Below are 56,248 nucleotides of genomic sequence, written 5' to 3'. Positions count from 1 at the left end.
GTTTGTGTAGATTGGCGTTTTCGTACAGAGGATGCAAGAGTTAAGCTTTCAAAGATTTATCCAACCCATCAAAATTAATGGGACAGACCACTAGGCATTTCTCTAGCGACAACAGTTCGTGTTGGACAGTTAGCCGGACACAATGACTTAGTTGGCACTCGTCTAGCTGGATATGTAGGCATTGCCATTGCAGCTTTATCTATGGGTGTAGTAGTCCTTGGATTTTGGCTAGTACCAAAGTCGATTATTTCTCTTTATATTGACATCAACAATCAGAACAATGCAGATGTGGTTGCCCTGGCGGTGAAATTGCTAGCAGTCGCGGCAATTTTTCAAATAGTTGACGGTGTGCAAGTTACTGCCGCAGGAGCATTACGTGGACTAAAAGACACTCGAATCCCGATGTTGATTGGAATTTTTGCTTATTGGTGTGTTGGTTTATTTACTGGTTATATTTTTGGGATCTTGTTGGGGTTTGGAGCTATTGGTTTTTGGTGGAGATTGGCTATTGGTTTAGCGATCGCTGCAATAATCCTAACTTGGCGGTTTAGTACCAGGAAAACTAAATAACTGATAAACACGAGATGAAGCTCAAGGGAAAAGTCCTCAAGCAACTAAATTATAGTGACTTAGATTGAATGAAAAAACAAATCTCAAGTAACGGATTAACTAAAATTCAGGTACTGATTATGGCGATCGCATCTGGTATGTGTGTTGCTAACATTTATTATAATCAGCCAATTCTCAAAGATATTGCATCTTCTTTTCAAGTTAGTGAAGGTGAAGTGGGTAGCATATCTGTGCTTTCGCAAGTTGGTTACGGTTTTGGGCTTTTCTTTTTAATTCCCTTGGGTGATAAAATCAACAAAAAAACATTAATTCTTTCCTTACTTATATGTTTGTTCTGTTTGTTGATATTCATGACGTTTTCACAAAATATTGTCGAGGTTTGGATATTGAGCATAGCAATTGGAATTACAACAGTCTCCGCTCAGATTATTCTTCCCTTAGCAGCAAGTATAGATAGAGTAACTACAGGTCAAACTGTAGGCAGTATTTTTACTGGTATATTGATTGGAATTTTAGGAGCAAGGGTTTTTAGTGGATATATTGCTGAATGCTTGAGTTGGCGTTATGTATATGGATTTTCAGGAATAATGATTTTAATTGTTACTGTCTTGCTCAAGATTTACTTGCCTAATGTAAATAATGAATACACTGGTAATTATTTTGATTTATTAAAATCCACGCTTCAACAATTAAAACGTTTTTCCTTATTGAGAGAAACATCTTTAATTGGAGGATTAATGTTTGGTGTCTTTTGCTCATTTTGGACAACGTTGACTTTCCATTTAAGCGGAGCACCTTTTAACTTTCAATCTGACACAATTGGGATGTATGGCTTTGTGGCGATCGCAGGTGCATTAATGGCACCAATTTTTGGGAAATTAGCCGATAGAGGTAATTCCCAACGTTCCTTAACTATTTCTATATCCCTGATGATTGCAAGTTTAGTAATTGCTAAAATTGCTTCTACTTCAGCGCTGGCGATCGCTGTTGCTGTATTGTTACTAGATGTAAGTGCACAGGCAATTCAAGTCACCAATATTGCCAGAATATACACTCTTGATGCTCAATCGAATAGTCGCATCAACACAGTTTACATGACTATCTATTTTATTGGTGGTGCTGTAGGTACCAGTATTAGTCTATTATGCTGGCATTTTGGTGGCTGGAATTTGGTGACTTGGCAGATGTTAGTTTTTACTTTGCTTGCATTTATTGTTATAATCAGACCCAAAATCACAACAGCAAGCATAAATAAATAATAAATAGACCTCTTGCTTAAATCAAAAATAAAGAACCCCACCCCGGATTTGAGTAAAGCAAACGCTCCCCTTGGTAAGGGACTATGGTGTACACACAAGTCAAATTATCCCCCTTATAAAGCTATGCATTATAAAGGGGATAAATAATGAATCAATTCAAAATTCAAAATTCAAAATTCAAAATTAAATACAGCCACCCACAAGGGTTGGGGTTTGTACCTACCGAGTGATACAAGGATTTTTTCGCCCACGAGGGGCGAGGTTTTAAACCTAACTTTTTTCATAGATTTTGTTCCCTCCCCTTGGAAAGGGGAGCCACTGCGTTGGGGAGGCAGGTGCTAACAGCGGGTTTCCCGACTTGAAGCAACTGCCGTCGGCTCTGCCGACAGCCAAGCAAGTGGCGTGAGGGTTAGGGTAGAGTAAATGACAACATAGATTAGTGAGTCCCCTTGTTTTATCTTCCTCACTTTATAGTGTTAAGAAATGTTGTGATTTTAGTTTACATAATCTGTTAATATTTGCGAATCAACAGTGTTATTTTAAGTTATTGGGCGGCTACCATCTATCTCTAGAGTATCCTTAACTTGAAATTTACTCTTGGCGATCGGACGTTGACCATCTATATCAAGAATTTCCTCAACTTCTAAATCACTAGGGTCAATTGGACGCTCGCCGTCTACAGTTAGCATCTCATTTTCTTGAAAATTACTCTTGCCGATTGGACGTTGACCATCTATATCAATTGTTTTTTCGCTATAATTTTCATTTTTTGCAATTGGGCGCTGACCATCTATATCAATTGTTTCCTCAATCTGAATGTTACTTGGATCAACTGGACGCTGACCGTCTATATTAATTGTTTTAGTTAACTGTTTAGGTTCGTTGGATAATGAATGTATGTTATTTTCAGCCACATTTGTATCCCGATTTAAATTGTTTTTAGTACTATCAACTTTGTTTTTGGTATCCATATTTATTATTGTTATTATAGACTATTTATCTGCTGCCAATATCATTTTAAGGTTTTTATCTCTCAGTTATAGAAACTAAGTTTTGGTAAATAGCAGGAAAATTTGCTTATTTTTTAAGGTACTGAAATAGAATCAAAAAATCCTCTACCACAGCACAGAATATATCTCTAACTTTAGAGGTATTTTTCATTTTTTCTTTGCTACTTAGCAAAATTAGCTTGGCACACTACTAGGACAAGCAGATAGGGAGCGATCACACCAAGCTTACTGCCAAAAGCGATCGCAACTTCTTCGGGTCTTTTTATTGTGGAATGCGCTCAACTCCGAACTTGCGCTGATGCCAATAAGGATAGATTGGCACGCTGGCGCTAACCTCATTGAGCCGATTTACTTCCTCTAGTGTTAGCTCCCACTGAGCAGCACCAAGGTTGTCTCGAAGTTGTTGTTCATTCCGCGCTCCGATAATAACGGATGTAATACCAGACTGACGTAACAGCCAGTTGAGTGCGACTTGAGCAGCACTGACACCACGGTTATTAGCCACTTCAAGCAAAACTTCCACAATGTCGTATCCCTTTTCCAGGTCACTGACAGTGCCAATATCATCGATTTTTGCTCGTCGCGTCCCCTCCGGTTGCGACTGACCACGACGATACTTACCTGAGAGGAAACCAAAAGCGAGCGGACTCCACACCAAGATACCCACACCTTGATCTAAACTTAAAGGAATTAGTTCAAATTCCAACTCTCGCGCCACAAGCGAGTAATAAACCTGTTGTGATATATAGCGCTCCAAGTTCAAACGCTCTGATACAGACAGCGCCTTCATTAAATGCCAAGCTGAATAATTAGAGCAGCCAATATAGCGAACTTTGCCACTACGTACAAGATCATCTAAGGCGCGAAGCGTTTCTTCTAATGGAGTCAGAGCATCGAAACCATGAACTTGATAGAGGTCGATGTAATCTGTGTCTAATCGTCGTAGGCTGTCCTCACAGGCTCGAATCAGATGATAACGTGACAGGCCAGTATCATTTGCTCCTTTTCCCATACGACCATAAGCCTTAGTTGCAATAATTACATCAGAACGATGCTTTCCGAGAGCTTTACCAAGAATCTCCTCAGAAAGTCCATTCGAGTAAACATCTGCTGTGTCAAAGATATTGACACCTGCATCAAGGCAAATATCAATCAGATGCTGCGCCTCGTCTAGCTGAGTCGCCCCAATTCCTTGGAAGAAGTCGCTACCACCGAATGTCATTGTACCGAAACTAAGAACCGAAATTTTGAGACCGGACTTTCCTAAAAATCGCGTTTCCATCGCTGTTACTCCTTGAAGCCGTGTCTATTTGCAGATCAAGTGAACATTTTCTCACAATGGATAGTTTCTGTGGAACACCTTATGACATCTTCTCAAGAACCTGATCACTCATCTGAATTTGGTTTTTTCCTATATCACGTTTTAGCAAAAAAATACCTTGAGTAAGGAAATCTGGGGATAGAGGAAGGGACGCAAAACCGATAGTGCAGCGTTAGCAGCAGGCTGCACAAACGAGCGTCACAGCTTTTTAAAGTAACCATCCCTCTCTTAAACGGGCATAGTTGATTCCAGGAATAATCGATTTTTCCTTTTATTACCGAAAGCTCTGCTAATGTTAGGGTTATTGGAGTAATGGATGGCATGTTGTTAATTCAAGTTACAGCTATTTTCAGGTAAATAGACCACGCGGTAGGGGCGCAAGGCCTTGTGCCCCTAGAACAGATGTGGTTCAAATACATGAAAACTGCTGTAATCAGGATAATATAGCCCGATTAACAACAGGAAACTTCAAATGAAAATTTTTGTTCCAGGCCGTCTTTGTTTGTTCGGAGAACACAGCGATTGGGCAGGAGAATATCGCAGTGTTAATCCTCTAATCGAAAAGGGCTACACCTTAATTGTTGGTACTAATCAAGGAATTTATGCTGATGTCAAACCTAATTCTACTGAATTAATTATTCGTGCTTCTCTTAATGATGGCAGGAGTTATGAACCGCTGAGATTACCTATGGAATCTAACACCCTGAAGTGCGTAGCGGCAAAAGGTGGTTTCTTTAGTTATGCTGCTGGTACAGCTTATCAAATTCTGACTCACTATGGTGTCGGCGGACTTGAGGTTGATAATTATCTAACCGACTTACCCATTCAAAAAGGATTATCTTCGAGTGCTGCCTTTTGCGTTCTCATTGCGAGGGCTTTTAATCGTCTGTATGACTTGAAGATGACAATTCGTGAAGAAATGGAGTTTGCCTATCTAGGAGAAAGAACTACTCCTAGCCTTTGTGGCCGTATGGATCAGGCTTGTGCTTATGGAAATCGCCCAATATTGATGATATTTGATGGTGAAAAAATCGACCTGCTTGAGCTGAAAGTTAGTGAGGATTTATTTTTTGTGATTGTCGATCTTGGCGGCAGCAAAAACACACAAGAAATATTACAAAGATTGAATCAGTGTTATCCTTTTGCTACTAATTCTCTTCAGCAAAATGTTCAAAAATATTTTGGTTCTATTAGCTCTGAAATTACCCAGGCAGCAGTTGAAGCAATACAAAGAGCAGATGCCGAATTTCTTGGAGCTTTAATGACAAAAGCCCAATCTGAATTTGATCGGCATGTAGTTCCGGCTTGTCCCGCTCAATTAACTGCAAAAAAGCTGCATCTGCTTCTTCATCACGAGCCACTTAAGCCTTATATCTTCGGAGGAAAAGGTGTTGGTTCTCAGGGCGATGGCACTGCACAACTGATGGTTAAAAATCAAGAGAGTCAAAGAAAAACTATCGAACTTATTAAGCGCGATTTTCCTCAAATGCAAGCGTTAAAGTTAACTCTTTATAGCCCTTGCCGCCATCATCGCTATAATTTAACAACAATGCCTAACTCTTAGCTACTTCAGCTCCTAATTTTATTGTATGCGAAATTAACGAGGCGTTCTAGCTGTGCTCTAAGTTGTTTTTCAGACAAAACCTTTACGAATACCAAAGTCAGGCTCATGGTAAAACTAACTTCTGGGGTTAAACATGACAGATGAACGCGACAATATAATTAAAATATTCTTAGATAGAAAAATTATTTGGGAGCAGCATAATCACGGTCCTCACGCCGCTTATGATATGGCTGATAAGCATTCAGGATACTATTTCAATAGTGATCTTGCTATAATGTATCCTGATCTTAGACGCATAGCTGCCAGCTACCTTGCATCTTTTGTAGAAGATACGCAAGACGACTATTGGGTTTTCTCATATTTTGCATCTGTCTCAGCAAGCTTAGCGCTTGCAACAGAAATATCTACAATACTAAGTAAACGTCTTGGATATTTTAATATTGCGACAGGAAAAACTAACTTCCCCATCAAGGAGCACGATACAATACTAATTGTAGTTGACGATATACACTCAGGAGGCAGTATTAGAAAGATGCTAACCGCTTTCAAATATGCCAACTGCAACGTAATTCCAACCCTACTAACTCTAGGTAATTTCTCCAACAAAGATGATATTGACGGATTACATATTAGGTCAATTGTTCGCCGACCAATTGAATCTTGGCCTGCGGCTAATTGCCCTCTTTGTACTTCTGGTTCTCGTGCATTGTCTGCCCGATCGCAATGGAAGGAGTTGACTTGTGCTGATATCTAGTACTTCACCAAACAAACTTTGCAAGGTCAAACAGGGGGATACAACCGTTCGAGTTTCTTCCGTGCGTCCGAAGGTTTGAAAGCGCCAACTTACACTTGTTCGTTCTTGATTACGAGCTTTCTTCCAAGCGATAATTTCAGATTTCAATATTTCTACTTCTGGAATTCGTTGCTCTAAACATTGACGGGATAAAACGGATAATTCAATTTCTACTTGATTTAACCTTTGCCAAAACCTACCAGGTAGCCAATTATCTGATCTACTAGACAAAACGCACACTAATTACAATTGGTGTGCGTCTGCGGTTAGATTTTAGAAATTCTCGAATTTAGCGATCGCATCCTTCATTTTATCTACCACTTCATCTACAGGGATAACTCCCAATTCCCCAGAGGCGCGAGTACGGATGCTCAAGGTGTTGGTTTCCACTTCCTTAGCTCCCACCACTGCCATCACGGGTATTTTTTCTTTCTCTGCATTCCGAATCTGTTTACCTAAGCGATCGCCACTGGTATCAACTTCTGCACGGATGCCCAACGCTTTCATTTTCGCCATCACATCTTTAGCAAAGTCTAGCTGTGTATCACCCACTGGCAGTAATCTAGCTTGTACTGGCGCTAACCACAAAGGGAAATCGCCCGCATATTCTTCAATTAAGATTCCAATTAGCCGTTCTAGCGAACCAAAAGGCGCACGATGAATCATCACCGGGCGTTTGCGAGAACCATCCTCAGCAACATATTCTAATTCAAAGCGTTCTGGCAAGTTGTAATCTACTTGGACAGTTCCCAGTTGCCATTCGCGTTCTAAGGCATCGCTGAAAATAAAGTCGAGTTTGGGGCCGTAAAACGCCGCTTCCCCAATTCCTTCAAAGTGTTCCATCCCCAACTGTTCCACAGCACGACGAATCGCACCTTCAGCTTTTTCCCAAGCTTCATCAGAACCAATATACTTATCACTAGCCGGATCGCGAAAACTCAGTCTCGCTTTAAAGTTCTTTAATTGCAGTTTATTAAACACCGACAAAATCAAATCCACAACATTGATGAATTCGCTGTCTAGCTGTTCTGGGCTGACAAAGAGGTGAGAATCATCTACGGTGAAACCACGCACTCGCGTTAAACCGCCCAATTCCCCCGACTGTTCGTAGCGATAAACAGTGCCAAATTCTGCCAAGCGCATCGGTAGTTCTCGGTAGGAACGCAACTCACTTTTATATATTTGGATGTGGAAGGGGCAATTCATCGGCTTGAGGACAAAGCCTTGTTCGTGGGCAGATGCTTCCTCATCCTCCGCCATTAAGGGGAACATATCTTCTTTATATTTTTGCCAGTGTCCAGAGGTTTTAAATAAATCTACTCTGGCGATGTGCGGCGTTGCCACCGGCAAATAACCCCGCTTCAATTGTTCTTGCTTGAGGAAGTCTTCTAAAGTACTTCTTAACAAAGTGCCTTTAGGTGTCCATAAAGGTAAACCCGGCCCCACTTGGTCAGAAAATATAAATAATCCTAGTTCTTTACCCAGTTTCCGGTGATCTCGCCGTAGAGCTTCTTCTTTACGTCGCTTATATTCAGCGAGTTGTTCTGGGCTTTCCCAAGCGGTGGCATAGATGCGTTGTAGTTGGGCTTTAGTTTCATCCCCACGCCAATAAGCGCCAGCAACGCTTTCTAGTTCAATTGCTTTCGGGTTTAATTCACTGGTATTTTCCAGATGAGGCCCCGCGCACAAATCCCACCATTCATTCCCCAGGTGGTAAATTGTAATTGGTTCGTTTTTGATATCTGCCAGAATTTCTAGCTTATAAGGTTCCTTAATTTCCTGAATCCGGCGTTCGGCTTCTTCGCGGCTGACTTCTTCCCGAATTACTGCCAGTTTGCGATTGATAATCTTCGCCATCTCTTTCTTAATGGCTTTGAGATCGTTTTCGCTAAATGGTTCTGGATTATCGAAATCGTAGTAAAAACCGTTTTCAATCCAAGGGCCGATTGTAACTTGTGCCTTGGGAAACAGCTTTTGTACTGCCATTGCCATTACATGGGAAGCAGTGTGGCGAATCTTTTTTAAGTTCTCTGATTCGCTGGTACGCGGTAAATAAATTTTTTCAACTTGTTCTGACTGTTCGGACTGATTCGATGATTTTAGCGACATTGGCTACTGAACCGTTGGCGAAGTGATTACAAAAGGTGATTTATCTAAATCTGTAGGCTTATTCAACTATAACGACTTTGATTAAGTAGTCATTTGTCCTCTCTTACAAAGTTGAGGCAGTCCGTTGGCGGGGTTCCCCCTCTTAAAGGAACTGCCGTCTGATGCCTGCGGCGGGCTGCGCGAGAGCGTGGAAACCTCCGCTCAACGCCAGTGACGCTCCTGCGTCGCTACCGCTTCGCTAACACCCAAGTCGGGAAACCCTGACTGTGCGACTGGCTCGACTTTGCGCTTTGTCATTGGTCATTGGTGCATACCCCATCCCTTGCAATGTCATGAGCAGTTCAACAAAGCTCACCGTAAACTTGCTTTGACGTGGTGGGCAGAAAAAATTTTTCTTTCATCGGAGTAATTCAAACTATGTTAAAGAGTGGGCGTGCTTTATCTTGGACTAATCACTAATAACTAATGACTTTGCGTAGCGTTTGATTCTGAGTCCTGAATTCTTCTTCAATCCAAAGATAAAGATAAATTTTTGCTTTTTTACCTGAGTGTCAAATTCAGGATTGCTTGCGATCGCTAAATTATCTGATGAATTGCAACTCGGTGTTATATATACCTATAGTCGTCTCTCCAAAGGCACTGTACAAACCAGATATCAAGACTATATAATAAATTTGTAGTCTTTGTAACAAATTTTTACATCTGAAATTTCTGAGAGAAACCAAAAAAGTGTTAAGAAACGTAAATAACGTTAATATTAGTAAGCAAGTTTGAAATATGCTTCTTATTTATGCCAGACTCAAATTTACCAGGGACAGAGTTGCTGAAAACGGTTTTAGATCCGCTGCTGGAAGATTTTCAGCATTGGTTTACGCGATCGCGCCATTTACTCGAAACTGAGGAACTATCATTTATGAGTCACCAAGAGCAATCTGACTTGCTCTTACGGGTTAAGCAAGCACAGGATGAACTAAATACGGCGAAGATGCTATTTAATGCGACTGATAAACAAGTTGGCATTGAGATGGCAACGTTAATGCCTTGGCATGAATTAGTAACAGAATGCTGGAATGTCGCAATGCGCTTTCGTCAAGAACGTGATGTGTAAGCGCTCAATTTCGACAGACTACTTAACGATATCTTTTGACTAGCCAAGGAAGCGTCTATATAAGATGGTAAATCAGTCGTTAAAAAGATAGAAGAAAATTCTTAACAATTTCTTAACATTATCGGGATTAACAAGAGAATGTATCCTATGCTACCGTTAAGTAGAATAACGGTTGACAAATAGCTCCATATAAATGTAAGCACATGAAAAGTGCCTAGAATGCTCGTCTTAGCTGTGACTCACAGTATCGGCGAAACAAAGTGTTACAAAATAAAGTTTTAAAAATTGCTGTTCTGGAGGAAAATCCAATGTTACATTTGCTTTACATTCTTGCCTTTACAATTCTTGCATTTATAGCTGTTGGCAACTTAATTCGTAACCTGATTATGTTCAGTTTTGATCGGGAGCGAACTTACCCGACAAATTCCTCGCCAATGAATAACCAAGCCAACTATGGTTATTATTCAAAGAAACAATTTGTACCCCATCCAGAGTTATTAGATAACGCGGGCAACTTAATTAAAGATCCACTTTTGGTAATGCGTTCAATTAACGTTGAAGATGCACGTCAACATCTTGATGCACTTTATGAAGCATCCCCAGGACATAAGAGAGAAAATTCCGAAGAAGCATAACAAAAAAAGTCAGGAGTAGAGACGCGATTAATCGCGTCTGTTAATAGTTTGGGTGTAAATTATTGTTGTTTTTACATCCTTAACCCTTTTATTAGCAGAAATTGATTTCCATATCAATCCAGTAAATGTAGATTTTTTACATATTTATAAAAAATACTCAATTGGTGGACGATTGAACTCATCATTGCAAAAACTGCGATCGCAGGCGGATACAATTTTCATTTTTGAAGATGTGATTGAGGATTTGAAACGAGTAGCACTGTTGTTAAGATTTTCTGGTTATTAGCCATTAGTCAGTGCTTAGATCGAAATCAAAGACTCAGAGATGATCCGATCAACTTATTAACGAATTTCCAATTCTTTTTTGGCATTTTTTAACTGTCTCCAGTTTACCACTAATTTGGAGGCTGCAAATGTATGCAAATGTAGTTTACCCTTTGAGAAAAATCTTGAAGATTAGCGTTAAATACTAGATACTCTGGTTTAAATTGCCCATAATATGGACTACGAGGATATAGAAAATCACATAGTTCGGATAGCAAATCAGATTGTCGGTTCATAAGTATTTAGAGTATTACGGTTTAGTAAATTATCTAATTGAAAAATTTTAACAAAGCTTTCGCCGACCCTTTTGACAAGCATTACAGAAAGAAGTTTGAGGTTCAAAGTCAAGACAGCCGAACGCTTCCTCAGAACAAGCTTTAATTGGATGTACAGTACACTTAAGGCGATAGTCGTTAGTGAAATATTCACAAGCATGACAAGGAATTTGATGTAGCTTTTTTAAATGATTTATCCCATGTTTTAAGGTAAACCAGATACTCAAAATAAAGAAAATCAAAGTCGCCCAAGCAAATGAAGCGCAAAAAATTGTAGCCAGCATAAGTCATCCTCCTAAAGATTAGAAAAAAGTGCCTGTAGTCAACTGCTTTCAACCGCAGGCATGAAATATTATTTAGCTGGTGTTGAGTGAAACTAAATTAATTGAGTCAGTAGGTAGACATAAATCAATATGTCATTGTCTAAGCAATCTAATTATTAACTTGAGGCAATGAGCGCTAAGAATGCCTGGAGATAGCTTAAACTTTTAGACTTGAATAAACTGAATCTGAGTGATGTGGAGATTGCCAGAAATCGAGAATCTATTTTGCTAGAAGAGTTGGTTGAAAGAAGTGAAAAAATGCTGTCCTTGTTGACATTCCCAATAGCGATCGCCTTCCATTAAATAAGGTCGCTATCCTTGCATAACCTCGCGTTCTACGATGATAAGGTAAAGGTACAGGATAGCTCGGCACGTATAGCCGTTTAAACAAGGAGTGAGGCGAGTGCGAGCAATCTAAGTCTTGCTCTAAGATACTTACTAAATACTTTATTGTAAAGACGTAGAATGCTACGTCTTTACATCATGGGTACTAAATCACTAGATGATTAAATCGAGTTGATTGCAAGTGAACCGAATAAAGCAATACTAGTCAATAGCAGATAAGCGAAGATTGCTCCACCAATTCCACCAATCAAAAAGCCCTCAGTAAATTGACTCCATTCGGCGACAGTATTGATGCTCTGTGGCACTTTGGCAATTGTTGCAACCGAAACCGGTCGTGAGTAGATTTCTTGCTGTCTTTCGTAGCTAGTAGTGCCATAAAACGAAAAACTAATTGTCAGGATGATAATCAAACTACCTGTAACTAGTAAACCAACCAAGCTGCCCACATTAGAATTGCGTAATAAACCCAGTGAACCTAATGTTGCAAAGGGGCCAACTAGCCAGTAACCATGAGCCATGCCAATTTCTAATCCCCGCCACAAAGCAGATATACCAGGGCGGTAAATTGGCAAGTATTTGAGAAACTTCAGCGTCAGATCAGAAGAATTGACTACGGTTACTTGATTACGATTACTCGTTTGGCGCTCAACACGTGGAGGCTGAACCATATCACCATTTTTAAAATCAAATCCACCTGCGATCGCACGAGCGCGGAGAGCGTGCCAAATGTGACCTAACAGAAACATGAGCGCTAGGACAAAATGGAAAGTTACCAACCAACCACGAGCAGAAACTATACCAGCAGAAGTTTCTATAGCTTTAACTGGGCCATAAAAAACTTCGGGATAGACGGTGTTATTGACTGAAGCAAAGTATGCTGCTAAAAAGCCCATGTATGCTACAGCACCAATGCTGTAAGATAAATACGCTTCCCCTGAGTAAATCAAAACTCGGCGTGCCCAAGCAAATGGCTTAGTCAAGATGTGGAAAATACCACCGCCAATTAAAATCAAACCAACCCAGATGTGACCGCCAACCACATCTTCCAAGTTATCAACAGCAGCCAATCCCTCTGGTCCCCAAGCCCCGAATAGGTAGCCAAAGATGCGAAATGGGTTAAGTGTCGGATGATTGATTATCCTAACATCTCCACCGCCAGCTACCCAAGGGTCAAACAGTCCACCCCAAAATATCGCCTTAGCAACTAAAGCCAAAGCACCCAAACCTAAAAGCGTTAGGTGAATGCCCAAGATGGTTGTCATCTTGTCCTTATCTTCCCAGTCATAGCCAAAAAATCCAGCCCAAGTGGGATTATCTTGTAACACTTCTGGGCCTAGCAGAGAGTGATAAATACCACCAGCAGCCAGAATTACTGAAGGTATCAGATGCAAGACGCTGATTACGAAGTAGGGATATGTGCTAATAACTTGCCCACCAGCACCGACACCCAAACCTAGAGTCGCTAGATGAGGCAGTATGATTAACCCTTGCTCATACATTGGCTCATTAGAGTTGAAGCGCGACAATTCAAACAGCGTCATCCCTCCAGCCCATAACAAAATCAATGCAGAATGAGCAATATGAGCGCCTAGTAATTTTCCTGATAAATTAGTGAGACGAAAGTTGCCAGCCCACCAACCAACCTCAGGTATCTGTTGCTTATATGGGCTATCTTCAATTACTGCTGTCATTTCTAGTAATCCTTGAGAATTTTTAGCAATTTTGTTGAGCTTCTACTTCAAGATAATTGCAAATGCATTGCATTAAATTGAATTTAGCTAATTGGTTGCGGAATTACCGCCTCCTGACTCACCCTACCTTTGCGAAAATCAAACCCGCGTGCCCGCAAGGCGTGCCAGACATGACCTTGGAGAAAGAAAAAAGCTAACCAAAAATGGGCATTAGCTAACCAAGTCCGAGCAGTTACAAGGTCAGGGTCAGGTGATGAAAAGTACGGCACGATATTCTGCCTAACTACAAGCGCCGGCCCATAAAAAACTTCAGGATAAACAGTGGTGTTTACCGATACAAACAGAGTTGCAATAAAACCCATCAGTGCCAAAGCGCCCAGACTGTATGAGAGATAAGCTTCTCCAGACCAAACAAATAGTGGATGCGTCCAACTAAAGGGCTTAGTAGCTATGTGGAAAAGTCCACCAATAATCAATATTGCACCAACCCAAATATGTCCACCAACCACATCTTCAAGGTTGTCAACGCCAGCAATCCAGAATTTCCTAATTGCACCAAACAAATAACCAAAAATGACGGCTGGGTTTAATGTCGGATTTGTAATTACCCGCACATTTTCAACATTTGGGTCGTACAAACCCCCAAAGTACATTGCTTTGGCGACTAACAAGAATGCACCACAACCCAGTAAAACCAGATGTATACCAAGGATTGTGGTCATTTTACCCGTGTCTGACCAGTCGTAGCCAAAGAAAGGAACTTTACCTTCCAATTTTTCCGGGCCACGCAGGGAATGAAAGATTCCTCCAAAACCCAAAAAGGCTGAGGAAATTAGATGTAAAGCTCCAATTACAAAATAGGGATAAGTACTCACAACCGCACCATTTGCACCAACACCCCAACCTTCAGTAGCTAGATGAGGTAGCAAAATTAAGCCTTGCGAGTACATCGGTTCTGCTGGATTAAAGTGGGCTAGCTCAAACAAAGTCATAGCTCCTGCCCAGAAAACTATTAGACCAGAATGAGCGACGTGAGCGCCTAGTAATTTCCCTGATAAGCTGGTGAGTCTGGCGTTACCTGCCCACCAAGGTGAGTCAGTAAGGTCTTGTTCCACTGACAGCGGACTTGTAGAAATTGTCATTTTCCATTTATCCTTCTATTGAGAATATTATTCAATAGGCTTAAAAAGAGTCTACACTAAAATTGAAATTAATGAAAGAAAGTCTCATTAATTATTTTGAATGCAAATGAAAAATTACTTATATCTCAAAAAGTTTAGTGTTAATGATATTTGACTCTGGAAGATTCCCCAAACCTATCAGTAGGTATTACATTATAGATATTTTGTCAATAAGTAATAGTGCTTAAACTGTTTGGCGAGCGACTTGAAGGGGATACTGTTTCTACATTGATTGCCAGCCTGAAACGACATGGTGTGAGTGATAAGATAATTGGTGAAGCACTCAACAAAGCTGTTGGGCAATATAGCAACAGTTAGTAATGGCAATAAAAGAAAAGCTAAATCCAGCTGAGTAGTGAGAATTATCTGCTTGTGTTCTAGGTTACTAGTATAAAATAACCTTTGATTTATTATTTAAAAGTGCATTAACCAGATTTGAGTTCATAGTAGATGGGCCACCAGTATCACAACAGGCTCGTAAGCGCGGTAAGGGCAATCGGCTTCAAGATTGGAAAAAGACAGTGCGACAAGAGGCTGAAAAATACTGGTCTTCGGAACACAAAACAGCTACTGGGTTGGTTATGCTCCAGATAACCTATTTCTATGATTCTGTTCAAATAGATGTGGACAATATAGTGAAACCTATTCAAGATGCAATTAAAGGATTAGCCTACGTCGATGATGAGCAAGTAAGCGATCTCGTAGTTAGAAAGAGAAATTTGTCAGGTAACTTTAGAATAGAAAACATGACCTCGACATTGGCAGAAGGTTTTGCTCGTGGTAATGAGTTCTTACATATTGTCGTAATTAATGCTTCTAACCAGGAGGTACTTACCTGATGGCAATTTCAACCGCAAATTTAGAAAGAGAGCGATTGCTGAAATTAGCAGAGGAGTACCGCCAGAAGGGTTACGAAGTTTTTTTTCATCCAAATCCAGAAGATTTGCCTGACTTCCTTAATAACTATAGCCCTGACATGATAGTACGTCGGGGAGAAGAAAATGTAGTTATTCAAGTCAAGTCACGCTCCTCACTTAACTCTTCTTCCAATCAATACTTAGGTAATTTAGCTCAAGCGGTAGAAAGACATCCTGGTTGGAGATTTGAATTAGTAATGACCAACCCAGAGGATACAACGTATTCTCCCAAAGCAGAGGCTTCTCTTCAAAAACATGAAATAAAATCACAGTTACAAGTAGCAAGGCAACTTATAACGCAAAATCCAGAATTAGCTCTCCTATCTTCCTGGTCTTTAGTAGAAGCAACTTTGAGACTTATTGCCCAAGAAGAAGAGCTAAGTTTACAAAGATTTGATCCACGCTACTTAATAAAGCAATTAGCAACTGAAGGTGTAATTTCAAAATCTGAGTATCAGTTACTAATGAATGCACTTCCATTACGTAATTCTATTGCTCATGGCTTTAAAACTACACAAATTACGCCAAATTCTGTATACGAATTGATCGAGCTTACAGAGCAGCTCTTGAGAACTCTACACACTGGCGATAAAGCAGGCTAACACTGCGTTGGTTGGAGTAGGATGGCGCTGGGCGATGTCTACGACGGGCTATGCTTACGCACCAAGCATATCAGCTTAAAATAGGGAGCAGTAAATTCCCTACTCCCTACTCCCTTCCTAAGCTTCAATAACTACCCGCAGATTGCCCCGTTTTTTCGCAACGCGACAAGCAGTCGTAGTTCCAGAACGCTCGAATTCCAAATCGAGGATGGTGGGACCAACTCGTAAATTATAAAATGACAGGCGATTAATCGATTCTGGCAAAGCAGGGTCGATTATTCGCAAGCAGTTATTTTGAGCGTCAGGTACTAAGTTAACCATCATTTGCAGTAGTTGAAAAATACTACCTGTAGCCCAAGCTTGGGGAGTGCAGGCAACTGGATACTGCACAGGGGCATTATCACCGTTCCGTTCGTAGCCGCAGAAAAGTTCTGGAGGACGTTGATAGGGTTGCTGCTGAGTCATATCGAATAAACCTTGGAATATTTCTAGGGCTTGATCGATAAGACCGAGCGATCGCAATCCCATTGCAATCAAAGCGTTATCATGGGGCCAAACTGAACCAATGTGATAACCCATCGGATTATAAGCGGGTGACAAACTACTTAAAGTCCGAATACCCCAACCATTAAACATATCTGGTGCCCGCAACCGTTCTGCTACACTATGAGCTTTTTCCTCTGTGAAGAGTCCCAAATGCAGACAATGACCAGGATTTGAGGTAATACTGTCTACTGGCTTGCCATCTCCATCCAAAGCTAGGGCGCAGAAATCTTGATCTTCTACCCAAAAATCTCGATTAAAACGAACTTTAAGATTTCTGGCCTCTTCTTGCCAACGATCTGCCAAATCAAGCCGCTTCTTCATCCTAGCTATTTCTGCTAGACGCATTTTTGCAGCATAGACGTAAGCTTGCACCTCACACAGGGCAATTGGGCCGTTGGCTAATTCTCCCTTGCGGTCTACAATACAGTCGCCGGAATCTTTCCAACCCTGGTTAACAAGACCGCGTTTGGATCTACGGAAGTAGCTGAGGTAGCTGGTTTCTTTGGTATTGCGATCAATCCACTCCATTGCAGCTAGAGCATTGGGCCAAAGTTGCTCTAGGAGTTCTCCATCGTAAGTCCAAGCATAGTGTTCGGCATAGAGCATCAGCCATAAGGGAGTGGCATCAACTGTACCGTAGTAAGGTGTATGGGGAATTTCTTCACAACGAGCCATTTCTCCCAAACGTAACTCGTGCAAAATCTTACCCGGTTGTTCTTCGCGCCATTCGTCGTCAATTTTACCTTGGTATGTCGCAAGTAATATCAGAGTTTCCTTAGCGATTTGCGAGTTTAACATCAGGCTTTGAGAAGCTGTAATCAGCGAATCTCGCCCAAATAATGTTGAAAACCAAGGTACTCCGGCAGAAACAGTCTTATGCTTACCAAAAGACTGGCGCAACAAATACATATCTTGTTCAGCCCGCTCAATCACTCGATTGAAGGTACTCTTATCTGAGCTAATGCGGGTAATTTGTTGTACCCAGTGTTGCTCCTCCATCCACTCAGCAGCTTTTGCTTGTCCTAATGTGGTAGCGGCGCTCACGGTTGAACTGGACTGGTTGTTTCTCAACATATTCACTCGGTAGCCCAGCTTTTGAGTTTCGTGAGAAGCCAACTCTAGCTGCCAAACCGCAGTGTAGCCTTTGAAATAGTCTGGTTGCCGATGCTGGAATAGAATCCGGGATTCCATCACTGAGCCGTCCAAACCTTGATAGGCGAGTGTTAAGGATTCTTCTCTATAGACAGATGGCTCTTTAGGTACTGGTGCAACACCCTCAATGTGAGAAGATGTTCCTTCCTCAGTCGTCGGTTCTACTAGGCGTAAAAGCCGACCTCGCTTTTCTCTGTCATAGCCCCGGACTTCAAATAAATCAATAAAATCCGCATCAAAGCTGATGGTTAGTTCAAAATTGACGGTTGTTGTGCTGTAGTTAGATACTTCTATTTCTTCAAATAATGCTCCATTTAGCACAATTTCTCGGCGAATTCCTACGGTTTCGGCTTTTAGGCGTTCGTCAATTCTGGGGTTGGTACACAAAACTGAGAGTGAAAACCCTTTTTCAGCAGTACTACTGAGGAGTACAGGCGATCGCCCTTCAATTTGCACTTCCAAGCGATTCAGAAATCTCGTATCACAACAAAACAGTCCCATACTGGGATTGCCATCGTTGAGGGAACAGCCAGAAATATTCCCGATAGTATCTGTCACAAAAAATAAATCATCATCTTTAACCGTTAGTGTCGGTTGCGCTCTTTCAGCCACAACACAGGGCCACTCCGGGATCGGTAATTGTTCGGCAGGAATAAAAGTTTTTCCATCCAAAAAAATTTTTTCTGGGGTGATTAGCGTATCCGGTGTCATTAGACAAAGTTCCGTGTACAGGTCTAAATTTTTGTGGTCTTTTGAGTAGAAGTCTCTTACCCAAGAGGCAGAGGGAAAGAATAAATACCCCTTTTGCTTTGAGACAGAGCAACTAAATTTATTTAAGTCGCAAAAAGAAAGATTTGTGTCAAGACACGTAGTTTAAACAAAGGACAGCGTATCGTAGAGAGACAAAAAGTGCAGAGTCAGATCAGCAATCTTGCCCTGCTTTTACAGCGTTTTTCAAGTAATTGAACTACACTACTCCCTACTCCTTGTCTTAGTCTTGGTCTAAATACCTGAAAACCTCTGTAAATATGCGGTTTTCTCTTTGCCCTATCCTTTCTGCTTCTTGTTCATCCTCACAACTTCCGAAAAAAGACGCTCTTTAAAACTCGTTTGAGCTATTCGAGTCAAAATAATCCTGACATATTGCTGACAAAATAGCAGCGCTTATATCCATACAACTATAAGTAAATCTTATTGAAGGAGGCAGAAGGCAGACTGCCCTCAGTAAGAACTGCCTTTGTCGATAAATTTATATTTTATTAAGTGTGAGGTCAAAACTGAAAATTGAGGGTTTTGAGCTAATTTATTAGCCGTTGAACTTTCAAAAACACAAGGTATATAGTATACTCAGTGAAAATGTGAAACTTATGGTTTTTTGTTGGACATAAAGAAAATTTATTCTTTACTAGAATACGATTTTGTCTTAAATATCTTTGGTATTTGATTAGACTAATTTATAATAATTAATTAATTAATTGATTAAGTTTAATTACTAATTATTGATTAAGTTATGTGAATGTCACAGTCATGATTTTTGGGTAAGAAAATTTATTTAGTTAGCAGAAATCAACGTCGGCAAAGTAGGCGATGTCTACGACAGGCTATTTTGCCGACGCATGGACTGTAAATCGATCGTCTGTGGTTATTAGCAAACACAGTAGTTAAAACCATACAATAATTAATGTTTTAGTACTTATTCCTGAAAGATTTTACCTGTGCAAGCAAAAGCATCAGGTGTCGAGAATGTATATTGGGCGTAATAGGTTGTCAATCAACAAATCAAATTGTACGCACGCCCCTTAATTGGTAACAAAGTGTTACGACTGCTTTGGCAAAAAGCGCTTTTTAGCGTTCTTTACATATTGCAACTGTCTATTTAACTTGAGAGTCCCTTGGAATTTGTACAATGCAGCTGTGTCGTGGATCTGATCGAGGTTGAGCGTTTAACAATAATTCATGAGCATTTCGACTTCTGTGCTGAGTGATCTGCTAAAGTCCCTACCCTACTTGCGGCCCCAGCTATATTTTAAGGCTTCACTAACGGCGCTCTCCCACGCGATGGAAGATCAAGTTTTAGCTGCGACTTTAGCACAACCCCTTGTAATTGCTAGTTTCCAGCGAGAGCGATTCTACCGCCAAGAAGCTCATCGCTACCTGCGACTAGCCTTGCGGAGTAACCAAATATACGTATTATCTGCTCCAGAAACAGATTTCACCAACAGTTCGGAAAACTACGAAAAAGTGGCTTTTGAGCCAACGGATGGCTTGAGTCAGGAGTGGCATTTGGTAGTGATCGCTGACAATTATGCTACTTGTCTGGTTTGCCGAGAAAACCTTGGTTCTCTTGCCAAAAACAAGCAACTACCGGAACTAAACCCTAATCTGGATATAGACACAGCCCGAAGATTTGAGGGAATTTGGACATCGGAAAGGGGAGTTAGCCTCAAAGCAGCCGAATTGCTGTTAGATAGAGTTTTGGTTTACAGACCAGAACTAGCAAGCAAAATTCAACAGGCACGTCAGAGGTTTGGCATCGGGGAGCCGCGAAACCACTTTGGAGCCGAACAGGTAAACGAATATGCCTGTGACATTGATACAGATCCCTTTGTGCAGCGCTTAGTAACTTATTTGCAAGCTAGTCAATACAAATTGCACAAAGCTTACCGTTCTATTGCTGCCCAAGCACGAAAAGAACGATTAGTCAACTCAATTAGTACTGCCATTCGGCGATCGCTCGATCCTCACGAAGTTCTCAAGGTGGCAGCACAAGAATTAGGGCAACACCTAAAAGCTTGTCGGTGTTTAATTTACCGCGCTCAAGCCACAGATAGCCAAGCGATAATTGAACACGAGTTTTTGACTCCCGGTGTTTTATCTGTTTGTGGGCAAACTTGGGAGTTAGAGAAAAATTCCCTGTTTCGGGACATCGTGGAACAAGGTGAAGGTGTTTGTGTCAGCGATACGCTGAGTGACCCCCGTGTTACTAAATCGTCAGGACTTTCCACGATCGCCAAAAAGTTTGCCATTCGTTCTTGGCTGATGGAACCAGTATTCTATCAGGGACGATTATTGGGGATTGTGGAGTTACATTACTGCCGGATGCCACCGCACGAGTGCCAACCTGGGGAATTAGATTTGATAGAAGCGATCGCTACCCAAGTAGGAGCAGCTCTCATCCAAGCGGAAGCTTACGCTAATCTAGAAGAACTTAACCAGCAACTAGAAGCCCTAGACCGCACCCGCAGCAACCTCATAGCCATCACCGGACACGAACTACGTACCCCCCTATCCACAATTCAAGTGTGTCTGGAAAGTCTCGCTAACGAACCGGATATGCCCTTGGAGTTGCAGCAGGTGATGCTTAACACCGCTCTTTCCGACTCGGAACGGATGCGAAAACTGGTACAAGATTTCCTTACACTTTCTAACTTGGAAAGCGGTCGGGTGGAATGGCATCCAGAATCTCTCACCTTACAAGAATGTGTGGATTTAGCACTTACCCGAAATCGTACGCGTTCTTCAACGGAAAAACCGCCCCAAATCAAGACTCAAATTGCCGAAAACCTACCTTTGGTAAGAGCTGACGGTGATTGGCTAGTCGAGGTACTGGCAAAACTCATAGACAATGCTTTGAAATTTACGCCACCCCAAGGAGAAATCACGATTAAAGCGATTTCCAACAGCCGTCAAATGGTCGAGGTGACTGTCGCTGACACTGGACGCGGCATTGAACCAAATCGTTTAGAAATAGTTTTTGACCGCTTCTATCAAGAAGAAGGAGCGTTGCGCCGCACCACTAGCGGAACTGGACTTGGTTTAGCAATTTGCCGTCAAATTGTTAATGGCTGGGGTGGGCAAATTTGGGCAGAGTCAACTGGTAAAGACCAGGGCAGTCAGTTTCACTTCACCATCCCGATTGTTCAGAGTAGACAAGAGGAAAAGCGGACAAAAGTCAAGAGTAAATAGGTATTAGTCCTTTGTCATTGGGCATTGAGCGTGGGGCATGGGGCAAAACAGTTCCGAGTTTCGAGTTCCTCGGCAAGCGAGTAAAGAAGTGAGATTCCCCACTTAGCACTCAGCACGGGCTAAACGCCCCGCTGACGCTAACAGCACTCAGCACTCCTGAAGGGCATGGAGCATTGGTTTTTAACAAATGACAAAGAACAAAAGACAAAGGACAAAAGACAAAGGACAAATGACAAATGACTAAAAACTGTTACAGTCTATGACGCGATCGCAATATGATCCTGGTTGCGGTGTTAGGATTCCCTAAAAACGTTGAGAAAATCATCTTTATGGCAGAAACACTCTCTGGACAAACCCCGCTATTTGCTGGCAGCACTGGTGGTTTGCTAAATAAAGCAAATGTTGAAGAAAAGTACGCTATCACTTGGACTAGCCCGAAAGAGCAAGTATTTGAATTGCCTACAGGTGGTGCTGCTACTATGCGGAAAGGTGAAAACCTGTTGTATATAGCTCGTAAAGAATATGGCATCGCTTTAGGCGGTCAGCAACTCCGGAAACTCAAAATCACAGATTACAAAATTTACCGGATTTTACCCAACGGAGAAACTACCTTACTTCACCCAGCCGATGGCGTCTTCCCTGAAAAAGTGACCGAAGGTCGTGATAAAGTGCGTTATGTAGACCGTAGTATCGGACAAAACCCTAGTCCCTCTAAAGTAAAGTTTAGTGGTGTCAATACCTACGACGCTCCATAACTAGCTGTTACTAGCTAGTGGGTGATTAATAATGGGTAATTGGTAAGTAAAAACCCATTACCCATTACCAATTACCAATTACCTCTGAAAAATAATGATATTTCCGGATTTCTCCCAGTTTTCTACCCTAGCGCAACAAGGCAACTTCGTCCCAGTATATCAAGAATGGGTGGCAGATCTAGATACGCCCGTATCTGCTTGGTATAAAGTTTGTGCAGGTCAGCCCTATAGCTTTTTGCTGGAATCCATTGAAGGTGGGGAAAAACTGGGACGCTATAGTTTAGTTGGTTGCGATCCACTTTGGGTTTTGGAAGCAAGGGGCGATCGCACGACTCAGAAAAACCGCGATGGTTCGCAGGTGGTTTTTGCAGGCGACCCTTTTACAGCTTTAGCCGAATGTTTATCACCTTATCACCCAGTGAAGTTACCACAGCTACCGCCAGGAATTGGCGGTTTATTTGGGTTTTGGGGCTATGAATTGATTCAATGGATTGAGCCGCGTGTGCCAATTTATCCACCAGATGAGCGAAATATCCCTGATGGATTATGGATGCAAGTAGACCACTTGTTGATTTTTGACCAAGTGAAGCGGAAAATTTGGGCGATCGCTTATGCTGATTTACGCGACCCGAAAGTAGATTTCAAAGCAGTATATCAACAAGCTAGCGATCGCGTCACTCAAATGCTCGAAAAGCTATCTCTACCTCTATCGCCACAAAAAACTCGATTGGAATGGAAACCGCCAGGGAGCAGAGGAGCAGAGGAGCAGGCGAGCCAGCGCCGTGCGGGGGTTCCCCCCGTTGAGGCGACTGGCGTGAGCAGAGGAGCAGAAGAGTATCAGAGTAATTTTACCCGCCCTGATTTTTGTGCCAGCGTTGAGAAGGCGAAAGATTACATTAAAGCAGGTGATATTTTTCAAGTAGTAATTTCCCAGCGACTATCAACAGGATACACAGGCGACCCTTTTGCCCTTTATCGGTCGCTACGTCAGATAAATCCTTCGCCTTACATGGCTTACTTTAACTTCCAAGATTGGCAAATCATCGGTTCTAGTCCTGAAGTGATGGTGAAAGCCGAAACTGATTCAGATGGTGGAGTAATCGCAACGGTACGCCCAATTGCTGGGACGCGTCCACGGGGTAAAACCACTAAGGAAGATGCGGCCTTTGCTGAAGATTTACTCCAAGACCCCAAAGAAATTGCCGAACACGTGATGCTTGTAGATTTAGGGCGGAATGATTTGGGGCGTGTTTGTCAAAGTGGTAGCGTTAAAGTCGATGAATTAATGGTGGTTGAACGCTACTCTCATGTGATGCACATTGTTAGCAATGTTGTGGGTAAATTAGCAGTTGGTAAAACAGCATGGGATTTACTGAAAGCTTCCTTCCCAGCAGGTACGGTAAGCGGCGCACCCAAGATTAGGGCGATGGAAATTATCCACGAGTTAGAGTCTAGTCGTCGGGGTGTTTATTCCGGTGTGTATGGATATTACGATTTTGAAGGACAATTAAATACTGCGATCGCAATTCGCACAATGGTAGTGCATGATAGTACGGTCAGCGTACAAGCCGGTGCAGGTTTGGTAGCTGATTCTGAGCCAGAAAAAGAATATGAAGAGACACTGAATAAAGCCAGAGGTCTATTAGAGGCAATTCGTTGTTTGCGTTGAAGATGGGGAGACAGAAAAATGACGAGTTTTGTATGTGACCAAATCATAGATTTTGAAGCCAGCAATGCTTACGAATCGCTTTGCTAAAACGGATCTACTTGTAGTTATTAAGGTCAGCAAGCTTTTTAGAAAATCAAGGACTAAAGTCCTTAATACGAACTTGCTTACCCATCAATTTAAACTTGACAGACTAGTAAGCCTAGCCCGTCGTAGACACCGCTACCTCACCACGCTTAAGCAAAAGAAACTGATAACGACTTTTTTGGTCTCTTCATGCTGCGATCGCTCCTGCAAAAAGTCATGTTTTGATTGGATGCAGAATGTCTGTAGGATTGATGTTAATTCTACAGCCAAAACTGGCGATCGCCATTCAGCGAATTTGGGACAATACCTTGTAAGCGCCTATAGGCTATACGGTCAGATCCATACAGTGGAACGGGTAAGCGTGGTTCTTTCAGCGCTCCATGATGCAGCAAGGTGAGTTTCAGCGTTGCTTCTATTACATCCTCAATGGGTGCTTGGTGTCCTTTTTCATGTACTCTCAAACGTAGAGGATAAGGTAAGCCCATATTTTCAGAGGGTAATTTAGTAGTTACCAAAATCACTTCACGAGAGGACAAACGAAGTGCTAGCCCTTGTGTGGGTGCTTTCACAACTAACTGATAATAGTTATATAATCTGGGAATACCAGACTTAATACACTCTACGAGAATAAACTTAGAATTAATTGCTTTGGCTCTTTCCTGTAAATATTCAACTTCATTACCACAAAAGCGTCCGTCACGGTAAATTAGTACAGTTTTTTCGCTGATATCAGCAGATGGGAGAAACCTTTCTAATGTTTGTTTATCAATTTCTTCACCTTCTGTTGAAACATCTTCTAACCTATAACGAATAAAATCTCCTTGTTTCCCGTACAGACGAACACTTGCACAGACATTTCTGCTACCAACGGTTTTCTTTTTGGGTTTTCTAGAAATATCTAAGCCGATAAAATAATCAGCAACCCCTAAAGGTTCTGCTAGAATAAAAGGCAAATTTCCTAATTTTGCCAAAATTCCTAGTATTACTTGATTGAGGATATTTTTGTAATTGCTAGGATTTTTCAAAGTATCCTCATAGATTACTTGGCTTACTATCTCAGGGTTACTACGTCGGAGTAGTCTTGAGGAAACAAAAGTATATAAGCTACCATCATCACTGTTATCAGTATGGCGATCGCTCTGTGGTAGAAAGGTCAAAACAATATCAGTAGGAATAGCTATTAAATCATCAAGGGCTTTCTCTACTTTAGCTCTGGCTTCAGCACTGCTTAAACCATTGATTGAAACGGCTTTTCTTCTATCCTCGTCAATTTCAAGGCTTTCAAAGCCATAATCTTTTAAGCGTTGCCGGAGTTGCTGAAGAAAAGATACATTAACTTGAAAATCGCCTATTTTGAGCGCTGCAATACGAATTTTTATAGAGGAGTCTTCATAATTTTTGTGACGGCGATAAACCTTACCTGTAGATAGCCCCTTTAAGACTTCATTTCGCTTGCAGATCACATTCTTACCAAATTGAAGTAATGTGTCTTCAAGTTTGAAGGTAGGCAGTAAGAATAGTTTTGGATGCTTACCGTTGTTAATGCATTTAGCTGCTAACTGAAAACCATAGACAGCTAAAGTATTTGTAGCTTCTTGTTTGTATGAAGCTAAACGATTCTGCCGTTCTTGATAAGGAATTTTCGTTTGCTTTAGTAGATCACCATACTTTACTTCAAATAAGTCAGCTGTTTCTTCTGTAACACAGGGAATTAAAGCAGCCATTGGATAAGAATATTGTTGTTTCTTTTTACCAAATTGAATAGTTACTACAGGTTGCTCATCTGGTGCTGCTTCAGGTTCAAGTTTTTGTTTACTAATAGCTCCAGTAGCCTCCTTAAAAAGTTCTTCTCTACGCTCCCCAAAAGTTCCTGCAAGAGCCACAATTGTAGCAGAGCTATTTTTTTCAATATCTCGGACTTTTAAGCCAATCAAAAGCTTATTTGGGTCTTGTCGGTAAGGATGATTTTCGTAAAATTCAGCTAAATCACCTTTGAAAATAAAATAACTGTGAATTGTAAAAGCAATAGCAGGATGTAAAGTATCTTTTATTTCTATCGTTTCTGCCCAAAAATCTACTTCACGTTTGATTTCCACCTTATTTTCAGACCAAATAGTATCAGATGAAAAAGGTCGTCTAACTTTCAAGACCCTCACAGCTAATTGAGCCAATATAGAAGCTGTTATTTGTGGTTGGCTTACCCACTGAATTGAGTAAGTGCGATCACCAATATCTTTTTTCAAGTCCTTTTGAATTTCTGTTAAAGCTTTTCGCCATTGATCTAAATTTGGCATTGATTGATTAGGTTTAGCTAAAACCCAAAAATTACTATCTGCAAAAACGACTATAATATCAGGAAATTTCTGACTAAACCGCCAACTTAAGCGATTTCCTATTTCAGTATTGACTTTGGGAGTCAGTCGAAAGCAGATTAAGTTAGGTTGAGGAATATTTAGTAAAAATATTTCTGACAAAAATATTGGGTATACATTAGTTTTTAAAGGGGATTGAAGTACAGTAGCAGTCATGTAGACACCTCTAATATAGTAAATTCACAAATTGAGTTAAATGAACAGTAGCGACAATTTATACCCGGATTTGGGGGAAATACTTGACTGAAATCAGCAGAATTTTTACGGTAGCGTCTCAAATCTTCTTGATGTCGTTGAGCTATTAGAGCGAGTTCTATCTGAAAAGCCTTAAGAGTGTTAGGTGTTGCGCTGATAGGTTCTGACCAGTTACCATTTTCTAAGTTATAAAAAGACGCTACTGCTTTTTGCTGGGGGTATCGGTAACTAGCAGCTAGTAAATAAATATACCCTTGTCGCAGATCAAAATCAGAGTGGCCAGTTTTGAAATCTAAAATGTGCAAAGTATCATCTTCTTCGGCAAAAATGCAGTCAATCGCAGCAAAGAAGTTAAAAGATTGATTACCCTGCTTAATCAAAATTGGTTCTGGAAAACCCTCATCACCTCGGCTAAGTTGAATAATTTTTTTCTCAACAAGAATTGGATTTTGCTGGTAGTTTGTCAGTATCTGAAGTACTCGCTGCTGAACCAAATCTGACTCTTTCCGCAATTCCAGAATCTCTATCATTTTTTCTACAGCGTCTTCTTGATGTAACAAAGGAGAGTTTTGATGAAACTCATAAACTCCCCTTTGTGCTAGTAGTCCAATTCGCTGAGGAGTGCTATCACTTGCCAAGATTGCTGCAACCGCAGGTTCTTGCGATCGCACTTTTGTAAAACCTCGTTTCATATCACAGTGCAAGTGTTCCTTGCCTATGGGTGGAGAATACTGCAACCATAGGTTATAGCTGGCAAATGGTAGCCAATTTTGGCTCATTGATGTCAAATCCCAGAATTTAGCAGAGAAAAAAGTTTTATTTGGTTAGGATTTCGTAGATTGCCGTATATACACCAATCTCGGTTGCCATTTCCAAGGTACGCAAACCTTCTAGCATCTGTTCCGCAGCCTTTATGAGTTGTGGATTGCGGCTTGATTTTTGAATTTCTTCAAGCAGAACTGGTAGAGGTCTACCGACGGAAAAACACAATTGTTCAGGGTTCAACGATTGTTTATTCATACTTTTGCTCAGGTGTAACGAAATATAACTCAACGAACATCAGTGCAGCCGCCTGAATTGCCATATAATTTCAACAAGGCAAGATATCAGTTGTTCAGTGTTAAACCATATTATTCAACCTGCATGTTTATGTCAACTATTTAATCTATAAAAAATAAATGTTGAAGTTTATTTTCAACACTGGTATTATCTATCTATGAGTGATTCAAAGGCTAAAAATTTTAGGTAACTTATAGCCCACCGACTCCTGAAAAGCTATGTAAAATAAGGATTTTAGCCTACTATGACTCAATCCGATACAAGGTTTATTATTATGTATGCTTCAGGAAATGCGTTAGGCAGTTGAATGTGATTATGGATAAACAAGAGAGTCAGAGTTTTGGCAGATGTATTTGGCAAGCTCGTAGAAAAAAGGGATTGAGTCAGCGTGAGCTAGCGGTAAAGGTAGGGGTAGACTACACGTATTTGTCCAAACTAGAAAACGACCATGTTGAGCCAAGCGAGAAGGTTATCCGTTCGTTAGCAGAACATCTGAGTTTGAATGCAGAGGAGCTGATCTATCTAGCTGGACGTATGACTCAACGTGATTCGGATGCTTTTGAGGAATTGGTTAAGGCGAACTATAAGGAAATGCCAGCTTTATTCCGTCGAGTGCGCGAAAGTCCAGGTATTGATTCATTGGTAAAAGCACGAGATGAGCAAATTGCAAGACTACAAAAAGAAAATGCTGAACTCAGAGATAAGGTAGCAAAGCTTCAAAATCGCTTCTATTCTAAAGATGAGATTGAAAACATAGCGAATGATCTTCTAAGTCGTATGCAAATTTCATCTCAATATGCCCTTAAATTATCTATAGATACTACTAGGGTATGTGACTTTTTGAATCTTAGTGTTTGTTATGCACAAATATCTCCTGATGATCGGGGATTAATCATAGCTATGATTTTACCTTTAGAACGTACAATTTTGATAAATGATGATATTCCAGAAGTTCTAGGAGCCTTTACAGAATCGACAATTGCTCACGAAATAGGACATTGGTTACTTCATGTTAACCAAAATGAAAGTGAAATTTTATCTGAACAAATAGAGATAAATGCTGGGATTCAAGAAACTAATCATTCATTCTTATGTCGTAGTGCTAGTGAGCCACTTGATAAGTATACTGCGAGTAGTCAGCTTGATAAAATTGAATGGCAAGCCCAATATTTTGCTAGCTGTCTGCTAATGCCTCGTTATGTACTGCAAGAAATAAGCAAAGGGCGTGATTTAACTAATTGGAAACATCTTTATGTAATCAAAGATGAGCTTGGTGTAACAATATCTAATCTCATTAATCGATTGCAAGATATTGGGTGGATTTATATTCCTAAAGGTTCTAAGCAAATCTATCTAGGCAACTTAGAACTAGAATCTCAGGAAAGAAGGTGGTGGTTATGAGTAAAGAAAGTGAGGAGTTACAATGAACTTTTTCAGGTATAAATTCTATTCTAAACAAGAAATAGAGCAGAAAGCTTATGAAGTTTTCGAAATTATGGAGTTAGAAAATTTCCCCCCAAAGTGGCCTTTTGAGGCTAGTTGTGCTGCTGACGCTTTGGGAATTATGGTGAGTTGGGAAAGAATTCCTCCTGATGAGCAGGGGTCGATAGTAGCTAAGATTCTGCCATTGCAAAGAAAGATTGTACTCAATGAATGTATTTCAGAGCTAACTGGAGGATTTGAGCAATCTACAATTGCTCATGAAATTGGACACTGGATACTTCATGTCAATCAAAATGAAGTTGATGGACTCACAGAGCAACTAGAATTAAATCTAGGAATGAAAGATGCTACAAAGCTTTATTTGTGTCGCACTACAGGGGCTAAAACTAATCCAAATATAATTCAAAGCCATTTGGATAAAATTGAATGGCAAGCTCAGTATTTTGCTAGCTGCCTGTTAATGCCCAGAGAAATTTTGGAAGCTAAACAAAGAGGACGTAATTTAACTAATTGGAAACATCTTTATGCAATGAGACAAGAGCTTGGTGTCACGATTTCTAATTTAACAAATCGCCTACAAGACCTTGGCTGGATTTCTATTCCTAAGGGTTCCAAGCAAATCTATCCTGGTAAAGCTGCACCCAATGGGCAGATAAATTTATTTAATAGGTAAAATGCGATCATTCTTCATCATCTCCTGGCAGCGATCGCACCCGCACCCCACACAGCACTACACTAGAAAATGAGATGCTCACAATAGCCTATGAACGCCACGACAACCACTTTCCCTTCTACACTCAAATTGAAAATTGACTTGACTGATGAGCAATTTTTCCAGATGTGTCAGAAAAACCGCGATTATCGATTTGAGCGCATAGCATCAGGGGAAATATTAATTATGCCACCTACAGGTAGTGATACTGGCAACCGTAACTTTGATATGGTTGTTGAATTAGGTATCTGGAATAAACAGACTAAATTAGGCAAAGGTTTTGACTCTTCAACTGGCTTCACCCTACCCAATGGTGCAGAACGTTCTCCTGATGCTTCTTGGGTAAAAATTGAGCGTTGGAATGCTTTAACCCCAGAACAACAAGAAAAATTTGCCCCGATTTGTCCTGATTTTGTAGTAGAGTTGCGTTCTCGTACTGATTCCTTGAAAGAATTGCAAGAAAAAATGCAGGAGTATATCGAAAATGGCACTCAATTAGGCTGGTTAATTGACCGGAAAAACAAGCGAGTAGAAATTTATCGTCCAGGTAAAGATGTAGAGATATTAGACAATCCTGCTAGTTTATCAGGAGAAAATGTACTACCTGGATTTGTGTTGGATTTACAGCAGATTATGTAGCTTTATCGCTTCTACAAAAATCAGTGATGTATCTGTATTATGTTTCTTAATATCATCTGTTGCAAAATAAATCTGAGCAATTTCTGGATTTTTGGCGTCGGTTTCTGATTGATATGTTTTCAAAGAGTATTCACGATGACATATCTCTGGATAGCAGAGATAGTGAAACATTGGCAAAATTAACTTTTCTTTTACATCATCTTCATTTCGTAAAACACGATGGTCAAAACCTTGTATCCATGTAATGAATTTTTTAACTGACTCTGCAATAGTCATCAGATAATCTACCTGCTTGTATAAATTTGCTACGCCTTATTTTATTCGTGTAATTAGCAATTTATCAAGTCAGTTTGGATTATGTCGTGATTGTAGATACTAGAATAGAAGCATTCGGCTTAAACTTAATCTTGCCAAAACCTACACTAAGAAAAGTTACTTATGTTATTATTAAACATTTGGTTAAAATCACGTAAGCAAAATTCATGAATTGTGTATAACCAGGATTTTGGGCAATACATAATTAATTTTTAGAGATGTGTATTAGGCAAGAAGGAGTTAGGAGTCAGAATATAGAATTTTTCTGACTCTCTGAACTTATTATGCACAATATATCTACTTGTTATTTTTGGGTAGCGATCGCTAACCTTGCTCCTTTCACCTGACGTACTTGATCCATTATCCCCACTATCTCACCGTGCAAGACTTTTTGGTCGGCATTAATAATCACTAATGTATCTTGGTTAGAACCAACTAAAGTCCGCACTCGCGCTGCTAAATCATTTACTGCTATTGGATCGCGGTTTAGACTTACCTGACCTTTTTCATCTACCGAGATGGTAACTTTAGTGGGAATTTGCTGTTCCTTCGCCGTAGCTGCCTTCGGTAGATTTACTGGCAACCCTTGCGACCTTGTTAAAAACAGTGTTGACATAATAAAAAATGTCAAAAGGGCAAACATTACATCTATCAGAGGTACTACATTTATAAATGGTGCTAAATCTGGTTCATTATCACCTAGATCCATAAGACTTCTCCTGTTGTTCGTAACGGTTATGTTGTTCGTAGCGATCAAGGAACAGTATTTCTAGCTGTCCGCCGTACTCTTGAATCATTGTTATCTGTTTTTGGTATAGTCCGCGGAAGATGCTGGCTCCTAAAAGCACGAAGATAGCCACAATCAATCCTGTGGCGGTAGCAACTAAAGCTTCACTAATACCAGCAGTGACTGCACCAGTTTTAGTAGCTCCGACATCACCAACATTCAGTCCAGCAAATGAGCGAATTAATCCTAAAATTGTGCCGAGAAGTCCCAACAGAGGCGCTAAACCAATAATGGTGTCAAATACAGCTTGAAACCGCTTAAGCGTAGGGATTTCTGCTTGTGCCTCGCTTTTCAAAGCCAAACGAAATTTTTCTGGAGTCGGTCTTTCTAGCTGTAGTCCAGCCAGAAAAATGCGTGCTATGGGTAAATCTACATTTTTTTGCAGCTTATCCACAGCGCTAACGAGATTATCAAGTCGATAAAGATTTAAAACCTCTCGCACCACCCGGTTTTGACGCTTACCAATCTGTATCCAAAACTTCGCCCGCTCAATCATTAATGCCCCTGCAAACACCGAAAACGCCAGCAGGGGGAACATGACCACACCGCCTGCTTCAAATAAATGCTGAATTCCCATGTAGTGCCTCTAAACGTCATCAACAATACAAAATCAGACTACCAGAATCAAGCGCAAAAATGAAACTTTTTCTCAAGAAAGTTTAAAATACAATGGTAATTTTTTCAAACCTAATTTTCATTATTTTTATTTAATCATTTTTGGAGTTTATATAAATTAATTTAATTAACTAACACAAAAATTCATTTTATCTAGAAATCGGGATAATCAACAGGTTTTTTCAAAGAGATTTTTATCATTAAGTATGCTGTAGTATGCTGTTTTGTAACACTGCACAAAAAAATTTTAATTTTTTACTTGATATTTGCAACCATGCATTCTAAGATGACTAAATTAGTGAGAATAGGTAGCAATAGCTATGAGCTTTTCCGGCACTATTGTCGAGCAACGTTTCAAAGAAGTTGAGGCTCTCAAGTATTTTCTGGCTTACAGTCTGATAGGCTCACTGGCGCTGCATATCGGCGTACTGTCTTCAGGCATAGGTAATTATTTAACAAGAATGCCTGACGAGAATGATGAACCAATAGAGGTGGCGATCATTGAAGCTCCGACTCCAGAACCAGAAAAACCACTTGAAAAAATTCCAGAAGAACCCAAAAAAGAACCAAAAATTGTTCAAAAACAGTCTATAGAAACTCCACCAGTACAAAAACCAGTACAAGAATTGATTGAAAGACCAAAAATTCAGCCAGTTCAACAAGAACCAAAACAAACTACTCAAACAAATAGGCAAATTGCTCCTAAGCCAGAAGCCCCTGTGAAAACTGTTGCTCCTCAAGGCGGCGGCGGTGGTGGTGGCGGTGAAAGTCCAGTCCTGACAGATAACTCTGGTGGTTCTGGCCCTGGCGTTGCTTTAAGTACAGGTTCAGGTACAGGTACAGGTTCAGGAACTGGCTCTGGCTCTGGCAGTGGTACAGGTTCAGGAATTGGTTCAGGAATTGGCAGTGGTATAGGTTCAGGAATTGGCAGTGGTAGAGGTTCAGGAATTGGCAGTGGTATAGGCAATGGAGTAGGAAACCGTCCGACAGTAGCAACAGCACCGATTGCACCAACACCTCCACAAATCAACAGTTCAGGTAATGGTAACGCTATTGGTCGTGCAGCCTGCCGTGAATGCAACGTCAAGTATCCAGAGGGAGCAAGACGGCAAGGCGTTGAAGGCAGACCGGAAGTAAAAGTTGATACTGATAAAGACGGTAATGTTACCAACGTGCGGCTTACTAGCTCCAGTGGAAACCGCGAATTAGATGAAGATTACGCCAGACAAGCACGTAATTGGAAATTAAAACCCTCAGAAAGTGGTAGACAAGGAGTAACTATCGCCACTGAATTTGCTATAAAAGGTTCACGGCGATCGCGCCAAGTTCAAGAACGGCAAGCACAAAGAGAAGCAGAAGAGAGAACCCGACAAGCAGCAGCTGCTGCCAACTCTACACCAGACAATTCAAGACGTAGGCGCAGAGAGTTAACACCCCCATCTAATCAAGCTACAGCCACAAGACCAACAGAATCTCAATCGAGTAGGCAGCTGCTACCTCAAAGAAGAGGAATTATTACCTCCGGCTCATCATCTGAAGCAAGGATAAATCGCACTCAAGGAAGTGCCAGACAGTCCCTACGCAGTCGTCTCCGGAGTGAGCGAGCAACTACCAATTCATCACAGCAGCCACAAGCAACTACAAATCGGCGGCGAGGAGAAAACACTAGCCAGAACAAGTTGCGAGACTCTTTGCGCGGTTTACGCCAACAACGTCAATCGCAACCTGCTGCACCGTCTACTGCTCCTAGTCAGCAGTAAAGGGACAAAACAAAACTTACTGGAATCATACTTTGATTGGCGATCGCACACCGCCTCCTGTTTTTAGGAGGCGGTTGTTTTTTATCAATGAAGGCAGGAATTAGGAGGCAGTTCTTGCTAGAGGAAAACTGACTCCTAACTCCTGCTCGTACCGTCAGAACAAGGTGAAACACGCACCAAATTTTCAATTTGTTGGCTCCTGAAAAGGAGCCAGTGCGGTCTTGGGGTTTCACGCCACTCCCCTCAAGTCGGGAGACCCGCCCACGGGGGTGGCTCCCCAAGTGGAGCATCTGGCGTGAGGGGTTTGAGTCCCCTTCTGAAAAAAAACCTTCTGCCTCCAGCAAGAACAGCATAGCTGCCTTCTTCAAATAGGAATAATTTTCTGATGGACAATTAGACACACTGGCGATCGCTTGACTTGCCAATCAATAGTAGTAGAAGTGAATAATCCTGCACTTTCCCCTACCCATTTTTATAATCGGGGCAATATAAATCGCTGCGCCTAAAGAATTATAGTAGTGTTTGCTCATCACCAATTATATGCTGAAAGAGTAGTCAATAGCTAACTATCAAGTTGCTCATCTGCACTTGACGCTAGGCTTCAGATTCACTGATTTCAATAAAACTTCTACATAAACACACACTGATGCAGTTTGATTTGCTTGAATAGCTATATTGATATGACATCGATCCGACGGCAATTCACAATTCCTAATTATGGCAAGTAAATTCATTGATGTTAGGGAATATACTGTCAGGGCGCACAAAAGACAGATTCATACTCGTGTTTTCCAGTTTGTCTGTAAAGAGTGTAACGATCTGACAAAGCGCGAGACTTACGGCCCTCGACCTTTATATTGTGAGAGATGTCGCCCTCCCCAACCGCCTAAGAAATCCCAGCCAGGATCTCACAAAGCAAAACCCAGAGCAATGTCTTATAAAAGTGACATCAATTTAAATTGATTAAAGCCCTATGACTCAAAATGGACAATTAGAACCGCCTCCGGGCAACTTTCTCTCACCATTGTTGGAATTACGAGACTATTATGCTCGCCTGACAGAAGAGTATGAACGCCTCTTTGTGCAGGCGCGATCGCAGCTCGATCATGTAGAAGCGTTGTTGTCTAACTGGTCTTTTTCTGATGCCAACAAGCAGATATCAAGATTAACGACAGCTAATGAAACCTCAAATGTTTCTCCAGAAGGTTCTCTGCGGCTTTTATCACCTCTTAATGACATCGAGGAAATCAACTTGGTGGAGTCTTTAGACTCAGTACAAAAAGACTCAGATCAAGTTGAAATTGATGATTCCTTTTCTGCTGGTGTTGATACAAAAGAAAGTCAATCTCTAACGACATCAACAGATCCAAAGATTGCTCCAGAGAACAACGATAGTTCAATGAAGGTAGTGGAAATCCCGATGCTACCTCAGTATCAGCACGCTATCTCACGAATGGAAGCCATAAAAGAGCTATTGCAGGAGCACATAGGCATTGTTTGTCATATCGATTTTATCGTGCGATCGCTTTATGGAGAGTTAGATTCCCATCTATTCAAAGTAGTTAAAGGTAGAGTGCAATCTTCGCTTACCCAAGGCAGAGAAAGGAATTACTGGGTAACTATTCCCGATGAGCCAGGTTGTTATACTCTGGATTTAAGTTTGGTAGCCCAAAGTAATCGCAATGCTGCTTCTAGGAGTATCAAGAACAAAAATAAGAAGCCTTTGGTTCCCCCGACAAAAACAGTACCAATGCTCAAAGCCTTTGAGGGTCAATTTTTAATTGATGCCCTTACCTCTCTGTTAAAACAAAATCCAGGTAAAGTTTTTAGCGTTGCTGAAGTCATTGCCGGAATTTATGGAGAACTAAATCCTCAGCAAATTAGAGAGATCAAAAATAAGGTACTGAATGAACTATCTAGAGGCTATCGGATAGGCAGATTTGCTAGGGTTCCTAATCAAATCGGCTTCTATACTTGGGATTCAAATCTGATCTTGAAGGGGAATTCTCGTTAAATTGGGGATTGGGCATGGAGAAGAGACAAGGGAGACAAGGAAGAGGCGGGAGACAAGGAGAGAAGTCTGAGCGCCGGCTTCCGGCGTTGGCGCAGCCCGCCGTAGGCATCAGAACTTCAAAGAGAGATTTATTTAATAATTCTCCCTTGTCCCCCTTATCCTCCCAATCCCCACTCCCCACTCCCCGCCTATCCCAAAAACAGCTTGTATGCCGGATTTTTGTTTTCATCCCAATAACGATAGCCCAGGCGATCAAGAAAAGCTTGCCAATCTTTCATCTCGTGGGGGGGAACCTGGATACCGACAACGATTCGTCCGTAGTCTGCACCGTTGTTGCGGTAGTGAAAAAGACTAATATTCCAGTCGGGACTCATGGAAGTAACAAACTTCATCAATGCGCCGGGACGTTCGGGAAACTCAAAACGGTAGAGCAATTCATTTTGAGCCAGGGGAGAGTGTCCACCCACCATGTGCCGCAGATGTAGTTTAGTTAGCTCATCGTCCGTTAGATCAAGGGTTTCAAATTCATGAGCTTCAAAGGTTTCTACCATCTTGACAGCATCAGCACGGTTTTGAATTTGCACGCCGACAAAAATATGGGCTGTTTTTTCGTCGGCAATGCGATAATTAAACTCTGTCAGATTACGGTTGCCAATACATTCACAAAACTGGCGAATACTTCCCCGTTGCTCTGGAATTGTGACTGCAAAGATTGCTTCGCGGCGTTCGCCCAACTCTGCTCGTTCTGCTACAAAGCGGAGGCGATCAAAATTCATGTTTGCACCACAGGCGACAGCAATTAAAGTTTGTCCCTCGATTTGTTCTCGTTCGGCGTAGGCTTTGGCAGCTGCGATCGCTAATGCACCAGCTGGTTCTAAAATTGATCGCGTATCCTCAAATACGTCTTTAATCGCAGCACAAGTATCGTCTGTACTCACCAAAATAATTTCATCTACATACTGCTGACATAAACGGAAGGTTTCTTCACCTACTTCCCGCACCGCCACGCCATCAGCAAATAACCCTACTTGGGACAAGCGCACCCGATGTCCGGCTTTGAGTGATTGAGACATGGCATCAGCATCTACTGGTTCAACACCAATAATCTTGATTTCGGGACGCAACCGTTTTACATAAGCCCCAATCCCAGAAATTAATCCACCGCCGCCAATTGCCACAAAAATTGCATGGATGGGTTGTTGATATTGCCGTAAAATTTCCATCCCGATTGTTCCCTGTCCAGCAATCACATGGGGATCGTCAAAGGGATGAATAAAAGTCAATCCTTTTTCTACTTCTAATTCACGCGCATAGCTATAAGCATCGTCATAAGTGTTTCCATATAACACCACTGCTCCACCCCTCATTCTCACTGCATCTACCTTCACTTGAGGTGTAGTTATTGGCATGACAATAATCGCTCTGGTTCCTAACCGTTGGGCAGCAAGGGCGACTCCTTGAGCATGGTTTCCCGCAGATGCAGCAATTACACCCTGTGCCAATACATCTGCTGGCAGTTGCACCATCTTGTTATAAGCACCCCGCAGTTTAAAAGAAAATACTGACTGCATATCCTCACGTTTCAACAAAAGTTGATTATTCAGCCGCGCAGATAAATTTGGAGCAGACTCCAGTGGTGTTTCCTGGGCAACATCATACACACGGGCAGTCAGGATTTGGATGAGGTAGTCGCAAAACATGGGCGTCAAGCTGTTAGCAAATGCTGGATGGAAATTAATTTTACGTTACAAGCGATCGCACTGCTTTTATGGAATTGCCCTCTCTGGAAATTTTGATTGAATAAAATTTAAAAATTACTAATTAATATTTTTTGAAGAGAAATAAATTCAGTTCTGGAAATTTTTTGAGCGCTGCGAATTTCATGCGATCGCTAGTAGGTTGATTTTAAACGAGTGTTGCCAACTGTTCGAGTATTTAAATCGACAGATTAAGTATACTCTTGCTTAATAACATAACATCTCAATTTATGTTAAAGTATGCGTGGAAGATAGAAATTCGGCTGTACAGTTTGTTTTTATATGTACTTGTATTACAGACCTCTCCGGATCTAAATCTCTACATCCTCTGATTCTGGAGACATTTTATGTCAATTTACGTCGGCAATCTATCTTATCAGGTTAAAGAAGATGACCTCCGCCAAGTCTTTGCAGAATATGGAACAGTCAAAAATGTTCAATTGCCTACCGACCGAGAAACAGGTCGGATGAGAGGTTTCGGCTTTGTGGAATTGGAATCAGATGCAGAAGAACAAGCGGCAATTGATGCCCTTGATAACGCTGAATGGATGGGTCGAAGCTTAAAAGTTAATAAAGCCAAGCCCAAGACAGACAGAGGTTCTTCTGGTGGTAGACGAGGAAACTATGGTGGTGGTGGTGGTGGCCGTTATTAAAGACTAAAACCAAAAATTTAACTTTAAGAGGATGTTTGAAAAGTCTCTAATGATGTGTCAAATATTTTTTTACCCCTCCCTAACCCTCCCCTTGTAAAGGAGAGGGAACCAGATTTTTCTTGTTTCCCCCCAATACATCGGGGAGCCACTGCGTTCCGGAGGTTCCCTCCGTTGTAGCAAGTGGCGTGGGACTAAGGGGGGTAACAACGCAATTAAAATCACAACTAACCACTTTTCAAACAACCTCTAAAGTCTTAAGGGCAGACAAAGAGTCTGCCTTTTTTGTGCTTCTGTTAAACGAAGAAAGGCAGAGAGAAATTATTTTCTACAACCTCCTGCCTCCGACCTCCAACTTCCTACCTCCTGCCCCCTGCCTTTCTTTGATGAATGATTTCTGCTATATATGCCTGATAATTAATAAGACAATCTACAAATAGCAAAGATGCAGACTCTCCAAAAACTCTCACTCCCAAGCATGGGCTGCGGTACTTGGGCCTGGGGCAACCAACTGCTTTGGGGATATGACGAAAGTATGGATGAGCAGTTGCAAGCCGTCTTTAACCTTTGTGTGAGCAACGGTGTAACTTTATTTGATACAGGTGATTCTTACGGAACTGGGAGATTGAACGGTCGCAGTGAGTCACTTCTAGGACGATTCAACCGAGAATATGTAGGTTCAGGCAAAGAAAATATTTGTATTGCAACTAAGCTTGCTGCTTACCCGTGGAGATGGACACGTCAATCAATGATAAAGGCTTGTCAGTCATCTGCCCAACGCCTGGGAAGAAATGTCGATTTGGTACAGATGCATTGGTCAACAGCAAACTATGCTCCTTGGCAAGAAGAAGGACTTTTAGATGGTCTTGCAGATTTGTATGAGCAAGGACTGGTCAAGGGAGTAGGATTATCAAATTATGGGCCGAAACGGCTTCAGCGAGTGCAGAAAAAATTCGCTCAACGAGGTGTTTCGATTACAACTCTGCAAGTTCAATACTCTCTGTTGTCTACATATCCTGTCACCCAACTCCAGCTCAAAGACCTTTGCGATCAGTTGGACATTAAATTGATTGCCTATAGCCCTTTAGCTTTGGGACTATTGACAGGAAAATACTCTGAGCAAGGCCCTTTGCCTAAAGGTATTCGAGGTCTGTTATTTAAGCAAATATTATCAGGAATGCGTAGAGGCAAAGCGGCTTCTGCTAGCAAATCGCTTTTGGAATGTTTGCAAGAGGTGGCACAGTTCAGAAACAAAACTATGTCACAGGTAGCAATTAATTGGTGCATCTGTAAAGGAACTATTCCTATCCCCGGAGCAAAGAGCGTGGAACAAGCGAGGGAGAATATTGGTGCGTTGGGTTGGCGATTAGACGCTGGTGAGATTGCAGAGTTGGATCAGGCGGCGGCGAATGCAGATAAAAAAATGGTACAAAATATCTTTCAAACTAAGTGAAATTACAATGTCGCTGGATTAGAATATGAATCATTGCAAACACGTGTTTTGACCACGACTGATATGGGAATGGTGTAGTTCAATTATTTGAAAAGCGCTTTCAAATCAAGACTTTTGTTAGGAGTCTATTGATGAGCTTATGCAGTTTGGGTATTATTATTAGAGACTTCATCTGTACTAGCTTTCAAGCGATTGACTAAGCTTTTGCGGACGCGATCGCTTTTGCGAACACCACCCGCCATCTCATATTCATGGCTGTCTTTGCCGTACTTAAAGGCAACTCCCAGGAGCATTTTTTCAGTCAGATCGCTCAAACTTTTTTCCAACTCTTTCATCTCATTTGTGTAAGAGTCAATCATAGCTAGAGTAATATTATAAATATCTATTTTGCTACGGTACTGCTGAATTATTTGTGTAAGATTTTGCAAGTTCCGAGCATCCCCAAAATCCATGCCAGGATCGATTGCTTTAAGTCCGGCGATTCTCAATTCAGCTTTTTCTAAAACGCGATATGTACGCTTTTGCCGAGGCATAATTATCTTCTTTTTATGGTGTTCTAGAGCTAGCTTGCCCTACTAAAGCCTAATTTTGGTTGGGTAAAATCCACAAATATTGGTATCGAGTGTAACGATAGACTCAGCAATATCAACTAAAAATATGATGTTTGTCACGAAAATCGTCGTGGTGGTAACTAAATTTGTAATATTGTAACGAAAATAATCATGTTTGTAACAAAAATCGTCGTTGTGGTAACTAAACTCGTTATTTTAGTAACAAACTCGTAATATTGTAACGAAAATAATCGTGTTTGTAACAAAAATCGTCGTCGTGGTAACTAAACTCGTTATTTTAGTCACTTAAAGCGCGATGTTGGTGGCGATGTTAGTAACGGTAACTAGTTTCAATTCCAAAAACTTAGATATCACAGGCAATTAATTGACATAGTAATGCTGAACTCTGCAAAATCTGTAACACTCAGTTAAATCTAGGTTTTTTAACTTAGCTGCGAAATTTATCACAAAAGCGCTGTGTTAATAAGTAAATAAAATACACATAGTCAAGGCAGGATTATGATACTTGAAACTGCGGCGATCGCGATCGGCTCTGTAATAGCTACCAAAGCCCTAGAAAAAACAACCGAAAAGGTAACAGAAACTTTATTAGATAAGACTAGTAAGTTTCTCGTCACCCTCAAAAAACAGTCTCCCCATACTGTAGTTGCTATAGAGAAAGCACCAGAGCAACCACTTGATTATGGCAAAGCTTTACTAGAGGTTGAATCGGCTGCTAAAGCTAATCCCGAAGTGGCTCAAGCTGCACAAGAATTGGTACAAGCAGCCAAAGCTGAAAAAAATATCAATTTTATTCAATCTTTACAACAACAAGCTGACTTTCTAAAGTCGCAACAGTCGTCAAGTGTCATCAACTATCAGAAGTTAGCAGATGAAATCAAAAATGTCTTTCAGGGCAACACATTTAACGCCCCAGTCACCTTTAACTGACTAAAGTCGTCTGACGGGGAACGGACAAAGTTAACTCCCACAAAATTTATTCCTTATCGCGGTTCTGTTCATTTCGTCGGGCGAGAAACGGAACTGACAATACTGCATGAAGACTTGCAGCGCAAAGACTATGTAGCAATAGCCGGAATGGGTGGCGTAGGCAAAACTGAATTAGCTACCCAATACGCCAGACGATATCAACAAGATTATGGGGGAATTGCCTGGTTTAACGACAGAGAAACCAATCTCGCCGCCGAAGTTTTAGAGTTTTTCCGGTTACAGTTTGGTTTGGAGATTCCCCAAGAATTAGGAGGCAGACTTTTAAGCCTTCAACAACAAGTCGCCTGGTATTGGTCTAAATATCCCGACTCTAACTTGCCGATTTTAATCGTCTTCGATGACGTGACTGATTTAGACAACCTCCGCGAAGTCGTTCCCAAAGATAACCGCTTCCGAGTCTTAATTACTACTCGACTGCGGCGTTTAGACCCGAATTTTATTCAAGAGATTCCTTTAGATATTCTCTCGCCCCAAAAAGAACCAGGCAAAGCTTTAGAACTGTTAAAACAATTGTTGGGAGAAACAGATAAGCGAGTTGAAAACCAATCACAAGCTGCAACAAATATATGTGAATGTCTAGAATATTTGCCCTTGGGGATAGAGTTAGTTGGAGGTTATTTGCTACGCGACCCGGACATATCTTTAGATATCATGTTTGGGCGATTGCAAGAACGTAAATTAGCAGAAGCAGCTTTACAAGACCGGAAAACTCTCAACTCAACTCAACTGGGAGTCAAAGCCGTTTTTGCTTTAACTTGGTCAGAACTTGACCCACTGGCGCAACAATTAGGAATATTTTTGAGTTTATTTTCTCCTATACAGATTCTTTGGGATTTAGTTATTTGGGTGGCGACAGAAGGTCAAAAAGCAGAGGAGCAGGGGAGCAGGGGAGCAGAGGAGAAAAACAGCCCACAAACGGAAGTAGGAGACTTAGACACCTTCCAAGGTGAAGAAAACAGTCCCCCTTGCTCCCCGCTCCCTGCTCCCTTGCCTCTTTTAACTTGGTCAGAAGATGAATTAAACGCAGCTAAAAAGCAACTCTACGGGTGCAACTTGCTGCAATTGGTGGAACAAAAGGCAGGATATTATAAAATTCATGCCTTAGTGCGGTGGTTTTTGCAAGGGCAGTTAACAATCTCTGGCGAAATCAAATCAGTTTTAGAAACAACCTTCGCCACTGCCATGATAACCGTTGCCCAAATCATTCCTGATTCTGCCACTTCTAAGCAGATTGAAAGCATCAGAGATGTCGTTCCCCATCTCGAAGACCTGGGTAAACGTATAATTGCAGAGATTGAGCAAGCAAAAGAAGCACAGATAATTTCTCTAGCATCAGTCCCTAGCGATGAAGCAATTGGGATATTTGTGGGAATAGGAAGATTTTACGAAGGACAAGGATTATATCAATTAGCAGAACCTTGGCGTGAAGAATGCGTAAATGTTTGCCAGTCCTTGTTTGCTGGCGACCATTCCGATGTGGCTACTAGCTTGAACAATTTAGCTAGTCTCTACAATAGCCAAGGGCGGTACAGCGATGCCGAACCACTATACACTGATGCTTTAGCAATGATAAAGCGCCTGTTTGCTGGCGACCATCCCGATGTGGCTACTAGCTTGAACAATTTAGCTAGTCTCTACAATAGCCAAGGGCGGTACAGCGATGCCGAACCACTATTCAGTGATGCTTTGGCAATGAGAAAGCGCCTGTTTGCTGGTGACCATCCCAATGTGGCTACTAGCTTGAACAATTTAGCTGGTCTCTACGATAGCCAAGGGCGGTACAGCGATGCCGAACCACTATACAGTGAAGCTTTGGCAATGAGAAAGCGCCTGTTTGCTGGCGACCATCCCAATGTGGCTACTAGCTTGAACAATTTAGCTTACTTCTACTATAGCCAAGGGCAGTACAGCGATGCCGAACCACTATACAGTGAAGCTTTGGCAATGACAAAGCGCCTGTTTGCTGGCGACCATCCCGATGTGGCTAGAAGCTTGAACAATTTAGCTTCCCTCTACGATAGCCAAGGGCGGTACAGCGATGCCGAACCACTATACATTGAAGTTTTGGCAATGACAAAGCGCCTGTTTGCTGGCGACCATCCCAATGTGGCTACTAGCTTGAACAATTTAGCTTACTTCTACTATAGCCAAGGGCGGTACAGCGATGCCGAACCACTGTACAGTGAAGCTTTGGCAATGAGAAAGCGCCTGTTTGCTGGCGACCATCCCAATGTGGCTACTAGCTTGAACAATTTAGCTTACTTCTACTATAGCCAAGGGCAGTACAGCGATGCCGAACCACTATACAGTGAAGCTTTGGCAATGACAAAGCGCCTGTTTGCTGGCGACCATCCCGATGTGGCTAGAAGCTTGAACAATTTAGCTTACTTCTACGATAGCCAAGGGCGGTACAGCGATGCCGAACCACTATACAGTGAAGTTTTGGCAATGACAAAGCGCCTGTTTGCTGGCGACCATCCCAATGTGGCTACTAGCTTGAACAATTTAGCTTACCTCTACAAAAGCCAAGGGCGGTACAGCGATGCCGAACCACTATACATTGAAGTTTTGGCAATGACAAAGCGCCTGTTTGCTGGCGACCATCCCGATGTGGCTAGAAGCTTGAACAATTTAGCTTACTTCTACGATAGCCAAGGGCGGTACAGCGATGCCGAACCACTATACATTGAAGTTTTGGCAATGTGCCAAAGGGTGTTAGGCGTTAATCATCCGACTACAGCGACAATTCGAGAAAATCTAACAATTCTACAACGCCAGTCTACTCCCCGTGCTATCCGCAAAGGTCGGTTAGGTCAGTTTGTACAAATATTAAAGACGATATTAATTTTACCGTTTTCTCTGTTGTGGCGATTGGCTAAAAAATTAATTCGTAATTAAAAGAGCGAGTCTAGGCGATATTTGCAATCTACTAATTTTAAGTGATCGCTTTTCTGTGATCAACGAAGGTGCGATCGTTGATTAGCGATCGCTTTTATGATTGCGTTGCTGGAGCGATCGCTTTTCTCTGATCAACACAAATGCGTCGGCGTAGCCCATCGTAGGTGATCGCTTTTGTCTAAAAAAATTCTTTTACCAGATAGTCTCGACAGAATACTGTGCAATTTTCTGGTCGATGGTCACAATTGGCAAATTCTCTACTTGACTTTGGGCAATTAGAATCCGGTCAAACGGATCTCGGTGAATGTTTGGCAAAGTGGCAACTTGTAGAGTGTGTGTCATTTGAATGTCTAGACTCTCGAAGCGGTTCAGTGCTAGTCGATTTGGAATATATTCTTCTACAGGTTCAGGTAAAGTTAGCTTACCCGATTTAGTCTTGATGACAATCTCCCAGACACTTGCCACGCTCAAAAATAAAATATTACCTGAATCAGCAATTATACTGCGACTGTTGGAAGATAACTGAGAGTCATCTGTCACCCACCAAAGAAATACATGGGTATCCAGTAAAGCTCTCATCTTTAAACTAGATTAGAACTTTCAAAATCATTTAAGATATCTTCTGGTAAAGGCTCGTTAAAATCTGGTGCAATGATAACTTTACCTTTATCCAACCCTGGAATTCGAGGTGAGGCTGTATCTGTGAGAGCGACTAAGCGTGCAACTGGAATACCCTTTTGTGCAATCACGACCTCTTCACCAAGTAATACCTGACTCAGCAATTCAGAAAACTTGGCAGTTACTTCAGAAACATTGACGGTGATACTCATTTGCCCAAGTAATTGTTAATTCCTAATATTTCTTAGGATAACACTGGCTATAATCGCATTTTTCAATCTTGTGGTCATGACCCGATTATTCGCACAGATGCGTACTCCTGCAAAGCATCTCATAGAGAAACAGCTTATTGTCAGACATCTCTATTCTCTGATAAACACAAATATAATGGGGCAAGCTAATCGCAGAAATTTTTCCAAAAACAACGCCTAACAACCTTGATAAGATGGAAAAAATAGTTTAAGCTCACTGCCTTTGGTTATGAGTAGCATTAATATTTCCTTACCTGAGTCGATGAAAGCTTTTGTTGAAGAACAAGTCGCTCTAGGTGGCTACGGTTCAGTTAGCGAATATCTACAAGAATTAATTACTCAAGACCAAAAACGCAAGATGCAAGAACATATAAAAGAACTTTTAATTGCAGGACTTGAAAGTGGAGAGACAATAGAAGTTAATGAGCAATGGTGGCTGCAAAAACGCACACACTTGATAAACCAGCTGCATCAAGAGAAACAATGACCAAGCGGATAGTCATTACACCCAAAGCCAGTTGAGATATTGATGAGTATTTGGAGTATTAATTCTATTTACCTTTATGAACTTTCCTCCTCAACTCCAACAAAAGATTGAAAAATGGGCAAATAGTCAGGGAATTTCGACTGAGCAGTTTGTTTTGCAAGCTATTGCAGAAAAAATTGCCACGCTGAGTCAGCAAGTCACTGAAGAAGATACTCAACAAAACTCTGAGATGACCAATGTACTGCCTCTTAACCAACCAAATATTTATCGAAAAGAAGGGATTTTAGTTGTAGAGGCAGAACTACCAGAAAACTTTGATGTTAATGCTTTTATAGATGAGTTGAGACAAGAACGCATTTAGGATCAAATAACTTAATGAAAGTTTTGTTTGATACTTCTCCTCTTAGTTCCTGCATTCATTGTCAATCACCCGCAACATTCTGTTTGCTTTTCCAAGATTAAAGCTGCAAAATCTGGACAAATTCAAGGGTTTATCTCAACTCACAGTTTAGCTGAAACATATTCTGTGATCACACGCTTACCCATTCAGCCGCGTATTAGTCCCCAACAAGCTGAGATGATTATTGTAGATATAGCAGGAGGCAGGGGGCAGCAGGCAGAAGGCAGGAGGTAAAAACATTATTCTTCCTGACATTCACGATTGTCATTATGTCCTAACCTATATGACTACGGTTATATGTCACAGTATTTAGAGGGAGTTCCACTGCTTTTCAATCACTATCAGACTGCGATCGCTCAAATGATAACCTTAAATCTTCCAGGTGGCGGTATTTTTGATGCTTTTTCAGACATCCTCTAAGTTCTACGTTTCTATCTCAGATACATTCAAACCCGTTAACCTCGCTACCTGTTCTACTGTCATCCCAGACTCAAGTAAGTTGCGTGCAGTTTTTAATAACTGTGATTCTGCCTTGTCTGCCCTTTGGCGTTCTTGTTCTGCCCTTTGGCGTTCTTGTTCTGTCCTTTGGTTTTCTTGTTCTGCCCTTTGACGTTCCTTTTCTTCAGGAGTTGGCAGCAATTCCCCTGCCAAATTTGCCCAGCGTAACCAAGTAGAATTAATACCTTTATAATTTCCCTGCCACAACTGCAATGCTAACCCTAAAGATTGACTCACCAACTGATTTTGAGCATTGAATGCAATAGGTTGATAAGCTCCTTTTTCATTAGAGAAACCAGCCAGATCATTAGGGTTAAAAGGGTCATACCAGAAATATTCTGGCACACGCATTTGATTTTGATAAATCAGCTTTTTCTCATTTTTGTCTGCTTGGGCTGTGCTGTCAGAAAGCAATTCAATGACTACATCTGGTGCTTTCTCCTCTTCCCAAACCACCCAACTGCGACGTTCTCCTTTCGGGACTCCCAGCACAGCAAAAAAGTCTGGCCCTTTAAAGTCTTTGTTTCGCACCTGGGCCAGACTGTAGTAAACAAACATATTACCGCCGATAAACCCATCCTCTCGTTCTTCCAACCAAGGTATCAGAGCATCGATTAGCAAATCCATCTGGGCTTTGTGTCGCGCGCTTTCCATCGGAATACCGTCATCGTCTGGTAATTCTGCTTGGGTGGGTGGGAGTTGAATATCTGGTGCAGCTAGGATAGTTTCTGACATAGCTTTTCACCTTGTGGGTAAGCGTGACGGGTATTTTTATGTTAAGCGATCGCAGAAACTTCAGTTAATTTGCTTTCGACAGTTTTTCAATTTGTCCAGTAAAATATGCTTCTTCATGTTTGAGTTGTTGCGCCAGTTTTAACCCTTGTTGAAAAGCTGTTAGTGCTTGAGGAAATTCTTTGCGTTCTAGATACAATTGCCCAATTTGGTCATAAGCTTGCATCATTCCGTAAAAGTTGGCGGCTTGCGCCTGTATCTGCACCAAAATTTCGCTAGCCTGCAAAGCCTCTTGTGTTTGTCCTTGGGAACGATACAGCGCAATTAACTTCTGCAAAGCATCACCAGCACGAACGTACTCCTTTAATTGCCAAGCAGTAGTATAAGCTTCTTGATAATTATTAAAAGCTTCTAGCAGTAATTTAGGATCTTTCTTGGCTAAAGATTCGTAATCTGAAGCGATCGCTAGCTTTAATTCTAATATTTCCGTAAGATTATTTTCATTGGCATAAATTTCTGTTAGTTTGTTAAGTATATTCAAAGACTGCTGCGGTTGGTCTGTCTGCTCGTAAATATAAGCCAGTTGTTGCAGATATGTTACTTCGTTGACGCGATCGCCTTGGGATGTAGCTAAACTCAACAATTCTTCGTAGATTGGCGCAGCTTTGCGATAATCAAACCAACTCAAATGCAGTTCTCCAATTGTTTTGAGGGTTTCTAATACTGCTGTTCGATCTTGTTGTTGTCGCACTACTAGCAAAACTTGGTCATAAGCTTCTATAGCCAGTTTAGACGATCGCACATTTTTGTAAGCTTCACCTAGCGATTGCCATAATTCTAGATCGATTGGGGTAGTTTTTTTCTGAGATTGGGCTTGCTTTTGAATTGCTTGCAATCGTTGCGTAATATATTGTACTTCTTGTGCGTCATTTTGCTTCCAAGCGATCGCCCCAACTCGTGATAATGCTTGCACCTCTGCTAATGAACCTAAAAACCGCCGCAAACGCAATTCTCGGTTCCAAATTTCAAACGCCGCAACCGATTCACCTGCTTGCAGTTTCGCCGCCGCTTCTTGATTTAACGCATCCAACGCTGGTTCTAACTTTTGCCGTTCTTGGGGAGTTAACGGTTGTTTATCCTTGGGCGAACGTGGTGACAGTGGATCGGGTGTGGTAATCTCTAGAGGGCTAGGAGGAAATTGATCGGGTGGTTTCGGCGGTTTACTCTCTGCCAGTGCAAAGGAATTGCTAAAGAGTATAGTGGCAGTAGCGATCGCAATTAAGTGCCTGAGCATGGGTACTTTACTTTATCTTGAGTGATTTGCATGAGATAATTAGCAATTATCCCTATGCCCTATTATTGACTAACTATTCTCCAGCTATACAAGAAAAGCCTACCTGAGAGCTATGTGGCTTCAGCACACAAATGAAAGGCAGTGTGCGGATTTTGCCAAAATAAATGCCTAACTAGTTTTAGTTATTAGGTACAAGATGTAAGCAGTTTGACTTGTATTGAAGCAGCCTAATTTTCTCCAGTCAAAGCATCCATCGTAGATATAATCTAAAAATTGCGATCGCAGCCAGGATTTTTGAGTCAGGGGAATGTCAAAATAATCCTAGATAATATTTAAGTAACTAGTTGATCGTTTTGTAATGACTCATTCTACTGATATCGCCACTTTAGCCCGCTGGATGGCAGCTGACTTTAGCAATCAAGAACAAGCTTTTGAAAATCCGCCTTTTTATGCTCATATCCGCGTGTGTATCCGTCCCCTTCCCTTAGAGTTGTTCTCAGGGGTAAGTTTATTTCTCGAACAAGCTTATGATTTTGCGCTCAATCAACCCTACCGGATGCGGGTAATGAAGTTAATTCCGGTAGAAAACCACATTGCGATTGAACACTACACCGTTAAACAAGAAGAGAAATTTTACGGTGCATCTCGCGAACCCGAACGCCTCAAAGATTTGTCTCTTGACCAATTAGAAAAAATGTCAGGTTGCAACATGGTTGTAGAGTGGACAGGAAAAAGCTTCAAAGGCAGAGTTGAACCTGGTAAAGGCTGCATAGTGTTTCGCGACGGCAAAAATACTTATCTGGATAACGAATTTGAGATTGACGCTAAAGAATTTTTCAGCCTCGACCGGGGAAGGGACTTAGACACCGATGAACGTCTCTGGGGTTCTATCGCTGGCCCATTTCACTTTCTCCGTTGGGGTAGTTTTGCCGATGAAGTAAAGGTGTAACAATTTAGGAGTGAGGAGTTACAACCCAAAACTCTTTTTAATCTGCTAAGAGTAGTTTGTGGTTTGGTCAACTTGTAATCGCCACCTTTTAGCGATCGCCTAAAAACTACCAAAAACATCCAGTTAACCTACTATCTCTACCTCAGAATCCTATGCTATCATGGTTTAACTAGCGCCCTATGGCTACTAAATGCCTACTAAGACATCTGCGTAGAAACATTAAAGTAGTTCAGGAAATTTTGTTGTGGCGGCATAGCCAAGTGGTAAGGCAGAGGTCTGCAAAACCTTCACCCCCGGTTCAAATCCGGGTGCCGCCTTTAAGAAATACAAGCATTACAGGGCTTTTAAGCCCTTTTTTAATACTGCTGTAGTAACAATCGTTCATCAGTATCCAACGCTGCTAGAGGATTTTCTGTGTCTATCCATGAAACCTGTGCTTCTAGCTTGTCACAACAAGAGCGCACTAAATCCAAACCAACATCTAATGGAAGTTGAGCAGTTGTCTGTGTAAACTCTTGCAATATCCCAGCTTCTATCGTCTGATATTGATCGAGGTGTTTGCTCAGTTTTGCTAAAAAATTTGCTCCTTCGCCACCCTCTGCGCTGGCAAACTGCAAAATTGAATTGACGTAAGCCCTAACTTTGGGATTTTTAACTCCCTCTGTAGCTGAGGTATAGAGCAGTTCACCATTTAGATATTCAAAATCTGGTACATACAGACTAGAGCCAACTAGTTCAAATATCTGCATTTCTTTAGCTGGTTTAACCGTTAACTTCTCCCGCCTGACTCGATTAGCTGCCTTCTCAAGCAATGTAATTACAGCTAAAGTTACCGATGGATAGTTACTATCTATACATCTAATTTCAACAGTGCCGATTTTGTTGAGTCTAATTGGATTCCAAGCTGACTTGAGTAAGCTGATTTCTGCTTCTAATATCAGGTTTGGTTCAATTCCGGCTTTTTCCATCGCTTGCAACCAAGCATAGTAACGAGCAAAGTGCTCTTCAACTAAACCCTCTACACTTAATGCATAAGGCATGAGTCCGCCGACAGGCTGTAAATGAGTGTAAACTCCTTCCCAGCCAAAGGTTTCACTACCTCGATAACGAATTGTGTGCGCGGCTAGCCCGATCGCCTGTCCTTCATAATAGGGACACGCCCGCGTCAGGGAAATGAGTGCTGAGTCGCAAGCTGTAGCTAAATTATAGATATTTAGTAATTCTTCTCGCTCTGCTGATGTCGAGTTGTAGGAGACTGCAACACTAGGGTCAATTACCCCAGCCGGGACTTCTAAATGCAGGTGTGTACCTGTACATTTGGCGGCGTGCAAGAATTTCTCATAGCCGACAGTCCGCGCTTGGATATGGTAATTAGGGTGATCGCGCATAACTGGTGTAATATGCAAAGGGTAGCTAGACAGAGGGTAAAGGCGTAAACCCATCTGTTGCGCCACACAAAGCGCCAATTTGAGATTTTTGAGATAAACTTTTGCTAGTTCTGTACCAGTGTCAGCAGGAGGTGTGTTAATTTCTACCATGCTTTTGACGAACTCTGGCACAAAGTACTTTGGGTCTAAACCTTGTGTTTGCGCCATTAAGTGACAATCTTTCAAAAACTCATCGGCGCGATCGCTTAAGTTACCAGCCTCATCTACCAAAAAAAATTCTTGCTCAAGACCGATACGACGCTTAACTACATTCATCTAAACCTCCGCAAGGGTAATCCCGCCACCATCCCTACACAAATAACAAATTTAGACTCGCCCACAAACTGAATAGAAACCATCCAGTTACCTAGATATCCTTTGCATACTGGCTCTGTTTGAGGCAATCCGATTGCATTTCCGTCAATAGGAGGCTATCAGGCGTAGAACTTGCCAGCATTTTCTACCTTGCCGCAACAAAACTGTCTCAATCCTTTCTCGGCTTGGGGGATTGACTGTGGTAGTGTGTCCAGAATCTCTTGTGATAAATCTATATTAGTAGTAGTGGAGACACAATCAAATTGTGTTTCCCGCAGATTTAACCAAGAGGAGAAAATCATATCACGTCCCTCGTCAGGTTCACAAACTGATAAACTTGCTTGGGAGCAACGCGATTTTCTGAAGTCGGGCAAAAACGAGCGATCGGCAAAGTTATTTATATTATCATAAAATAATTTTGCAAGACGTCTAATCTACTGGCTCAATGCTTATCACGAAAAGCCATAAATTTGCTTATTTATCTCATGCATTGACCCATCGTGGAGAAGTTGTTTAGTAGCCTTTGGAGACAAAGGGGTCTATTGTATGGTTTTAGGAAAATGCCGGCACCGATGAGAGCAACCAAAATTGGTACGGCTACATACTGAACATACCATCTGATATTTTCGGCTTTAGATGCAGAATTTTTCAAAATTGCACCTCGATTTTTCAGATCGTACTTCATATCTTCAGTTAGTTCATCACAACCTTCAAATACTGCATTTTCCATTTTCACGTCACTCAATATAGTGTTGCTCAATTTGACTTTTCTTAGGATAGAACACCGTAAATCTGAGCCAGTTAAATTTGCGCCAGCCAGATTCGCTTGAAACAAATTAGCCCCATTGAGCTTTGCATTATGCAATTTAGCCCCGCACAAACTAGCGTTTGTTAAATTGGCACCACATAGTTGTGTATCCTTTAGATTGGCACCATTTAAATTACAGTGACTCAAATTACAACCATTAAGCTTAGTGCCTATGAAGAGATAGTGGCTAAAGTTTTGGTTGCTTAAATCGCGGCAACTCAAGTCTTGCTGGGAAAAGTCATTATTATTTTGAATCGAATGCATAGATTTTTCCTTGTGTGTGAATAGGCGTAATTAGAGAGAAGCTGCCAACTACGCTTTTGTTATACAAAAGCTCCCAAGATTTATCTACTGCTATACAAGGGCGAATTAACGAGAAGACTCATAAATTATGGCGACCGCAAAAAAACAGAAGATAAAGACAGCAATACGTAAAAGCCATTCCCATACTCTTAGATCTAGAAGCATCTGAACAATTGTAGAAGCTCCAAAAACTCTAAATATGACCAATGCAATCGCAAAACCAAGCAGAGTCAGCATAAAATATTTCAGACCCTTACAAGCCCAATCGAATAAGAGATTACGGTCATCATTTAGTTTAGTTTTCATGGTTTTTACCTTTTTCAGAGTGAAATTTAGAGAGAAATGCACCCTCGACTACAGCAACCGAGAGTAGTTGCAACATGCTAAAAGTTTGATACTGCGTTTATGTGTGCATCAAAACTGACAATTTTTGCTGGACTACATATTTTCTCCGCTCACAGTAGAGGATGAACACCTCTAAAAACTTGGAGCCGTGTAGTTTTGTTTAAGTAATTGCATCTTACGATTTTGTTCATAGATTAGGACTTACGCACACTCTACGATTCTTGGCGTTCTTGGCGGTTCGATAAATTAAGCTTTTTGGCGATTTTTGCGTAAGTCCTATAGATATCAGACCCTCATTTTCTATGTAAATTCCAACAACAAAGCTGGTCAGCGACATATCACTGACCAGCTTTTGTGATTAAGTTCTAATCCTCCCAGCTTGCTAATAAACTAAGTTTTTAATTATTCAATTTAGTTCAAACAACTATTTTTTACACAAAAAGCAGATGCAATAAACTAAACCGCTTTCTTTGACCCCGTACATATTCGGTAGGAAGGTCCAACTGTCACAATGAATGTTCTTGTATCAGGATATTTTAGATTAATAACACCATATCCATGCCCCAAAGATAAAGCAGTGAGAGCTGCTTGCAGAAAAAGCGATGGACAATTAATCTCTTTATTCTCGACTAAATTCATCAAATCAAAAAGTGATATCGGAAGGGAATGCTCAAGCGCAAAATCTCCTAGTTGTTCTTTAGAAAAACTAAAGCTGCCTACATTCGGAACAAGCAAATCTAAATTATTTCCCTCTATAGTTCTTAACCTAAAATCTAGCGGACAACCTGGCCTAGGCATATTTTTAATTAATTCCATAATCACCCCAGTGTCCATAAAGCCTTAGCCTCCTCTTGTGCGAGTGCGCTTGCGTCTGTGTTTGTTTACGTGTTCTTGAATGGTATCACCATGTCGGTTTATCTGTCAATCAATGTGTCAGTCTTAAGATTATTACAGGGTTGAATGATATAATTATGTCGGTTTATATATCAATCAATGTCAGTATTAAGACTATTACAGGTTGGTTTATAGTGGTAATATAATGGCTGTAAAGCTTTTTAATGCAGACACTTATGGCAAAACCAACTTTACAAGCTTCCCCACAAGGAATCCAGCTTGTCAAAAAAGCGTTAATCGAGCGAGGGTTAACGCAAAAGATGCTAGCCGATAAGCTAGGAATTCATCGTTCAGTAATTAGTGCCTTGCTTAACGGCAAACCGATTTTATTGGAGAATTTTCGCCAGATTGGAGCAGACTTGGGTTTTGAGCAAGACTTGTACAAAATTACTATCTCCGAACCAATGGTTAACCAAGACTTAACTGAGTCGAGTCATAAAGACGAGGCTGAGATAACATCTTCATATTTGGTGCAAAAAGTACACAGTCAGGTAAGAGATATCAACAAGCGCGTTTCTTGGAGTGAAGCACCTAGTAGTGATGTCTTCTGCGGACGGGAAGCAGAACTGTGCACACTCAAGCAGTGGATTGTCGAGGATAACTGCCGACTAGTGGCACTATTGGGTATGGGAGGAATCGGCAAAACAACTTTGTCTGTGAAGCTAGCATACGAGATTCAAAATAAGTTTAAGTACTTTATTTGGCGAACTCTCCGCAATGCTCCACCTGTCGAAGAGATGTTGGCGGACCTGATCCGATTTTTATCTGATGAGGAGGAAACTGATTTACCAGAAAACGTAAATGATAGAATTACGCTACTGATTAATTATTTACAAAAGCACCGGAGTCTTTTAGTACTAGATAATGCTGAAACGATTTTGCAAGAAGGGAAACGCGCTGGGGAATATAGAGAAGGATATGAAGGTTATGGTGAGTTATTAAGACGGGTGGGAGCACAACCTCATATTAGCTGCTTAGTGCTGACTAGTCGCGAAAAACCGAAAGAATTCGCACCTTTGGAGGGAGAAGAATCACCAGTCAGAACGATTTCATTACTTGGCTTGGGACAAACAGAAGGGCAAGTAATTCTCAAGGATAAAGGCTTGACTGGGTTGGAGCAAGAATGGGAACAACTAGTTAAGAAATATTCAGGCAATCCCTTGGCATTAAAGTTAGTTTCTGAACCAATTCGAGAGTTATTTGGTGGTAAGATTGGTGCTTTTCTAGATGCAGGGAAGATAATTTTTGGCGATACTCGTGATTTATTAGATCAACAGTTTAAGCGCGCCTCAAAGTTAGAAAAAGAAATCATGTACTGGTTGGCAATTAAGCGTGAAGCAGTTTCGCTGGAGGATTTGCTAGATAGTATTGTAAGTGACTTGCAAAAAAGGGAATTACTGGAAGCTTTAGAATCCCTACGACAGCGATCGCTCATTGAGAAAAGTGCAGCACTTTTCACGCTTCAACCTGTGGTTATGGAGTACATGATAGACCGACTCATTGAGGAGGTATGTCAAGAAATTACCACAGGTGAAATATTAGCACTATTCATGAGCCATACGCTGATTGAAGCTACTGCTAAAGACTATATTAGAGGTATTCAAATTCGCCTCATCTTAAAGCCAATAGCACAAAAATTGCTAAATGTTTTTATAATTCCAAAAATTATTGAAGAAAAACTAACTGAAATCCTATCGCAACTGCGAAATAAATCTTTTGTCAAACCAGGATATGCAGGAGGTAATGCTCTCAATCTACTTTGTCACCTAAAGACCAATTTAAGTGACTATGACTTTTCTCATCTGGCAGTTTGGCAAGCGTACCTCCAGGATGTGAATTTGCATCGTGTCAATTTCGCTTACTCGGATCTCAGAAAATCGGTTTTTGCTGAAACTTTGGGTACTATTTCATCGGTGGCATTTAGCCCAGATGGTAAATTTTTAGCTACAGGTGACGCTGATAACCAGATTCATTTATGGCAAGTTTCAAATGAAAAATCACTTTTTACCTGCACAGGACATACCAGTCGGGTACGGTCTGTTGCTTTTAGTCCAGATAGTCGGATTTTAGCAAGTGCCAGTGATGACAAAACAGTAAAGCTGTGGAATGTTGAAACCGGGCAATGCATCAAAACCTTGGAGGGGCATACGAGTTGGGTATGGTCAGTTGCCTTTAGTCCAGATAGTCGGATTTTAGCAAGTGCCAGTGATGACAAAACAGTAAAGCTGTGGAATGTTAAAACTGAGCAATGCATTAAAACCTTGGAGGGGCATACACATCGAGTATGGTCAGCTGCCTTTAGTCCAAATGGACATACTTTGGTAAGCGGCAGCGAGGATCACACACTAAAGCTGTGGGATGTTAAAACCGGGCAATGCCTCAAAACCTTTGAGGGGCATATGAGTTGGGTACGGACTGTTGCTTTTAATCCCAATGGTGATACCTTAGCTAGTGGTAGTGACGACCAAACAGTGAAATTGTGGGATGTTAAAACCGG

Annotated in this window: 53 protein-coding genes, 1 tRNA gene and 2 pseudogenes; 30 read left to right on the top strand and 26 right to left on the bottom strand. The window is 41.3% G+C overall.

Annotation, left to right across the window (positions count from 1 at the left end; all coding sequences use genetic code 11):
- Nucleotides 1-96 precede the first annotated feature (96 nt).
- Both V7K56_RS18505 and V7K56_RS18500 read left to right on the top strand, forming a co-directional pair.
- Nucleotides 97-570: an MATE family efflux transporter gene (locus tag V7K56_RS18505; RefSeq protein ID WP_334912326.1), complete on the top strand. Its 474-nt coding sequence runs from the start codon at nt 97-99 to the stop codon at nt 568-570.
- A gap of 68 nt (nt 571-638) precedes the next feature.
- Nucleotides 639-1,829, top strand: coding sequence for an MFS transporter (locus V7K56_RS18500; RefSeq protein WP_334912324.1), 1,191 nt, complete (start codon nt 639-641; stop codon nt 1,827-1,829).
- A 539-nt stretch (nt 1,830-2,368) separates the two neighbouring features.
- Here the strand turns inward: V7K56_RS18500 and V7K56_RS18495 are convergent.
- Nucleotides 2,369-2,800, bottom strand: coding sequence for a hypothetical protein (locus tag V7K56_RS18495; RefSeq protein WP_334912323.1), 432 nt, complete (start codon nt 2,798-2,800; stop codon nt 2,369-2,371).
- A gap of 301 nt (nt 2,801-3,101) precedes the next feature.
- Nucleotides 3,102-4,121 carry an aldo/keto reductase gene (locus tag V7K56_RS18490; protein ID WP_334912322.1) on the bottom strand — a complete coding sequence of 340 codons (1,020 nt, stop codon included), beginning with the start codon at nt 4,119-4,121 and terminating at the stop codon, nt 3,102-3,104.
- A gap of 511 nt (nt 4,122-4,632) precedes the next feature.
- Here V7K56_RS18490 and V7K56_RS18485 point away from each other — a divergent pair.
- Together V7K56_RS18485 and V7K56_RS18480 are read left to right on the top strand one after the other, a co-directional pair.
- A complete protein-coding gene (locus tag V7K56_RS18485; protein ID WP_334912321.1) occupies nt 4,633-5,724 on the top strand; it encodes a mevalonate kinase family protein in 1,092 nt (363 codons plus the stop codon).
- Nucleotides 5,725-5,857: 133 nt separating this feature from the next.
- The gene (locus V7K56_RS18480; protein WP_334912320.1) at nt 5,858-6,478 is read left to right on the top strand and encodes a hypothetical protein; all 621 of its coding nucleotides are present in this window, start codon (nt 5,858-5,860) and stop codon (nt 6,476-6,478) included.
- Nucleotides 6,479-6,504: 26 nt separating this feature from the next.
- Here V7K56_RS18480 and V7K56_RS18475 read toward each other — a convergent pair.
- Nucleotides 6,505-6,700, bottom strand: a pseudogene (locus tag V7K56_RS18475) (IS630 family transposase); the annotation flags it as partial.
- A gap of 90 nt (nt 6,701-6,790) precedes the next feature.
- Entirely contained in the window at nt 6,791-8,626 is a 1,836-nt protein-coding gene (gene thrS, locus V7K56_RS18470) for a threonine--tRNA ligase (RefSeq protein WP_334912319.1), read from the bottom strand.
- Nucleotides 8,627-9,416: 790 nt separating this feature from the next.
- On the opposite strand from thrS, the gene V7K56_RS18465 reads away from it, so the two are divergent.
- Both V7K56_RS18465 and V7K56_RS18460 read left to right on the top strand, forming a co-directional pair.
- On the top strand, nt 9,417-9,734 hold the full coding sequence (locus V7K56_RS18465) for a DUF2605 domain-containing protein (protein WP_334912318.1): 318 nt from the start codon (nt 9,417-9,419) through the stop codon (nt 9,732-9,734).
- Nucleotides 9,735-10,042: 308 nt separating this feature from the next.
- On the top strand, nt 10,043-10,369 hold the full coding sequence (locus tag V7K56_RS18460) for a DUF2973 domain-containing protein (RefSeq protein ID WP_334912317.1): 327 nt from the start codon (nt 10,043-10,045) through the stop codon (nt 10,367-10,369).
- A gap of 342 nt (nt 10,370-10,711) precedes the next feature.
- Here the strand turns inward: V7K56_RS18460 and V7K56_RS37135 are convergent.
- Together V7K56_RS37135 and V7K56_RS18455 are read right to left on the bottom strand one after the other, a co-directional pair.
- Nucleotides 10,712-10,929: pseudogene (locus V7K56_RS37135) on the bottom strand (DUF7219 family protein).
- Between the two features lie 47 nt (nt 10,930-10,976).
- Nucleotides 10,977-11,252, bottom strand: a complete 276-nt coding sequence (locus V7K56_RS18455) for a hypothetical protein (RefSeq protein WP_334912316.1) — start codon at nt 11,250-11,252, stop codon at nt 10,977-10,979.
- A 210-nt stretch (nt 11,253-11,462) separates the two neighbouring features.
- Here V7K56_RS18455 and V7K56_RS18450 point away from each other — a divergent pair, with 210 nt between their 5' ends.
- Nucleotides 11,463-11,594, top strand: coding sequence for a hypothetical protein (locus V7K56_RS18450; protein WP_334912315.1), 132 nt, complete (start codon nt 11,463-11,465; stop codon nt 11,592-11,594).
- Between the two features lie 203 nt (nt 11,595-11,797).
- Here the strand turns inward: V7K56_RS18450 and V7K56_RS18445 are convergent, their stop codons facing one another.
- Nucleotides 11,798-13,327, bottom strand: coding sequence for a chlorophyll a/b binding light-harvesting protein (locus tag V7K56_RS18445; protein WP_334912314.1), 1,530 nt, complete (start codon nt 13,325-13,327; stop codon nt 11,798-11,800).
- 83 nt (nt 13,328-13,410) lie between these two features.
- Nucleotides 13,411-14,469, bottom strand: a complete 1,059-nt coding sequence (locus V7K56_RS18440; RefSeq protein WP_334912313.1) for a chlorophyll a/b binding light-harvesting protein — start codon at nt 14,467-14,469, stop codon at nt 13,411-13,413.
- 219 nt (nt 14,470-14,688) lie between these two features.
- Between V7K56_RS18440 and V7K56_RS18435 the strand changes: the two genes are divergently transcribed.
- From V7K56_RS18435 to V7K56_RS18425, 3 genes are all read left to right on the top strand, one after another.
- Nucleotides 14,689-14,826 (top strand): hypothetical protein, encoded by a 138-nt coding sequence (locus V7K56_RS18435; protein WP_334912327.1) that lies wholly within the window; start codon nt 14,689-14,691, stop codon nt 14,824-14,826.
- 77 nt (nt 14,827-14,903) lie between these two features.
- Entirely contained in the window at nt 14,904-15,347 is a 444-nt protein-coding gene (locus V7K56_RS18430; RefSeq protein ID WP_334912325.1) for a RusA family crossover junction endodeoxyribonuclease, read from the top strand.
- The gene (locus tag V7K56_RS18425; protein WP_334912312.1) at nt 15,347-16,027 is read left to right on the top strand and encodes a hypothetical protein; all 681 of its coding nucleotides are present in this window, start codon (nt 15,347-15,349) and stop codon (nt 16,025-16,027) included. The genes V7K56_RS18430 and V7K56_RS18425 overlap by 1 nt, the downstream gene beginning before the upstream one ends.
- A 117-nt stretch (nt 16,028-16,144) precedes the next feature.
- Here the strand turns inward: V7K56_RS18425 and V7K56_RS18420 are convergent, their stop codons facing one another.
- On the bottom strand, nt 16,145-18,436 hold the full coding sequence (locus V7K56_RS18420; protein ID WP_334912311.1) for an amylo-alpha-1,6-glucosidase: 2,292 nt from the start codon (nt 18,434-18,436) through the stop codon (nt 16,145-16,147).
- Between the two features lie 1,245 nt (nt 18,437-19,681).
- Between V7K56_RS18420 and V7K56_RS18415 the strand changes: the two genes are divergently transcribed.
- The 3 genes from V7K56_RS18415 (at nt 19,682) to trpE (ending at nt 24,115) form a co-directional block, all read left to right on the top strand.
- Entirely contained in the window at nt 19,682-21,691 is a 2,010-nt protein-coding gene (locus V7K56_RS18415; protein ID WP_334912310.1) for a DICT sensory domain-containing protein, read from the top strand.
- Nucleotides 21,692-22,020: 329 nt separating this feature from the next.
- Nucleotides 22,021-22,446 carry a photosystem I reaction center subunit II PsaD gene (locus V7K56_RS18410; RefSeq protein WP_334912309.1) on the top strand — a complete coding sequence of 142 codons (426 nt, stop codon included), beginning with the start codon at nt 22,021-22,023 and terminating at the stop codon, nt 22,444-22,446.
- Nucleotides 22,447-22,540: 94 nt separating this feature from the next.
- Nucleotides 22,541-24,115 (top strand): anthranilate synthase component I, encoded by a 1,575-nt coding sequence (trpE, locus tag V7K56_RS18405; protein ID WP_334912308.1) that lies wholly within the window; start codon nt 22,541-22,543, stop codon nt 24,113-24,115.
- Between the two features lie 344 nt (nt 24,116-24,459).
- On the opposite strand, the gene V7K56_RS18400 is transcribed toward trpE, so the two are convergent.
- From V7K56_RS18400 to V7K56_RS18390, 3 genes are read right to left on the bottom strand one after another with little or no spacing between them, the layout of a single operon-like run.
- Nucleotides 24,460-26,727 carry a Piwi domain-containing protein gene (locus tag V7K56_RS18400; RefSeq protein ID WP_334912307.1) on the bottom strand — a complete coding sequence of 756 codons (2,268 nt, stop codon included), beginning with the start codon at nt 26,725-26,727 and terminating at the stop codon, nt 24,460-24,462.
- The gene (locus V7K56_RS18395; RefSeq protein WP_334912306.1) at nt 26,724-27,545 is read right to left on the bottom strand and encodes a PD-(D/E)XK nuclease family protein; all 822 of its coding nucleotides are present in this window, start codon (nt 27,543-27,545) and stop codon (nt 26,724-26,726) included. The genes V7K56_RS18400 and V7K56_RS18395 overlap by 4 nt, the downstream gene beginning before the upstream one ends.
- A 37-nt stretch (nt 27,546-27,582) precedes the next feature.
- The gene (locus V7K56_RS18390; RefSeq protein ID WP_334912305.1) at nt 27,583-27,786 is read right to left on the bottom strand and encodes a hypothetical protein; all 204 of its coding nucleotides are present in this window, start codon (nt 27,784-27,786) and stop codon (nt 27,583-27,585) included.
- Nucleotides 27,787-28,140: 354 nt separating this feature from the next.
- Between V7K56_RS18390 and V7K56_RS18385 the strand changes: the two genes are divergently transcribed.
- The 3 genes from V7K56_RS18385 (at nt 28,141) to V7K56_RS18375 (ending at nt 30,619) form a co-directional block, all read left to right on the top strand.
- The gene (locus V7K56_RS18385) at nt 28,141-29,226 is read left to right on the top strand and encodes a helix-turn-helix domain-containing protein (RefSeq protein WP_334912304.1); all 1,086 of its coding nucleotides are present in this window, start codon (nt 28,141-28,143) and stop codon (nt 29,224-29,226) included.
- 22 nt (nt 29,227-29,248) lie between these two features.
- On the top strand, nt 29,249-29,941 hold the full coding sequence (locus V7K56_RS18380; RefSeq protein WP_334912303.1) for an ImmA/IrrE family metallo-endopeptidase: 693 nt from the start codon (nt 29,249-29,251) through the stop codon (nt 29,939-29,941).
- Nucleotides 29,942-30,031: 90 nt separating this feature from the next.
- Nucleotides 30,032-30,619, top strand: coding sequence for a Uma2 family endonuclease (locus tag V7K56_RS18375; RefSeq protein WP_334912302.1), 588 nt, complete (start codon nt 30,032-30,034; stop codon nt 30,617-30,619).
- Here V7K56_RS18375 and V7K56_RS18370 read toward each other — a convergent pair.
- The 3 genes from V7K56_RS18370 to V7K56_RS18360 form a co-directional block, all read right to left on the bottom strand.
- A complete protein-coding gene (locus tag V7K56_RS18370) occupies nt 30,602-30,895 on the bottom strand; it encodes a hypothetical protein (protein WP_334912301.1) in 294 nt (97 codons plus the stop codon). The two genes, V7K56_RS18375 and V7K56_RS18370, sit on opposite strands and share 18 nt — an antisense overlap.
- 343 nt (nt 30,896-31,238) lie before the next feature.
- Nucleotides 31,239-31,643, bottom strand: a complete 405-nt coding sequence (locus V7K56_RS18365; protein ID WP_334912300.1) for an ExbD/TolR family protein — start codon at nt 31,641-31,643, stop codon at nt 31,239-31,241.
- Entirely contained in the window at nt 31,630-32,298 is a 669-nt protein-coding gene (locus V7K56_RS18360; protein WP_334912299.1) for a MotA/TolQ/ExbB proton channel family protein, read from the bottom strand. The genes V7K56_RS18365 and V7K56_RS18360 overlap by 14 nt, the downstream gene beginning before the upstream one ends.
- A 358-nt stretch (nt 32,299-32,656) precedes the next feature.
- On the opposite strand from V7K56_RS18360, the gene V7K56_RS18355 reads away from it, so the two are divergent.
- The 3 genes from V7K56_RS18355 (at nt 32,657) to V7K56_RS18345 (ending at nt 36,110) form a co-directional block, all read left to right on the top strand.
- A complete protein-coding gene (locus V7K56_RS18355) occupies nt 32,657-34,096 on the top strand; it encodes a TonB family protein (RefSeq protein ID WP_334912298.1) in 1,440 nt (479 codons plus the stop codon).
- Between the two features lie 717 nt (nt 34,097-34,813).
- Complete coding sequence (locus tag V7K56_RS18350; RefSeq protein WP_334912297.1) at nt 34,814-35,059, top strand: hypothetical protein; 246 nt, start codon at nt 34,814-34,816, stop codon at nt 35,057-35,059.
- Nucleotides 35,060-35,069: 10 nt separating this feature from the next.
- Nucleotides 35,070-36,110, top strand: a complete 1,041-nt coding sequence (locus V7K56_RS18345) for a hypothetical protein (RefSeq protein WP_334912296.1) — start codon at nt 35,070-35,072, stop codon at nt 36,108-36,110.
- A 188-nt stretch (nt 36,111-36,298) separates the two neighbouring features.
- Here V7K56_RS18345 and ilvA read toward each other — a convergent pair whose 3' ends face one another.
- Nucleotides 36,299-37,810, bottom strand: a complete 1,512-nt coding sequence (gene ilvA / locus V7K56_RS18340) for a threonine ammonia-lyase, biosynthetic (RefSeq protein ID WP_334912295.1) — start codon at nt 37,808-37,810, stop codon at nt 36,299-36,301.
- Nucleotides 37,811-38,214: 404 nt separating this feature from the next.
- Here ilvA and V7K56_RS18335 point away from each other — a divergent pair, with 404 nt between their 5' ends.
- Both V7K56_RS18335 and V7K56_RS18330 read left to right on the top strand, forming a co-directional pair.
- Nucleotides 38,215-38,520, top strand: a complete 306-nt coding sequence (locus V7K56_RS18335) for an RNA recognition motif domain-containing protein (RefSeq protein WP_334912294.1) — start codon at nt 38,215-38,217, stop codon at nt 38,518-38,520.
- Between the two features lie 442 nt (nt 38,521-38,962).
- The gene (locus V7K56_RS18330) at nt 38,963-39,970 is read left to right on the top strand and encodes an aldo/keto reductase (RefSeq protein WP_334912293.1); all 1,008 of its coding nucleotides are present in this window, start codon (nt 38,963-38,965) and stop codon (nt 39,968-39,970) included.
- Between the two features lie 137 nt (nt 39,971-40,107).
- On the opposite strand, the gene V7K56_RS18325 is transcribed toward V7K56_RS18330, so the two are convergent.
- Nucleotides 40,108-40,503, bottom strand: coding sequence for a hypothetical protein (locus tag V7K56_RS18325; protein WP_334912292.1), 396 nt, complete (start codon nt 40,501-40,503; stop codon nt 40,108-40,110).
- 537 nt (nt 40,504-41,040) lie between these two features.
- Here V7K56_RS18325 and V7K56_RS18320 point away from each other — a divergent pair.
- Together V7K56_RS18320 and V7K56_RS18315 are read left to right on the top strand one after the other, a co-directional pair.
- Entirely contained in the window at nt 41,041-41,472 is a 432-nt protein-coding gene (locus V7K56_RS18320; RefSeq protein ID WP_334912291.1) for a hypothetical protein, read from the top strand.
- Between the two features lie 114 nt (nt 41,473-41,586).
- Nucleotides 41,587-44,430 carry a tetratricopeptide repeat protein gene (locus tag V7K56_RS18315; protein ID WP_334912290.1) on the top strand — a complete coding sequence of 948 codons (2,844 nt, stop codon included), beginning with the start codon at nt 41,587-41,589 and terminating at the stop codon, nt 44,428-44,430.
- Nucleotides 44,431-44,622: 192 nt separating this feature from the next.
- On the opposite strand, the gene V7K56_RS18310 is transcribed toward V7K56_RS18315, so the two are convergent.
- Together V7K56_RS18310 and V7K56_RS18305 are read right to left on the bottom strand one after the other, a co-directional pair.
- A complete protein-coding gene (locus V7K56_RS18310) occupies nt 44,623-45,009 on the bottom strand; it encodes a type II toxin-antitoxin system VapC family toxin (protein ID WP_334912289.1) in 387 nt (128 codons plus the stop codon).
- Nucleotides 45,010-45,011: 2 nt separating this feature from the next.
- Nucleotides 45,012-45,260, bottom strand: coding sequence for a type II toxin-antitoxin system Phd/YefM family antitoxin (locus V7K56_RS18305; RefSeq protein WP_334912288.1), 249 nt, complete (start codon nt 45,258-45,260; stop codon nt 45,012-45,014).
- 268 nt (nt 45,261-45,528) lie between these two features.
- Between V7K56_RS18305 and V7K56_RS18300 the strand changes: the two genes are divergently transcribed.
- The 4 genes from V7K56_RS18300 (at nt 45,529) to V7K56_RS18285 (ending at nt 46,606) form a co-directional block, all read left to right on the top strand.
- A complete protein-coding gene (locus tag V7K56_RS18300) occupies nt 45,529-45,786 on the top strand; it encodes a type II toxin-antitoxin system ParD family antitoxin (RefSeq protein ID WP_334912287.1) in 258 nt (85 codons plus the stop codon).
- Nucleotides 45,787-45,862: 76 nt separating this feature from the next.
- Nucleotides 45,863-46,147, top strand: coding sequence for a hypothetical protein (locus V7K56_RS18295; RefSeq protein ID WP_334912286.1), 285 nt, complete (start codon nt 45,863-45,865; stop codon nt 46,145-46,147).
- Nucleotides 46,148-46,174: 27 nt separating this feature from the next.
- A complete protein-coding gene (locus V7K56_RS18290; RefSeq protein WP_334912285.1) occupies nt 46,175-46,420 on the top strand; it encodes a hypothetical protein in 246 nt (81 codons plus the stop codon).
- Nucleotides 46,421-46,483: 63 nt separating this feature from the next.
- Nucleotides 46,484-46,606 (top strand): hypothetical protein, encoded by a 123-nt coding sequence (locus tag V7K56_RS18285; RefSeq protein WP_334912284.1) that lies wholly within the window; start codon nt 46,484-46,486, stop codon nt 46,604-46,606.
- Nucleotides 46,607-46,609: 3 nt separating this feature from the next.
- Here V7K56_RS18285 and V7K56_RS18280 read toward each other — a convergent pair whose 3' ends face one another.
- Nucleotides 46,610-47,419, bottom strand: coding sequence for a Uma2 family endonuclease (locus tag V7K56_RS18280; RefSeq protein WP_334912283.1), 810 nt, complete (start codon nt 47,417-47,419; stop codon nt 46,610-46,612).
- A gap of 64 nt (nt 47,420-47,483) precedes the next feature.
- The gene (locus tag V7K56_RS18275) at nt 47,484-48,710 is read right to left on the bottom strand and encodes a hypothetical protein (protein ID WP_334912282.1); all 1,227 of its coding nucleotides are present in this window, start codon (nt 48,708-48,710) and stop codon (nt 47,484-47,486) included.
- A 358-nt stretch (nt 48,711-49,068) separates the two neighbouring features.
- On the opposite strand from V7K56_RS18275, the gene V7K56_RS18270 reads away from it, so the two are divergent.
- Together V7K56_RS18270 and V7K56_RS18265 are read left to right on the top strand one after the other, a co-directional pair.
- Complete coding sequence (locus tag V7K56_RS18270; protein ID WP_334912281.1) at nt 49,069-49,659, top strand: chromophore lyase CpcT/CpeT; 591 nt, start codon at nt 49,069-49,071, stop codon at nt 49,657-49,659.
- A gap of 246 nt (nt 49,660-49,905) precedes the next feature.
- Nucleotides 49,906-49,976, top strand: a tRNA-Cys gene (locus V7K56_RS18265).
- 39 nt (nt 49,977-50,015) lie between these two features.
- Here the strand turns inward: V7K56_RS18265 and V7K56_RS18260 are convergent.
- From V7K56_RS18260 to V7K56_RS18240, 5 genes are all read right to left on the bottom strand, one after another.
- Nucleotides 50,016-51,362, bottom strand: a complete 1,347-nt coding sequence (locus V7K56_RS18260; protein ID WP_334912280.1) for a glutamate-cysteine ligase family protein — start codon at nt 51,360-51,362, stop codon at nt 50,016-50,018.
- A 158-nt stretch (nt 51,363-51,520) separates the two neighbouring features.
- A complete protein-coding gene (locus V7K56_RS18255; RefSeq protein WP_334912279.1) occupies nt 51,521-51,703 on the bottom strand; it encodes a hypothetical protein in 183 nt (60 codons plus the stop codon).
- Nucleotides 51,704-51,879: 176 nt separating this feature from the next.
- Nucleotides 51,880-52,473 (bottom strand): pentapeptide repeat-containing protein, encoded by a 594-nt coding sequence (locus V7K56_RS18250; protein ID WP_334912278.1) that lies wholly within the window; start codon nt 52,471-52,473, stop codon nt 51,880-51,882.
- A gap of 105 nt (nt 52,474-52,578) precedes the next feature.
- Nucleotides 52,579-52,818, bottom strand: a complete 240-nt coding sequence (locus tag V7K56_RS18245; protein ID WP_334912277.1) for a hypothetical protein — start codon at nt 52,816-52,818, stop codon at nt 52,579-52,581.
- Nucleotides 52,819-53,313: 495 nt separating this feature from the next.
- Entirely contained in the window at nt 53,314-53,673 is a 360-nt protein-coding gene (locus V7K56_RS18240; RefSeq protein WP_334912276.1) for a hypothetical protein, read from the bottom strand.
- 254 nt (nt 53,674-53,927) lie between these two features.
- On the opposite strand from V7K56_RS18240, the gene V7K56_RS18235 reads away from it, so the two are divergent.
- The coding region (locus V7K56_RS18235; protein WP_334912275.1) for an NB-ARC domain-containing protein at nt 53,928-56,248 on the top strand (2,321 nt) is incomplete at its 3' end.

The organism is Nostoc sp., assembly GCF_036917535.1.
In the GTDB taxonomy this organism is placed as follows: Bacteria; Cyanobacteriota; Cyanobacteriia; order Cyanobacteriales; family Nostocaceae; genus Nostoc.
The sequence above is the reverse complement of the archived record's forward strand: the minus strand, read 5'-3'. Positions and strand labels throughout refer to the sequence as shown.

Excerpts from the sequence above, each read along its gene's own strand:
- V7K56_RS18500 (WP_334912324.1), top strand. The coding sequence starts at position 639 with ATGAAAAAACAAATCTCAAGTAACGGATTAACTAAAATTCAGGTACTG.
- V7K56_RS18495 (WP_334912323.1), bottom strand. The coding sequence starts at position 2,800 with ATGGATACCAAAAACAAAGTTGATAGTACTAAAAACAATTTAAATCGG.
- V7K56_RS18490 (WP_334912322.1), bottom strand. The coding sequence starts at position 4,121 with ATGGAAACGCGATTTTTAGGAAAGTCCGGTCTCAAAATTTCGGTTCTT.
- V7K56_RS18485 (WP_334912321.1), top strand. The coding sequence starts at position 4,633 with ATGAAAATTTTTGTTCCAGGCCGTCTTTGTTTGTTCGGAGAACACAGC.
- V7K56_RS18480 (WP_334912320.1), top strand. The coding sequence starts at position 5,858 with ATGACAGATGAACGCGACAATATAATTAAAATATTCTTAGATAGAAAA.
- thrS (WP_334912319.1), bottom strand. The coding sequence starts at position 8,626 with ATGTCGCTAAAATCATCGAATCAGTCCGAACAGTCAGAACAAGTTGAA.
- V7K56_RS18465 (WP_334912318.1), top strand. The coding sequence starts at position 9,417 with ATGCCAGACTCAAATTTACCAGGGACAGAGTTGCTGAAAACGGTTTTA.
- V7K56_RS18460 (WP_334912317.1), top strand. The coding sequence starts at position 10,043 with ATGTTACATTTGCTTTACATTCTTGCCTTTACAATTCTTGCATTTATA.
- V7K56_RS18455 (WP_334912316.1), bottom strand. The coding sequence starts at position 11,252 with ATGCTGGCTACAATTTTTTGCGCTTCATTTGCTTGGGCGACTTTGATT.
- V7K56_RS18445 (WP_334912314.1), bottom strand. The coding sequence starts at position 13,327 with ATGACAGCAGTAATTGAAGATAGCCCATATAAGCAACAGATACCTGAG.
- V7K56_RS18440 (WP_334912313.1), bottom strand. The coding sequence starts at position 14,469 with ATGACAATTTCTACAAGTCCGCTGTCAGTGGAACAAGACCTTACTGAC.
- V7K56_RS18425 (WP_334912312.1), top strand. The coding sequence starts at position 15,347 with ATGGCAATTTCAACCGCAAATTTAGAAAGAGAGCGATTGCTGAAATTA.
- V7K56_RS18420 (WP_334912311.1), bottom strand. The coding sequence starts at position 18,436 with ATGACACCGGATACGCTAATCACCCCAGAAAAAATTTTTTTGGATGGA.
- V7K56_RS18415 (WP_334912310.1), top strand. The coding sequence starts at position 19,682 with ATGAGCATTTCGACTTCTGTGCTGAGTGATCTGCTAAAGTCCCTACCC.
- V7K56_RS18410 (WP_334912309.1), top strand. The coding sequence starts at position 22,021 with ATGGCAGAAACACTCTCTGGACAAACCCCGCTATTTGCTGGCAGCACT.
- trpE (WP_334912308.1), top strand. The coding sequence starts at position 22,541 with ATGATATTTCCGGATTTCTCCCAGTTTTCTACCCTAGCGCAACAAGGC.
- V7K56_RS18400 (WP_334912307.1), bottom strand. The coding sequence starts at position 26,727 with ATGACTGCTACTGTACTTCAATCCCCTTTAAAAACTAATGTATACCCA.
- V7K56_RS18395 (WP_334912306.1), bottom strand. The coding sequence starts at position 27,545 with ATGAGCCAAAATTGGCTACCATTTGCCAGCTATAACCTATGGTTGCAG.
- V7K56_RS18390 (WP_334912305.1), bottom strand. The coding sequence starts at position 27,786 with ATGAATAAACAATCGTTGAACCCTGAACAATTGTGTTTTTCCGTCGGT.
- V7K56_RS18385 (WP_334912304.1), top strand. The coding sequence starts at position 28,141 with ATGGATAAACAAGAGAGTCAGAGTTTTGGCAGATGTATTTGGCAAGCT.
- V7K56_RS18380 (WP_334912303.1), top strand. The coding sequence starts at position 29,249 with ATGAACTTTTTCAGGTATAAATTCTATTCTAAACAAGAAATAGAGCAG.
- V7K56_RS18375 (WP_334912302.1), top strand. The coding sequence starts at position 30,032 with ATGAACGCCACGACAACCACTTTCCCTTCTACACTCAAATTGAAAATT.
- V7K56_RS18370 (WP_334912301.1), bottom strand. The coding sequence starts at position 30,895 with ATGACTATTGCAGAGTCAGTTAAAAAATTCATTACATGGATACAAGGT.
- V7K56_RS18365 (WP_334912300.1), bottom strand. The coding sequence starts at position 31,643 with ATGGATCTAGGTGATAATGAACCAGATTTAGCACCATTTATAAATGTA.
- V7K56_RS18360 (WP_334912299.1), bottom strand. The coding sequence starts at position 32,298 with ATGGGAATTCAGCATTTATTTGAAGCAGGCGGTGTGGTCATGTTCCCC.
- V7K56_RS18355 (WP_334912298.1), top strand. The coding sequence starts at position 32,657 with ATGAGCTTTTCCGGCACTATTGTCGAGCAACGTTTCAAAGAAGTTGAG.
- V7K56_RS18350 (WP_334912297.1), top strand. The coding sequence starts at position 34,814 with ATGGCAAGTAAATTCATTGATGTTAGGGAATATACTGTCAGGGCGCAC.
- V7K56_RS18345 (WP_334912296.1), top strand. The coding sequence starts at position 35,070 with ATGACTCAAAATGGACAATTAGAACCGCCTCCGGGCAACTTTCTCTCA.
- ilvA (WP_334912295.1), bottom strand. The coding sequence starts at position 37,810 with ATGTTTTGCGACTACCTCATCCAAATCCTGACTGCCCGTGTGTATGAT.
- V7K56_RS18335 (WP_334912294.1), top strand. The coding sequence starts at position 38,215 with ATGTCAATTTACGTCGGCAATCTATCTTATCAGGTTAAAGAAGATGAC.
- V7K56_RS18330 (WP_334912293.1), top strand. The coding sequence starts at position 38,963 with ATGCAGACTCTCCAAAAACTCTCACTCCCAAGCATGGGCTGCGGTACT.
- V7K56_RS18325 (WP_334912292.1), bottom strand. The coding sequence starts at position 40,503 with ATGCCTCGGCAAAAGCGTACATATCGCGTTTTAGAAAAAGCTGAATTG.
- V7K56_RS18320 (WP_334912291.1), top strand. The coding sequence starts at position 41,041 with ATGATACTTGAAACTGCGGCGATCGCGATCGGCTCTGTAATAGCTACC.
- V7K56_RS18310 (WP_334912289.1), bottom strand. The coding sequence starts at position 45,009 with ATGAGAGCTTTACTGGATACCCATGTATTTCTTTGGTGGGTGACAGAT.
- V7K56_RS18305 (WP_334912288.1), bottom strand. The coding sequence starts at position 45,260 with ATGAGTATCACCGTCAATGTTTCTGAAGTAACTGCCAAGTTTTCTGAA.
- V7K56_RS18300 (WP_334912287.1), top strand. The coding sequence starts at position 45,529 with ATGAGTAGCATTAATATTTCCTTACCTGAGTCGATGAAAGCTTTTGTT.
- V7K56_RS18295 (WP_334912286.1), top strand. The coding sequence starts at position 45,863 with ATGAACTTTCCTCCTCAACTCCAACAAAAGATTGAAAAATGGGCAAAT.
- V7K56_RS18285 (WP_334912284.1), top strand. The coding sequence starts at position 46,484 with ATGTCACAGTATTTAGAGGGAGTTCCACTGCTTTTCAATCACTATCAG.
- V7K56_RS18280 (WP_334912283.1), bottom strand. The coding sequence starts at position 47,419 with ATGTCAGAAACTATCCTAGCTGCACCAGATATTCAACTCCCACCCACC.
- V7K56_RS18275 (WP_334912282.1), bottom strand. The coding sequence starts at position 48,710 with ATGCTCAGGCACTTAATTGCGATCGCTACTGCCACTATACTCTTTAGC.
- V7K56_RS18270 (WP_334912281.1), top strand. The coding sequence starts at position 49,069 with ATGACTCATTCTACTGATATCGCCACTTTAGCCCGCTGGATGGCAGCT.
- V7K56_RS18260 (WP_334912280.1), bottom strand. The coding sequence starts at position 51,362 with ATGAATGTAGTTAAGCGTCGTATCGGTCTTGAGCAAGAATTTTTTTTG.
- V7K56_RS18255 (WP_334912279.1), bottom strand. The coding sequence starts at position 51,703 with ATGATTTTCTCCTCTTGGTTAAATCTGCGGGAAACACAATTTGATTGT.
- V7K56_RS18250 (WP_334912278.1), bottom strand. The coding sequence starts at position 52,473 with ATGCATTCGATTCAAAATAATAATGACTTTTCCCAGCAAGACTTGAGT.
- V7K56_RS18245 (WP_334912277.1), bottom strand. The coding sequence starts at position 52,818 with ATGAAAACTAAACTAAATGATGACCGTAATCTCTTATTCGATTGGGCT.
- V7K56_RS18240 (WP_334912276.1), bottom strand. The coding sequence starts at position 53,673 with ATGGAATTAATTAAAAATATGCCTAGGCCAGGTTGTCCGCTAGATTTT.